Annotated in this window: 40 protein-coding genes and 1 pseudogene (2 of these 41 cut by a window edge); 18 read left to right on the top strand and 23 right to left on the bottom strand. The window is 39.9% G+C overall.

The features are described 5' to 3' along the window. From H6H03_RS19475 to H6H03_RS19460, 4 genes and pseudogenes are all read left to right on the top strand, one after another. Positions 1-1690: pseudogene (locus tag H6H03_RS19475) on the top strand (phycobilisome rod-core linker polypeptide) (its annotated part extends 1613 nt beyond the left edge of the window); the annotation flags it as partial. Between the two features lie 451 nt (positions 1691-2141). Continuing rightward, positions 2142-2627 carry an allophycocyanin subunit alpha gene (gene apcA, locus H6H03_RS19470; protein ID WP_096538189.1) on the top strand — a complete coding sequence of 162 codons (486 nt, stop codon included), beginning with the start codon at positions 2142-2144 and terminating at the stop codon, positions 2625-2627. Positions 2628-2692: 65 nt separating this feature from the next. Next, positions 2693-3181, top strand: coding sequence for an allophycocyanin subunit beta (gene apcB, locus H6H03_RS19465; RefSeq protein ID WP_096538187.1), 489 nt, complete (start codon positions 2693-2695; stop codon positions 3179-3181). Between the two features lie 226 nt (positions 3182-3407). Beyond that, positions 3408-3614, top strand: coding sequence for a phycobilisome linker polypeptide (locus tag H6H03_RS19460; RefSeq protein ID WP_073640732.1), 207 nt, complete (start codon positions 3408-3410; stop codon positions 3612-3614). A 222-nt stretch (positions 3615-3836) separates the two neighbouring features. On the opposite strand, the gene H6H03_RS19455 is transcribed toward H6H03_RS19460, so the two are convergent. Then, complete coding sequence (locus H6H03_RS19455) at positions 3837-4952, bottom strand: hypothetical protein (protein ID WP_242057919.1); 1116 nt, start codon at positions 4950-4952, stop codon at positions 3837-3839. 409 nt (positions 4953-5361) lie between these two features. On the opposite strand from H6H03_RS19455, the gene H6H03_RS19450 reads away from it, so the two are divergent. The 4 genes from H6H03_RS19450 to H6H03_RS19435 all read left to right on the top strand — a co-directional run bounded on the left by H6H03_RS19450 (position 5362) and on the right by H6H03_RS19435 (position 9106). After that, positions 5362-6132, top strand: a complete 771-nt coding sequence (locus H6H03_RS19450; protein ID WP_190956735.1) for a class I SAM-dependent methyltransferase — start codon at positions 5362-5364, stop codon at positions 6130-6132. Beyond that, positions 6129-6857, top strand: coding sequence for a TenA family transcriptional regulator (locus tag H6H03_RS19445; protein WP_190956734.1), 729 nt, complete (start codon positions 6129-6131; stop codon positions 6855-6857). Before H6H03_RS19450 ends, H6H03_RS19445 begins: the two co-directional genes overlap by 4 nt. Positions 6858-7054: 197 nt before the next feature. Then, on the top strand, positions 7055-7606 hold the full coding sequence (locus H6H03_RS19440; protein ID WP_190956733.1) for a heme NO-binding domain-containing protein: 552 nt from the start codon (positions 7055-7057) through the stop codon (positions 7604-7606). An 18-nt stretch (positions 7607-7624) separates the two neighbouring features. After that, positions 7625-9106 carry a sensor histidine kinase gene (locus H6H03_RS19435; RefSeq protein ID WP_190956732.1) on the top strand — a complete coding sequence of 494 codons (1482 nt, stop codon included), beginning with the start codon at positions 7625-7627 and terminating at the stop codon, positions 9104-9106. On the opposite strand, the gene H6H03_RS19430 is transcribed toward H6H03_RS19435, so the two are convergent. Beyond that, entirely contained in the window at positions 9065-9259 is a 195-nt protein-coding gene (locus H6H03_RS19430; RefSeq protein WP_190956731.1) for a hypothetical protein, read from the bottom strand. The two genes, H6H03_RS19435 and H6H03_RS19430, sit on opposite strands and share 42 nt — an antisense overlap. A gap of 144 nt (positions 9260-9403) precedes the next feature. On the opposite strand from H6H03_RS19430, the gene H6H03_RS19425 reads away from it, so the two are divergent. Together H6H03_RS19425 and H6H03_RS19420 are read left to right on the top strand one after the other, a co-directional pair. Further along, on the top strand, positions 9404-10606 hold the full coding sequence (locus H6H03_RS19425) for an FtsW/RodA/SpoVE family cell cycle protein (protein WP_190956730.1): 1203 nt from the start codon (positions 9404-9406) through the stop codon (positions 10604-10606). 36 nt (positions 10607-10642) lie between these two features. Further along, a complete protein-coding gene (locus tag H6H03_RS19420; protein WP_190956729.1) occupies positions 10643-11467 on the top strand; it encodes a class I SAM-dependent methyltransferase in 825 nt (274 codons plus the stop codon). A 33-nt stretch (positions 11468-11500) separates the two neighbouring features. Here H6H03_RS19420 and H6H03_RS19415 read toward each other — a convergent pair whose 3' ends face one another. The 4 genes from H6H03_RS19415 to H6H03_RS19400 all read right to left on the bottom strand — a co-directional run bounded on the left by H6H03_RS19415 (position 11501) and on the right by H6H03_RS19400 (position 18602). After that, positions 11501-13795, bottom strand: coding sequence for a COG1470 family protein (locus H6H03_RS19415; RefSeq protein WP_190956728.1), 2295 nt, complete (start codon positions 13793-13795; stop codon positions 11501-11503). Between the two features lie 12 nt (positions 13796-13807). Then, positions 13808-16036: a hypothetical protein gene (locus tag H6H03_RS19410; RefSeq protein ID WP_190956727.1), complete on the bottom strand. Its 2229-nt coding sequence runs from the start codon at positions 16034-16036 to the stop codon at positions 13808-13810. Between the two features lie 784 nt (positions 16037-16820). Continuing rightward, a complete protein-coding gene (locus H6H03_RS19405) occupies positions 16821-17567 on the bottom strand; it encodes an isoprenyl transferase (RefSeq protein ID WP_190956726.1) in 747 nt (248 codons plus the stop codon). Between the two features lie 99 nt (positions 17568-17666). After that, a complete protein-coding gene (locus H6H03_RS19400) occupies positions 17667-18602 on the bottom strand; it encodes a ferritin-like domain-containing protein (RefSeq protein WP_190956725.1) in 936 nt (311 codons plus the stop codon). A 162-nt stretch (positions 18603-18764) separates the two neighbouring features. Here H6H03_RS19400 and H6H03_RS19395 point away from each other — a divergent pair, with 162 nt between their 5' ends. Next, the gene (locus H6H03_RS19395; RefSeq protein WP_190956724.1) at positions 18765-19670 is read left to right on the top strand and encodes an STM4504/CBY_0614 family protein; all 906 of its coding nucleotides are present in this window, start codon (positions 18765-18767) and stop codon (positions 19668-19670) included. A 14-nt stretch (positions 19671-19684) separates the two neighbouring features. On the opposite strand, the gene H6H03_RS19390 is transcribed toward H6H03_RS19395, so the two are convergent. Next, positions 19685-20386, bottom strand: coding sequence for a Uma2 family endonuclease (locus H6H03_RS19390; RefSeq protein ID WP_190956723.1), 702 nt, complete (start codon positions 20384-20386; stop codon positions 19685-19687). A 178-nt stretch (positions 20387-20564) separates the two neighbouring features. On the opposite strand from H6H03_RS19390, the gene H6H03_RS19385 reads away from it, so the two are divergent. Next, entirely contained in the window at positions 20565-22949 is a 2385-nt protein-coding gene (locus H6H03_RS19385) for a tetratricopeptide repeat protein (RefSeq protein WP_190956722.1), read from the top strand. On the opposite strand, the gene H6H03_RS19380 is transcribed toward H6H03_RS19385, so the two are convergent. Continuing rightward, positions 22935-23540, bottom strand: coding sequence for a TetR/AcrR family transcriptional regulator (locus H6H03_RS19380; RefSeq protein ID WP_190956721.1), 606 nt, complete (start codon positions 23538-23540; stop codon positions 22935-22937). The two genes, H6H03_RS19385 and H6H03_RS19380, sit on opposite strands and share 15 nt — an antisense overlap. Positions 23541-23697: 157 nt before the next feature. Between H6H03_RS19380 and H6H03_RS19375 the strand changes: the two genes are divergently transcribed. From H6H03_RS19375 to H6H03_RS19365, 3 genes are all read left to right on the top strand, one after another. Beyond that, on the top strand, positions 23698-24888 hold the full coding sequence (locus H6H03_RS19375; RefSeq protein ID WP_190956720.1) for an ABC exporter membrane fusion protein: 1191 nt from the start codon (positions 23698-23700) through the stop codon (positions 24886-24888). Positions 24889-24987: 99 nt separating this feature from the next. Further along, positions 24988-26163 (top strand): ABC transporter permease DevC, encoded by a 1176-nt coding sequence (devC, locus tag H6H03_RS19370; protein WP_190956719.1) that lies wholly within the window; start codon positions 24988-24990, stop codon positions 26161-26163. A gap of 101 nt (positions 26164-26264) precedes the next feature. Beyond that, positions 26265-26969 (top strand): DevA family ABC transporter ATP-binding protein, encoded by a 705-nt coding sequence (locus H6H03_RS19365; protein WP_190956718.1) that lies wholly within the window; start codon positions 26265-26267, stop codon positions 26967-26969. 2 nt (positions 26970-26971) lie between these two features. Here the strand turns inward: H6H03_RS19365 and H6H03_RS19360 are convergent, their stop codons facing one another. Beyond that, positions 26972-28618: a hydantoinase B/oxoprolinase family protein gene (locus H6H03_RS19360; protein ID WP_190956717.1), complete on the bottom strand. Its 1647-nt coding sequence runs from the start codon at positions 28616-28618 to the stop codon at positions 26972-26974. On the opposite strand from H6H03_RS19360, the gene H6H03_RS19355 reads away from it, so the two are divergent. Then, a complete protein-coding gene (locus H6H03_RS19355; protein ID WP_242057918.1) occupies positions 28617-29156 on the top strand; it encodes a GNAT family N-acetyltransferase in 540 nt (179 codons plus the stop codon). The genes H6H03_RS19360 and H6H03_RS19355 overlap by 2 nt on opposite strands. Before the next feature lie 5 nt (positions 29157-29161). On the opposite strand, the gene H6H03_RS19350 is transcribed toward H6H03_RS19355, so the two are convergent. The 4 genes from H6H03_RS19350 to H6H03_RS19335 form a co-directional block, all read right to left on the bottom strand. After that, positions 29162-31252, bottom strand: coding sequence for a hydantoinase/oxoprolinase family protein (locus H6H03_RS19350; RefSeq protein WP_190956716.1), 2091 nt, complete (start codon positions 31250-31252; stop codon positions 29162-29164). Between the two features lie 344 nt (positions 31253-31596). Then, positions 31597-32196: a class I SAM-dependent methyltransferase gene (locus H6H03_RS19345; protein ID WP_190956715.1), complete on the bottom strand. Its 600-nt coding sequence runs from the start codon at positions 32194-32196 to the stop codon at positions 31597-31599. 18 nt (positions 32197-32214) lie between these two features. Continuing rightward, complete coding sequence (locus H6H03_RS19340; RefSeq protein WP_190956714.1) at positions 32215-34422, bottom strand: CHASE2 domain-containing protein; 2208 nt, start codon at positions 34420-34422, stop codon at positions 32215-32217. 40 nt (positions 34423-34462) lie between these two features. Continuing rightward, a complete protein-coding gene (locus H6H03_RS19335) occupies positions 34463-34606 on the bottom strand; it encodes a hypothetical protein (protein ID WP_190956713.1) in 144 nt (47 codons plus the stop codon). Here H6H03_RS19335 and H6H03_RS19330 point away from each other — a divergent pair. After that, positions 34601-34945, top strand: coding sequence for a hypothetical protein (locus H6H03_RS19330; RefSeq protein WP_190956712.1), 345 nt, complete (start codon positions 34601-34603; stop codon positions 34943-34945). The genes H6H03_RS19335 and H6H03_RS19330 overlap by 6 nt on opposite strands. Here the strand turns inward: H6H03_RS19330 and H6H03_RS19325 are convergent. After that, a complete protein-coding gene (locus tag H6H03_RS19325; RefSeq protein WP_190956711.1) occupies positions 34921-35205 on the bottom strand; it encodes a hypothetical protein in 285 nt (94 codons plus the stop codon). The two genes, H6H03_RS19330 and H6H03_RS19325, sit on opposite strands and share 25 nt — an antisense overlap. Before the next feature lie 469 nt (positions 35206-35674). On the opposite strand from H6H03_RS19325, the gene H6H03_RS19320 reads away from it, so the two are divergent. Further along, the gene (locus H6H03_RS19320) at positions 35675-40657 is read left to right on the top strand and encodes a PAS domain S-box protein (protein ID WP_190956710.1); all 4983 of its coding nucleotides are present in this window, start codon (positions 35675-35677) and stop codon (positions 40655-40657) included. A gap of 483 nt (positions 40658-41140) precedes the next feature. Here H6H03_RS19320 and H6H03_RS19315 read toward each other — a convergent pair whose 3' ends face one another. From H6H03_RS19315 to H6H03_RS19275, 9 genes are all read right to left on the bottom strand, one after another. After that, positions 41141-42622: a hybrid sensor histidine kinase/response regulator gene (locus tag H6H03_RS19315; protein WP_190956709.1), complete on the bottom strand. Its 1482-nt coding sequence runs from the start codon at positions 42620-42622 to the stop codon at positions 41141-41143. 105 nt (positions 42623-42727) lie between these two features. Then, positions 42728-48043, bottom strand: coding sequence for a trifunctional serine/threonine-protein kinase/ATP-binding protein/sensor histidine kinase (locus H6H03_RS19310; protein WP_190956708.1), 5316 nt, complete (start codon positions 48041-48043; stop codon positions 42728-42730). A 593-nt stretch (positions 48044-48636) separates the two neighbouring features. Continuing rightward, a complete protein-coding gene (locus H6H03_RS19305; protein WP_190956707.1) occupies positions 48637-49725 on the bottom strand; it encodes a sulfonate ABC transporter substrate-binding protein in 1089 nt (362 codons plus the stop codon). A 99-nt stretch (positions 49726-49824) separates the two neighbouring features. Beyond that, positions 49825-51015, bottom strand: a complete 1191-nt coding sequence (locus tag H6H03_RS19300; protein ID WP_313931883.1) for an aliphatic sulfonate ABC transporter substrate-binding protein — start codon at positions 51013-51015, stop codon at positions 49825-49827. 395 nt (positions 51016-51410) lie between these two features. Further along, positions 51411-52274, bottom strand: coding sequence for a TauD/TfdA dioxygenase family protein (locus H6H03_RS19295; protein WP_190956706.1), 864 nt, complete (start codon positions 52272-52274; stop codon positions 51411-51413). Positions 52275-52393: 119 nt separating this feature from the next. After that, positions 52394-53488, bottom strand: a complete 1095-nt coding sequence (locus H6H03_RS19290) for an aliphatic sulfonate ABC transporter substrate-binding protein (protein ID WP_190956705.1) — start codon at positions 53486-53488, stop codon at positions 52394-52396. 448 nt (positions 53489-53936) lie between these two features. Further along, positions 53937-54758, bottom strand: coding sequence for a class I SAM-dependent methyltransferase (locus H6H03_RS19285; RefSeq protein ID WP_190956704.1), 822 nt, complete (start codon positions 54756-54758; stop codon positions 53937-53939). 86 nt (positions 54759-54844) lie between these two features. Continuing rightward, positions 54845-56026 carry an acyl-CoA dehydrogenase family protein gene (locus tag H6H03_RS19280; RefSeq protein WP_190956703.1) on the bottom strand — a complete coding sequence of 394 codons (1182 nt, stop codon included), beginning with the start codon at positions 56024-56026 and terminating at the stop codon, positions 54845-54847. A 276-nt stretch (positions 56027-56302) separates the two neighbouring features. Next, positions 56303-57671 carry the 3' portion of an amidohydrolase family protein gene (locus tag H6H03_RS19275; protein WP_190956702.1) on the bottom strand. It continues 110 nt past the right edge of the window, so only the last 1369 of its 1479 coding nucleotides appear in the window; its start codon lies off the right edge, out of view; the stop codon is at positions 56303-56305.

Raw genomic sequence — 57671 nt, 5'->3', positions numbered from 1 at the left:
ATTTTCCGAAAGCTCTACCCAAGCAGTGATTAGAGCTGCTTACCTACAAGTTTTCGGTCGTGATGTTTACGAAGGTCAGCGGCAAAAGGTATTGGAAATCAAGCTGGAAAACGGTGACATTTCCGTCCGGGAGTTTGTCCGTGCTTTGGCCAAATCAGATGTATTCCGCAATTTGTACTGGTCATCGCTGTATGTTTGTAAAGCGATCGAGTACATTCACCGTCGTTTGTTGGGTCGTCCAACCTACGGTCGTCAAGAAATCAACAAGTACTTTGATATCGCCGCTAAGCAGGGCTTTTACGCGGTGGTTGACGCCATCATTAACAGCGTAGAATACAGCGAAGCATTTGGTGAAGATACAGTTCCTTACGAACGATATCTGACTCCTGCTGGTGTATCAGGGCGGCAACTGCGCGTTGGTACTATTCGTGAAGATATTACCCCGAAAGTCCAGAAGGAAGAAACACCGAGCTTTGTGACACTGGGTACTGTTAGTGAAAAACGGACAGAACCAGATATTCAGTTCCGCATTAACCAAGGTGTTAGCAAACAGCGCGAACAAACCAAAATCTTCAAGTTGGTGGCGAATACCGGTGACAAAGTTGCAGTGAAAACTTTGATTAGCGCTGCCTATCGTCAGATTTTTGAACGCGATATTGCACCCTACATTGCCAAAAATGAATTTTCTGCATGGGAAAGCAAGCTGGGTAACGGCGAAATCAGTGTGAAAGAATTTATTGAAGGTTTGGGTTACTCAAATCTCTACCTGAAAGAATTCTACACACCGTACCCCAACACCAAAGTAATTGAGTTGGGAACCAAACACTTCCTCGGACGTGCGCCACTAGACCAAGCAGAAATCCGCAAATATAACCAAATTTTAGCTACTCAAGGTATTCGTGCCTTTATCGCTGCTTTGGTCAATAGTGTGGAATATAACGAGGTCTTCGGTGAAGATACTGTACCTTACCGTCGCTTCCCGACCCTACCAGCGGCAAACTTCCCGAATACCGAGAAGCTTTACAACCAGCTAACCAAGCAAAATGACGACGTAGTTGTACCGAGCTTTAAGCCCGTGCAACCCCGTCCCGGATCTAGCGATACGCCGCTTTTAGCCCAGGCGATCGCAGATATCACAAGCCAAAAGGCGAGCCAGCCCTCCTATGCAGAACTGGGTCGTTCTTACAGCAATGGTAGCGGGCAAACCGTAGAACTGGGCGTGCGTAAACATGCACGTATTTACCGTTTGACAGAAAGTACGAGCTTAGCAGAAAGACAACAGGCAGTTAACGCCATTTACTCTCAAGTATTGGATATCCATAGCGGTAAAGTGCCCGATAATTTCCGCTTGAGTGACCTAGATAGCAAACTCCAGAATGGTGAAATTTCTGTCCGCGAGTTTGTGCGCCAACTGGCTAGTTCCGAAATCTATCGCCAGCGCTTCTTTTTACCTTATCCCCGCGCCAAGGTGATTGAGTTCCTCTTCCGTCATCTATTGGGACGCGCACCCGCGACTCAAGAAGAAATTCGCCAGTACAACAAACTGCTAGATGATAGCGGTTTGTCAGCGGCTGTAGAAGCAATAGTCGAAAGCCTAGAATATAGCCGCTACTTTGGTGAAGATGTTGTGCCTTACAACCGCTTTCCATCGGTGCCAGCAGGTAACTACCTTGGCAGCGTGCAGGCGGCTGAATAGGGAGTAAGGAATGGGGGCTGGTGACTGGGGACTAGGAAGACAAGGAGACAGAGGGACAACTTAACAAAAGCCTTCCCTTTGTCCCCCCATACTCTTCCCAATGCCCACTACCCAGTACCCAATCCCCAGTCCCTAATACCGTTCGCAACCTTTCGTAATACTGCTCTCAGATTGCAGCTAGAAGAGTAAATCTGAAAAGTAATATTACAAAGTGTTAAGAGCAGTCATAAATGCTCAACAGAATGCCGGAAAATGTTTTGCGGAAGGTAGCTGAGTTTAGAAGCTTGTGTACTTATGTTGACTCAGGCAAACTCGTAATTTATTAGCCGTAGCAGTTATAAAACTGTTGTGTCTAAAACAATGAGAAAATAAACTCAGTTAACCAAATCAAAGTCGCACCAGTTTAATCAAATCCTGGTTTCATTCGTATTGGAGGAATCCATTAATGAGTATCGTCACGAAAGCGATCGTGAATGCTGACGCAGAAGCCCGCTATCTCAGCCCCGGTGAGTTAGATCGGATCAAATCCTTTGTAGCAGCTGGTGAGCGCCGTCTGCGGATTGCTCAAGTTTTGACAGAAAATCGCGAACGGCTAGTTAAGCAAGCTGGCGACCAACTGTTCCAAAAGCGTCCTGATGTTGTGTCTCCTGGTGGTAACGCTTACGGTCAAGAATTGACAGCTACTTGTCTGCGTGACCTAGATTACTACCTCCGCCTCGTTACCTACGGTATCGTTGCTGGTGATGTTACCCCCATCGAAGAAATTGGTGTTATCGGTGCCCGCGAACTCTACAAATCCTTAGGAACTCCTATTGATGGTGTTGCTGAAGGTATCCGTGGTTTGAAGAATGGCGCTGCTACACTGCTATCTAGTGAAGATGCTGCTGAAGCTGGTGGCTACTTCGACTATCTAGTTGGCGCCCTACTGTAGGCTGAAGCTATTTAGCTGCTGAAACAGAAGTATTGCAATACGGTTGGAAATAAGGAATTAACAACATGGCTCAAGACGCAATTACCGCTGTCATTAACTCCGCAGACGTTCAAGGTAAATACCTCGACTCTGCTGCTTTAGAGAAGCTAAAAGGCTATTTCTCTACTGGCGAACTGCGGGTACGTGCTGCTAGCACCATCAGTGCCAACGCTGCTACCATTGTCAAAGAAGCTGTAGCAAAATCTTTGCTGTACTCTGACATCACCCGTCCCGGTGGCAACATGTACACCACCCGTCGCTATGCAGCTTGTATTCGTGACTTAGACTACTACCTCCGCTATGCCACCTACGCTATGTTGGCTGGCGATCCTTCCATCCTAGATGAGCGCGTACTCAATGGCTTGAAGGAAACCTATAACTCCTTGGGTGTACCTGTTGGTGCTACCGTGCAAGCTATCCAAGCAATCAAGGAAGTAACCGCTAGTTTGGTAGGTTCTGACGCCGGTAAAGAAATGGGCGTTTACTTAGACTATATCTCCTCTGGCTTAAGCTAAGAGCTGGTTTGCGCTTAAGAATTTAGGTGCGGCTTTATTAAGGTCTGGAAATCAACCGTGAGTGCTAGGACGTTATATTGCTTATCTTGGTCAATTATCAGTGATGAGTGTTGGTGGTCTAGTATTGATGTTTGATTTCCAGCCTTGGAATAAATAATTTAAAGATTTGCACTCAAGATTTAGAGATAAAAAAGTTTCCACAAACAATACAGGAGATTTTCAGAACATGGCCCGTTTGTTTAAGATTACTGCTCTAGTTCCCAGCCAAACCCGAATTCGTACCCAACGCGAACTGCAAAACACCTACTTCACTAAGCTAGTTCCCTATGAGAACTGGTTCCGCGAACAGCAACGCATTCAAAAAGCAGGCGGCACAATCATCAAAGTAGAACTAGCAACTGGTAAACAAGGTGCTAATACTGGTTTGTCGTAATTGCTGTAGACAGAACATTTTTTTGGGGAATTGGTAGGAGGTCATTTTCGACCTCTTTTTTGTTAAGGATTTATACTACAACAAATCTGCTATTGCTAAGAAAATACGTGTTGTCATGATTGCACTGAACCTAGATTATTACAAGGATTATCAACTTCTATCAAAATTGAGAAAGAGGTCTAATACAGACCTCTTTATTTTTTGTTGTTCGTATTCTTCAAATTAAAAGTTAAACATATTTACCAGGCGATACCCGCGAGTGTAAAGCGGAACTGGAGCGCCAATATTCTGCCTATTTTTAGCCTGTTCAACAGTCTCATCAAATACAATCAGCGTTTCATTGCCAACTTTCAGCCAGTCTTCATAGGGCACGCTCATATCTTCTTCAATACCAGCAATACTAGGTGGTATCATTGCTCGGTAAGCTTCGTTGAATTTCCTGCGGAAGCGAAAATCTACTGAAATTCTCAGACCTTCGTTCTTTCGTCTTACCGTTTGGTGTAATCCACGAGCATCATTAAAGTACATCGTACCGTGTTGTAATTGTGCTTCTGTGTAGGAAACAACCATTGGAATATCTCGACCTTCATCGAAGTCTGACATTACCTGCATAGCCTCTAGTTCCATTTCGCGGGGCATTTCACCTGCTTCGATGGTTATATTATCGATGTCGCCAAACAGTGGTAGAACTACTACAGTAGCATCAGCTGGAACGCCTGCCCAAACATCGCTATGGCACTTCGAGCTAGCAAAGGGCAAACCCAACTTCGTTGCGTCTGTTTTGCCGTAGACCATACGGAGATTTACTGGTAAATCTACTGCATCGATTAAATCATTTGCTCCTAGTTGATAAAAAGCCTCAGCTACGCTCTTTTGAAAGAGGTTAAATGCTAGAGTGTGTTCTCGCTTAGGCATTAAAAGACCAGTGCCGGTGTAGTTCGGCAAAGTATTTCTTGCTTCCAGTAGCCGTTCAAGCATTTCAGCTTCTGAAAGAATGATGGGACTATTCAGACAAGCTGAGATGTAACTGGCAGCAGCAACTCGGATTTGCTGGAATAGCTCAGGCTTTAATGTGTGTTCAAACAGCAGTCGATACTGGCGTTTCGTAGCCATTTTATCAGCCAGTTCATCAAAGAGGCGATCGCCAAGCTCAGAAAATGCGTAGGCGTAGTCCGTCGTAGACATCGCACGCTCATGTTCTAAGCTAGACGCTGGTGATTCTACTGCCAGTTTTGTTAACATCATTTCTCCGCAAAGTTCTTCTAAATTAGCTAAATAAATTGATGTATCCAAAGCTAGTTCGTTGTCAAAACGAGCCTGGTTATTATAAATTAACAAGATTATCTGACTGATACTTCGTCAAATATACTGTTTTAGTTCTGCTATTTATCTTGATTAAAAAAGCACATTTTTACTGTTTTAATAAAGCAGAGATAAACTAAAATTTGAAATAATAAAATTACTGAAATATAAAGTATATTTAAAATTAAAATATCAAAAATTCATGAAGTCCAATAATTTAAAACTTGTTTTTTTGAAGAAATTACGAAGTAAGTTATATTTAATTTCCCTAAAGCTTGAAATTATCCAATTTAAAATCCAGCAAAAGCCACAGATAAAAATAGGTAAAACCAACGTTACTGTTTATATATTTAAATGCTAAAAGATATATATCGTCGGTATTGAATACTGTTACTTTGGGATTTCTCAAGCGAAACATAAATCAAATATAAATAAATAGTTTAAAATGTCAACATTGAATCATAAAAACTCAACTAGGAACTTATATAATCGCACAGCATCAGAGTGGATTAGAGGAGAACCTATTTCTTTATCAGACTTTACAGCACGCCCTTTTGTATTAGGGCTTTGTGAGCCTGTTAGTGGGTTGCGAGTACTGGATATAGGTTGTGGAGAAGGTTATTGCAGCCGAGAATTACGCCGGCGTGGATCTGCACAAGTACATGGAATAGACCTTTCTCAAAGCATGATTGAAGCAGCAATTTTGCAAGAAGTAGAGGATGCTTTGGGCATTAGCTATCAAGTAGGATGTGCTACCAACCTCAAGCAATTTAATGATGATGAAATTGACTTAGTTGTTGCAGTTTTTCTATTTAATTATTTAACAATTGCTCAAACCGAAGAATGCATGACAGAAGTTGCACGCGTTCTTCGTCCCGGCGGTCGATTTGTATTCAGCGTTCCCCATCCATCCTTTCCATATATGCGGGAGCCAGGATATCCATTTTATTTTCAAGTTGAGGGTAAAGGCTACTTCAGCAAGCGAGATCAACAGTTTCCTGGCCGTATTTGGAAACGAGACGGTTCCTGGCTAAATGTGCAATTGATTCACAAAACTCTTGAGGATTATTTTAATGCCCTTAAAATTGCTGGCTTCAATACGATGCCAATCCTACAGGAATTACGTGTGACTCCAGAACATATCGCACTAGATGAATCATTTTTTAGCCCCTTACTTGACCAACCCCTCCACCTAGCCCTACAAGTATCACGATGACACAAACACTTTCTTTAGCTAAAAATTCTTTTCAGAAAATAACTGATAATCATCCTTTATGGAACCATGAGTTTCTAATGCAGTGTCGTACTGGAAATTTATTTCTACCAGATGTACAGATACTAGCTGTTCAGATGTACAAATTCTCGAAAGAATTTAATCGTATCCTGGCTAGCATTTTATCTTGCTGCCAAGATGAAAGTACTCAGTTAGTCATCTTGGAAAACTTGTTTGACGAAATGGGGCAAGGAGATGTAAGTAAGTCCCACCCAGAACTGTTTCGTCAATTTACCCGCGCACTTGGTATCCACGACGAAACTTTAGCAGCATTACCTACTGCACCTGAAACTCGCGCGTTGATTGATACTTACTTACAAATACCTCACAAGTATGGCTATTTAGCTGCGCTAGGCGCTGTCTGTTATGCTTCCGAAGGGATTGTTAGCTCGTTGTACACACAACTATATAAAGGAATTGTCGGTGCTGCTCCTTTACCTAAAGAATCACTGATCTTTTTTGAAGTTCATATTAATATCGATGACAGTCACGCGGCGAAGCTAGCAGCGGTGATTGAAGCTCAAATTGGAATGATTGAAGACGATATCAAGATTAAGCAAGCAATTGTAGAAGCTATGGATGCGAGAGTTCTATTTTTTAATGGAATTCAGCGTCAAATATCTAAATATAGCTTGTCTCCTAATTCATTGCTGCTTGCAAGTGCATAAATGTAGGTAAAAGGAAAGCGTGTAAATACGGTTGTAACTCCGCTATATTGTAGTATTAAAATACGAACAGTTTTACTGGTTTTTTGGGTTTTTAAAACTGTAATCAGACATTTTAAGGTTTAACTACAGGAAATATCGTCATTTTAGTCTCGGTCAAATTCACGAAGCAAAATTAGGTGTAGCAAGAGGAGACTTCCATGTATGGATTAGTGAACAAGGCGATTCAAGACATGGTGTGCAGTCGCTTTAGCGAAGAAACGTGGAAAGTAATTAAGCACAAAGCAGAGGTGGACGTAGATGTTTTCATCAGTATGGAAGCTTATCCTGATGACATTACCCACAGGTTAGTAGAAGCTGCTAGTTGCGTTCTGGGTTTATCTCCTAGAGAAATTATGCAAGCCTTTGGGGAATTCTGGGTTCAGTACACAGCCGAAGAAGGCTATGGCGAAATGATGGATATGAGTGGAGATACACTACCTGAGTTTTTAGAAAATCTCGACAATCTTCATGCTCGTGTAGGAGTTAGCTTTCCCAAACTCCAGCCTCCATCATTTGAGTGTACTGATATGGAGGAAAATTCTCTCAACTTACACTATCGCTCTGATAGAGAAGGGCTGACGCCGATGATTATTGGTTTAGTCAAGGGATTGGGAACTAGGTTTGATACACAGGTTCATATTACCCAAACCCAGAGTCGAGATGAAGGTAGTGAACACGATGAATTTTTAGTGATTTACAAACCAAATTGACCGCAGGACAGCACGAATATGGCTCCTCCTTACCTTACGCTTTCACCAGAATTACTGGCGAAAGCTTTTCCTTTCCATTTGGTATTTAATCGCGATCGCAAAATTGTACAAGCTGGCGATGTTTTAGAACGTATTAGTCCAGAACCACTAGTTGGTAAATTGATTGAGCAGCATTTCCAAATCAATCGTCCAAAAATTTTGGTCGATTTTGATGCTATTAGTAAACAGTCTCGTGCCCTGTTTATCTTAGAATTTCTCCACAATCGGATGCAGCTCAAAGGTCAGATGATGTATCACCCAGAGCAGGAGGTGATATTTTTTTTAGGTTCTCCCTGGATTACAGATACAACTAGTCTTGCTCCTTTGGGTATCAAGCTTAAAGACTTTGCAATTCACGACCCAATTGTTGATTTCTTGTTTTTGTTACAAGCGCAGAATACTGCTTTAGCTGATGCTAAAAAGTTAACAGGTGAACTGAAACAACAAAGAACGCAACTACGGAGTGCCCTACAAATCAAAGAAAATCTCGCGGAAATTGCTGAGGCTCAAGCTAAAAAATTGGAAAACTCTCTCAAGGAACTCCAGCAAACTCAAGCTCAATTAGTTCAAGCTGAGAAAATGTCTAGTTTAGGGCAATTAGTTGCGGGAGTTGCTCACGAAATTAATAATCCTGTTAACTTTATTTACGGCAATTTAAAATTTGTAAAAGATTATACAGAATCTTTGGTGAAGCTGGTGCATCTTTATCAGCAATTTTATGCCAATCCCACCCCAGAAATTCAAAAATATATTGAGAAAATTGAATTAGATTTTTTACTAGAAGATTTGCCCAAAATCCTCGATTCAATGGAATTAGGAGCCGAAAGAATATCAGAAATTGTGTTGTCTCTGAGGAATTTCTCGCGCCTTGATGAAGCGGAGAAGAAAAGTGTTGATATTCACCAAGGATTGGACAGTACTTTACTGATTCTACAAAATCGCTTCAAGAGCAGCGTCGATCATCCTGGTATCAAAATAGTTAAAAATTACGGCAAATTGCCTTTAGTAGATTGCTACCCCGGTCAACTAAATCAAGTATTCATGAATATTATTAGTAATGCCGTCGATGCTCTCGATCAGCATAATAGTAAACGAGGAATTGCAGAAATTCATACTCATCCTAGTATAATTACAATTACTACAGAAGTAATTGAAACGAACTGTGTGATCCGAATCGCTGATAATGGCTCAGGGATAGGAGAAGCAGTTAAAGAACGACTATTCGACCCATTTTTCACAACTAAGCCTGTTGGAAAAGGTACAGGATTGGGTTTATCAATTAGCTATCAAATTGTGGTTGAAAAACATGGAGGAACACTCAAATGTATATCAGAACCAGGGCAAGGAACTGAGTTTTGGATTGAAATTCCTCTATCGGTGAAAAAGCAAGCACTTCACTCAGAATTCAGAATTCAAAATTCAGAATTCAGAAGTAATACAGGCTTGATGCCTAGCTACTAAACCTATTTTTAACATCCAATTATTTTTCACATATATTTGAATTTTATCCAAAATCGATAAATTATGCTTCTGGATGCCAATTGCTACAGGTGGTGCGTTGATAGCGTTGGCTTGAGCAGGAGTTAGCGATCGCCAGATAAAAACAGCTGGCAATTACTGATTGCTAAGTCTTGAGTATATGTAGCAACTTACACTCATAGTATTGTGAAAACGGTGCATCAGATTACTGAGTTATGAGTTATGATTTATGAGTTTTATTCCTAACTTTTAATTCCTAACTTTTCACCTATAGCGATCGTGAATCTACGCCACCTGATTCCAATTTTCGATCATTCCGTCTCCAACTGGGCATTAGAAGCGCGGTTGTTGCGCTGGCTAACATTCATTTGGCTGTTCGTCGGCTTGATTATGCTATTTTCAGCATCCTATCCCGTCGCGGATGCGCGTCATGATGATGGATTGTACTACTTTAAACGACAGCTACTTTGGGTCTTAGTTGCCTTATTCGGATTCAATACTATTGTTAACTCACCATTGCAGAAAATTTTGGGACAATCCCATTGGTTTTTAATGGTGTTTTTGACGTTAATTTTTGTAACGCTGATCCCAGGGTTGGGAAAAAAGGCTTTTGATGCAGCGCGTTGGATAGCGATCGGGCCAATTCCCATTCAACCATCAGAATTGATTAAACCCTTTCTAGTGCTGCAAAGTGCGCGGCTTTTTGGTAATTGGGAACGAATTAGTTGGCGGGTTCGCTGCGGTTGGCTGGTTATTTTTGCTCTAGTACTTTTAGGAATTCTTGCTCAGCCTAATTTAAGTACAACAGCACTTTGTGGTATGACTATTTGGCTAATTGCCTTAGCAGCTGGGTTACCTTACAAGTATTTGGGAGGCACAGCGATCGGTGGAGTGATGCTGGCAGTACTGAGTATTAGTATCAAAGAATATCAGCGTAAGCGGGTGATGTCCTTCCTCAATCCTTGGGCGGATGCCACAGGAGATGGTTACCAGTTAGTGCAGAGTCTACTAGCTGTTGGTTCTGGTAGAACTTGGGGAGCCGGATTTGGGCTTTCCCAGCAAAAGCTATTTTATTTACCAATTCAGGACACCGATTTTATTTTTGCTGTGTTCGCTGAAGAGTTTGGTTTTGTTGGTAGTATAGTGCTTTTGGTACTTTTAGCTATATTTGCGACTCTGGGATTAGTCGTAGCGTTGAAGGCGAAAAATTCAGTGCATCGATTGGTGGCGATCGGTGCGACGATTTTGATGGTAGGACAATCATTGCTGCACATTGGTGTTGCTACGGGTTCTCTCCCAACTACTGGGTTACCCTTACCGTTGTTTAGTTACGGCGGTAATTCCATGATTGCCAGCTTGATAGCTGTTGGGTTGCTGATTCGGGTAGCACGCGAAAGTAGCGAAGCCGAAGTAGTACCGTTGCGAAAACCACTGTTGTCAAATGGGCAAAGACGCCGAACATTTCATAAAACCAGGAATTGAGCTAGCAAAAGGCAACAGCTTAAGGTTTTTAAGAAAATGAAAGACTTAAAACAAACAATAATCAGCTACTCTAGCAGAGACCTCGAACAACGCAAAAATTGGTATTCTCCGGCTGCACAAGCTTATAATCAGGCAAGACCTCGCTATCCTCAGGCTTTGATGGAGCAAGTTGTGGAAGTTGCTCAACTTTCTACTGAATCAAAAATTCTAGAATTGGGTTGCGGCCCCGGAACTGCAACGGTAGCATTTGCTAAATTGGGTTGCTCAACGATTTGCTTGGAACCCAACCCAGATTTTTTTCAGCTGGCTCAATACAATTGTCAACCCTATTCCAATGTCAAGATTGAAAACACATCCTTTGAAGAGTGGGAACTTAAACCACTTGAATTTGATGCCGTTTTAGCAGCGAGTTCTTTTCATTGGATATCGCCGGAGGTGGGATATTCCAAAGCCGCAAATGCTCTAAAAGAAAGTGGCTATTTGATTTTATTGTGGAACAAAGAACTTCAACCTAGCTACGAAGTATACCAAAATTTATCCGAAATCTATCAATTACATACTCCATCTCTCGATCGCTATGAAGACCAAGCAACTCAAGAATATATCTTGAGAGAATTAGGAAACATGGCCATTAATTCGGGGCAATTTAAAGATATAAAATCCGGACAAATTATATCACAAGTAAACTACACTATTGATGAATATTTAACACTTTTAAACACTTACTCGGCATACATAAAATTAGATCCACATAGCAAGGAGTCTTTATTTTCAGCATTGAGGCATCGCATCGAAGATAATTTTGGAGGGAGTTTGCAACTTTCATATATCTCTGCTTTTCACGTAGCTCAAAAAGTATAAACTATCAAATTTTTTGTACGATTACCGCTGAAGTCAAGGACTCTTAAAGGGGTTGCTAGGCGGGAGATTAGGTGGAATCGGGTTAATGGGAGGTATGGGAGTAGGCTGTGGTTTTGGAATGAATTGGATTGCAAATCCTCTCTCCTGGGGTTTCTGGTTACCAGATATATCATTAACTTGCAGGATGATTTGAGTTGGAAAGGCTCGATTAACTATAAGCTGTTTTGAGCCGCTTAGTTCAACGTCGCCATAGGGCTGAAGTTTAACCTGAATATTTTCTTTTTCTCCTTCTACTCTCCAACGCAGAGTAGCAGTTGTTCCTTCGTTGAGTTCTAGATTTGGTTGTTCGCTACCGTTGATTGTGAAAGAGATTATCTTAAATGGTTTTGGTAATATCTCGATTTTAGAGTCAGTCTTTTTAGAATCAGTTTTTTGACTTCCATTATTAGGAAAAGCTTTGATTTCAAAGGCAAATTTTCCGGCTTTATATGCTAATAGAGGAATATTTGCACATTGCAGTTGTTGATTTTGTTGCGTGCAAAGTTTTTGCAGTTTCGGATCGGCAATATTTCCTTGATTAAATTTATAAGTAATTGGTTCGCTATATGATGTACCATCATCTGCACTGCCGATGATTTGAATTTGTCCCAGCAGTAAAGGACGGTCAATCCTCCAGCTTAAAAGAATATTTTGACCTTTTACATATTGTGTTTTATCTGCTTGAAAGTTAATCACTTGAGCAATGGGTTTTTCAGCTATTTCTACTTGAGTTGTTTTGCTTGCTACTTGCTCTTTTTGAGAGAATAATTGTATATTATTACGATAAAAAGCTTGTAATTCAAAAGTATAACTACCTTTGTCCTTCACTCCAGTTTTCACATTGCTACAAATGAGTTCTTGTTTTTCTTGCACCTGACAAGGAGGTATTCGATCGGCGGCTCCTTTTCCTAGTGGTTCAGGAATACCATTGCTAAAATCATAAGTAATAGGTTCAATGGGTTGTGAACCTTTGGTTACGATCGTCAACTTTTGCAACTGTTTATATTGTTGAATTTTCCAATTCAAGGCTACCTCATCGCCTTCAGTAATTCGAGAGTTAGCTGGATCGAAAGATTCCAACCTCAAAGGTTCGGGATTTAACATTCGCCAAATAATAAAGCCGATTCCTCCCAATAAGCCCAGAATTCCTAAAAGCAACAGGAGAAATTGCCACCAAGGACGAGATTTCCAAACCAATGTTCCTTGAGGGAATGTATTAGGTAAAGGTAAACTTTGTTGGTCTTTAATATTAACTTGAAAGTTGACAGCTAGCCCTGCACCAAACCACGGTCGCCGCCACCAAGGTCGAGGTTTGACCGTTAAATTGGCGATCGCACTTCTACTAGGTAATAATCTCACCTCAGTAGGCTCAAAACTGTAAGTATACAGTTCTTCTTCGTCTCGATTATTTAAGCTCAATATCAGTTCGCGGACAATATTACCCCGGTTAGCTAGTGATAATTCATACTTTCCAAGGCTACGGCTGACTTGTCCCAAAATAGTATTAAGTTCTATATCTAGGCGATAATTTGTGGGAATTTGGATGTATACCAAATCCAGTAGTACTAAGTCTGGAGAGTTTTCCGAATACAAGCGAATTGTTGGAGAATAATTTCCGGCTAGGGTATCCACAGGTGGATGAAATTTCAACAAGATTTGACCTTGAGTACCAGGGTTGAGTTCGAGTGCGGTTACGTCAGATACTAACCCTTGTCCCTCGAATCCAGTTGCGGGATAATTAATTGTGAACCAGTCATCGTCTAAATCTGGGCAAGTCAAGCGAAAACGGTCTACACGAGCAGAACGATTGTCAACTATTACCTCAACTTGCAAAGGTTCACTAAAATTGAAAATTAATTGCTTGTTGGGGTTGGTGTTAGGTCTAATGAAAAATGTCGGGTCGTTGAGCCGAATTGCAGTCTGTTCTTTTTGTAGAACCTTAATTTTATTTGGGAAGCTTAGAGGAGTATCTTGGGGATAATGAAGAGGAGAGTCTACAACTAGAGTATAGTCGTATGTTCCTACGAAAGCATCAGGGTTAATTTGAAATTCAAATACTACTTCGTCGCTATTTTGTTGGGGATCTAATGCTAAGCTTTCTCTAGGAGAACTAGACCACCCTGTTAAATTTTGAAATCCCTCATCAAAAACAAAATATAAGTCAATAACCGCACTTCTATCTCCCTGATTGCTCACAATTACATAGAGAACAACGGTATCTCCTGGCATCCCAAATTGAATATCGGGTGGGTTAATATAAACTTGTATTGGGTTGAATCTAGCTTGCATGTTTCGACTCCCTTATTTGATGCGGTGTAGTTTGACCTGAAAATCTTCACTGCCACTCACAATCATGGTTCCTTGATTAGTTTTCAAGTCGATACTATTGATTTTTTTAGAGGTTTGATAAATTGTTTGACCTTCTGCTGCTTTTGTTTTATCGAGTAGATGTTCTGGGGTGAGATACCAAACAATTACTCGTCCATCATCGCCACCACTTACTAGCAGATTACCATCTTCACTAAATGCCAGACTACGCACAGATGTTTTCGAGGCTGACCAGCGGTCTAGTGGTTGGCAATTGAGTTCATTTACTTGCACTTGGGGATTTTTCAAAATTTGGCAGCGATTTAAATTCCAAATCGTAATGTATCCCGCAGAATCAGAGGTTGCGAGAATTTTTTCTGCTGAATTAGGCACAAAAGCTAGTGCCCAAATATAGTCTTCGCGCCCGACTCTTTCATCGAATTTTTCCAGATTTTGCACTGATAAATCTGGAAATTGTTTATTAGTTCGATTTTGATTCCACTGCCATAATATGAAGCGCTTAAAGTTTCCAGCAATTACAACAGTTGTGGCATCTGGACTGAGAGTTAAGGCGCGGACTTGGAAACCTGATAGTTTTAATGTACTTTGTACGTCGATCGCTTGCGGTTCTGGCAGAAAATCAGTATTGGACGCTGGTCTTGACCATAATCTCACTTTACCACTGCCATAACCACTAAATAAATTAAGAGAATTGGGAGTGAAAGCTAAATCAAAAACGCGATCGCCTTTTGCTTTTGGATCTTTAAAATCTTGAAGTTGGCTAATCTTAGCACCTGAGGGTACATCCCTGAGTTCAATTACACCATTATCTAAACCAACGGCAACACGGTTATTTTCTAATGGCATAAAGCGTAAGACTTCTACGGCGTCATCGGTAATAGCCATTAGACCTTTGGGCTGTTGCGCTTTATCGCAAGCTACAGGTTGCCCAGTATATGTTACTCTGTCATCGGGGTCTAAGCGTTCGGCGCCGATGCTCCAAAGTCTCAATGTGCAATCATCTGAACCACTGACAACAGACAAACCAATACCACTGAAACGCACTGAATTTACAGAACGCGTATGCATGACACCCCTTGGCTGTACGATCCATGCTATCAGTGCTGCTAGTAATGCGATCGCTGCTAATTGTAACCACAGAGGTATAATCGGCAAAACCCGCACTTCTAATGTTTGGGTGGCGGGGTCTGTACTACCTAAACGTTGGTCGGATAACTCCGATTTGGCCTCCAACAACAAAGTTTTGCCTATTCCTACCCAAGGACGTTTTGTTTTGACATCCAGAATAACTTTAGTTGTTTCTCCTAAATTTAAATTGGCGATTTCAGGCAGCTTCTTAAAACTACATTTTCGTTCGTCTCTACCCTGAACTTGCACATCGAGTTGCTGATTTAAATTACTAGCATTTTTAAATAGCAATTCAAAAGCGGCTGTATTAGATTTCCAGTCAGGTAACCATGCTGATTTATTGGGAATTTTTAGCTGTTTTTGTGTGACGCTAAATTCTACAAAACCCACAGGTAAAACTTCAATATTGCCTTGAATACTAGTTGGGTAACCATTATTGCTAACAGCTTCAATGACAAAAGGATAGTTTTGACTGGCCGCTTGAACGACAGAAGGAGGTTGGCATTGGAATGTGACTTCTGCTAAACCACCGGGTTCTACAGCTAATCGTCGTTCTGCACTGTTAGTCACCCAAGACGGATCGACACCTGTAAAACGTAGCACCACATTTGTTGGTTGTTGACTTAAATTCCGCACCCGTAATGGTATATCTACAGAATTGCGAGGATAAACTTGGAACTCTCGCACGGGTAATTCTAAACTTAAATGTGTTGGTCTATTGTCTCGCTCAATTTTTAGGCGCAACACAAGTCTGCATTGTTGTGCTAATTGTGGTGAAAAAATCTTCACCATCAGGTTAACAGTGCCGACAAATCCGACTATCGGCGTATTGAAAATCAAGACTTGGAATACTGTACTACTGCCCGGTGGTTTAGCTGCTGCCACTTCTGGTTGCAGCCCATACCAGCGATATCCTGGGTTGCGAGTTTCTCCGGCTGCGGTAATTTCTATCTGAAAATTTACAAAGCTATCGCTGTCATTATTGACAGTTACCTCAAACGACGCAGGAGTATCACCTGGACGAAAGGTTAGGTTTTCAGTTGAAAGGCTAGCACTGATACCATTTTTTTCCATATTTTGATTATTTATAATATTTATTTATATTCTCTACGATCGCCAGTATTATAAAATTAATATTTGCGAAAACATCACCATAAGTCTTTTTGACTGAATTATTGCAGTTTATATATTAAAATATATTTTGGGATAAATCTATCAATTGATAGATATCATTTTGGCAAACAAATATTAAGCACTATATTTATTAATAACAGGACTTACGCACAGGTCACGGAAAATCGAACCACAGAGAACGCAGAGGGCACGGAGGAATAAGAGTTTCAGAAAGTTTTTGCGTAAGTCCTAAATAATTAATATTTAAACCTCTTCCAAGTTGATAACTGGAGGTTTTTAAAAGGTAATAGGCAACAGCGAACAGGGAAGAGTGCAGGATTTGGGAATAAAATCCGATTGGGAAAAACTAGGAATTTCAAAGTAGATGCGGTTTAGGATTATTTTCCACAAACTAAAAAAACCAGACGTTTGGCAAAAAACGAGGTTTACAAGATAAAACCTCAAAAAGTCTGGTTTTTGATATCAATGATAAATATGATTCAGTTACTCTAGTAAAATTACATAGGTTTACTGATTTTTAAAGCACCAACTTACTAAATAGACCTCTTGCAAAAGTCCTTATTTTCGACTTCTTCTTTGCGTCTTTGCGCCTTTGCGTGAGACAAAAAATTATTTATGCAAGAAGTCTAATGATATGAACGGTAGAAAAATTACTCATGAATAATAAGTTATTGTCAAAAGTTTTAGTCCCCTTGCGGGGAAGCGTGAGGAGAACTTGTGTGTACTAAGCTGAGATTGAAGTTTTAACTTGACCAAAACGGCGATCGCGTTTTTGGTAACTCAACAAGGCCTGATGAAATGCTTCTGTGTCAAAGTCTGGCCAAAGAATATCAGTAAAATACATTTCTGTATAGGCCATTTGCCACAACAAAAAGTTACTCAAGCGCATTTCACCGCTAGTACGAATCAGCAAATCTGGTTCGGGGGTATCTGCGGTATAGAGGTGTTTCTCGATAAGGCTTTCATTCACTTGTTCTGCGCTGAGTTCGCCTTGTTCTACTAGTTCGGCTACTTGACGACAGACTTTTGTAATTTCGTTGCGGCTACCGTAGTTGACTGCAACGGTAAAGTGTATTGCTTGATTGTTTAACGTTTCTGTCATTGAACGTTGCATTTGCGTTTGTAGAGATTTAGGTAGAACCGATAAATCTCCAATAAATGAAATTCGCACTCCTTCTTGATGCATCTGTGCTAATTCGCGGTGCAGTAATCGCTCAAACAAAAGCATCAAAAAATTTACTTCTTCAACGGGACGCTGCCAATTTTCTGTTGAGAAAGCGTAGGCTGTTAATGCTCTGATTCCCCAATGTTTGCAGCAACGTAATAGTTCTTTGAGGGTTTTTGCTCCTTGGCGATGTCCGGCGATGCGGGGTAATCCTCGCTTGGTTGCCCATCGGCCGTTACCATCCATGATGACGGCGATGTGTTGGGGTAGGTGTTGGGGGTTTAAGTCGGTGGGTAATGAAGTCATGGGTTTTTGGTGTTGAGGAAAATAATGAAAAGTTCAGGCAAAGGCGCAAAGGTGCAAAGTTCATGTAGAGACGCGATTCATCGCGTCTGAATGATTGGTTTATTGAGGAGTTTCAAATAAGGTTTGTAGGTATTTTGGTGTGAGGGTGTTGTTCCAAGTCCACAAGCGATACATTGTGTAGGTGAAGGTGAAGAGGAGGGTGGTTTTGTTGGTTAATGACCAGGCGTTCCAGTTGAGGGTGGCCATCATACGGCAGAGGGTACGTATGAGGTTGTTACGTTGGTAGTTTTGAGAACGGGTTTTGATGAGGGTGCGCCCAATTCGGATTAGTCCTGTATCTGGGAAAGCCCAAACTCCAAAGCCCCAGAATTTGGTCATGTGGTTGATTTCGTCTTGTGCTAGTTCTTCGAGTACGTCGTAGAGTGCGCCTGTCGTGTGAGCCATTAGCCAAAGGTAAAGGCAGGTTGCACCGTATTCTGTAGCAATGCGGTGTAAGCCGTGGCGATATAAATCTTCGTAAGGGTCTTCTGTGGGGAGGTAGCCTCGAACTGTGCGATGTTTGGCGGTAATTTTCTCGCCTGTGAGTTGGGTGTAAACCTTAATTAATGCTGGTGTATGCTGACGTTCTTCTTTTTCCCATAAACCAAGCTCTAAAAGGTTGTCGTCTTCGCTGATTCCACCAACAAACCGCGCCATCTGAGGATGCAATTTTTCCAAATATTGGCGGCTGGTTTGGGTATAGCCGCGAATTGGTGCTTCTGTATCCATTGCACCTATCAAGATTGATAAAAATACTTCTGGTTCTATGCCAATAATTTGATTGCGGTTAATTGTTTGCCAGTCGATGAGTTTCCAAGGACGCGCTTGGGGATTTTGAAACTGTATCGGTAAATCTTGCAGACGTTCGTGTAGTTTTTCAGCTGCAACATATCTATCTACCAGGGAACGAATGCGCTGCTGTGTTTGGAAATAGTGAGGACTATGAAAGCTTTGAGGTGCTGAGTCTTCTACAATGGGGCTGAGGGTGTGAAGCATAATTTTTATACTTTGCTTTTTATCTCTTTGCCCAATAGCCTAAGCGATCGCACTTTGTTTTGTCAGTCGGCGAAAGTAGGCAGTTTTATCCTATGCAGTTGCAAGAGTCGGGGAAAAAGTCTTTAATGTAGTATATATGTATTGTCTAGAGGTTTATTAAGTATGAAGGTCTACGATATATACTCAAAGCGTCAAAAAAGACTTATGGGAGAATTCCCTGATGTTTATCAGTATGTTGACATTCCTCAACCACTTCGCGTACAGATTGTTTACATTATTAATGATGTTTTTATAGCTGAACCTTTAGATTTAAACCTTCTTAGGGCTTTCAACGATATTTATAACAGACTATATCGTGAATACGGTAAGTTACAACAATCAATTGTAGGCAAAGATATAATTAATCTTTTCATGTTTAATACCGAGCAAACAGAACATGTTCTTGATTTCATAGAGTTAACCTTTAAATTCATTGACTATACATATAGAAATAGAACTGAATTTCTTAAAAATTCAAAAATTACAGCTGATGAAGCAATTGGAGAATTAAACCTAAGGTTTCGAGAACACGGGGTTGGCTATCAGTATGAGTCAGGTAAAATTATCAGAGTTGATTCTCAGATAATCCACGCTGAGGCAGTTAAGCCAGTTTTGCTTTTGCTAAGTGATACACGATTTCAAGGAGCAAATGAGGAATTTTTGAAAGCACACGAACATTATCGGCATGGACGATACAAGGAATGCCTTGTCGAATGCCTCAAAGCTTTCGAGAGTACTATGAAAACTATTTGTGATATTCAAGGCTGGAGCTATCAACCCACAGATACGGCAAAAAAACTTATTGATATTTGTTTTCAAAATAATCTGATTCCAGCTTACTTACAGACTCAATTTACCTCACTTAGATCAAATCTGGAAAGTGGAATTCCTACTCTAAGAAATAAAAATGCAGGTCATGGTCAAGGTTCTCAGCCGCTTACTGTTCCACAACACTTTGCTGCTTACCAGCTTCATATAACGGCAAGTACAATTCTATTTTTGCTAGAAGCAAAGAAGGCACTACCTTAAGATCAATCTTGACTTTATTCTGGTAAATCCCCAAAGCGCTTACGGTATTGCTCAAGTTGTTTTTGCACTAATTCAAGCTGTTGGCGAGTTTGCTGTTCGATTTCTTCTGGAGTTTGATAGCGATCGCCTTGTCGGTCATACCAATACAAAACCTGACGCGGGATATTACCAGATACGTATTGTCCTCTACCAATTCCTAGACCAATTTCTGGCATCCAAAAAGGTTCGCCAATTTGCAATTGATAGCTACCATCTACTAAGCGATAAACTTCAAAAGGTTGGTGACGATCGCGTTGCCAATACTCTGGATTATAAATAACGTAGTACAGTACACCTAACTTGGCATAAATATCTAATTTCTTGTCATATTCTCCACCTGGAGTTAAAGAAACAATTTCTAAAGCAAGAATGGGTGGAATTTCGTTTTCTTCCCAAAGAACATAACTTTTACGAGATTTACCTGCCTTGCGCCGTTCTACACCCAAGCTTAAAAATCCGTCTGGGACAATGGGCACAAGTGGACTAACACCTGTGGTATGGTAAACACCCATATCCACGCTGAAAAACCAATCATTACGGTCTGCCCAAATATATTGCAGCAAGAAGAGAAGTAAATTGGGAATAAAATTTTGGTCTTCGTTATCCACAGGCGTATCGTCTGAACAAGGAAGTTCAGCACTGCTAGGCAAAGATTGACGGGGATCGGATTTCACCATAAGTAATGATGGTGGTGGAGTGACCTAATAAGTTTTATTTTATTTCGCTGTTGAATCAAGGCCGGAAAAGTCGGGAAAAAAGTCGGATTTACAAAATCTTATCCGAAAATTTGAAAAGCATAACTGTAGACTGATTTATAGTTGTCTATAAAAGTCTGAACTATCCTAGTTGTTACAAATGGACGCCCAAGCAGCATTAGCATGGTTAGACACCATAGTTCCTGCTCAAACCGGGGAACGGTTGAGCGATTTGCAAAAAGTTATTCTTGGGCAAGTTTGGTTGGGTAGGAAATACTTGGATATCGCTCGTGCTTACGGTTGTACGGAAGGACACGCTAAGGATGCTGGTTCTCACTTATGGAAGTTACTTTCTAAGGTACTGCGCCAGAAGATTACTAAAAGTAATTGTCGCGCTACTTTGGAACGGGTTCTGAGAAAAAGCAATACGATATCCAGCCTGATTGATTACTCCAGAACGTCACACGCCGCCCCAAAATTAGAGGATAGCAATTTTATTGGACGAACAGAAGCGATCGCTCACCTGAATTCTTTAGTCAATCAAGGCTCGAAAGTGATTGTGATTCAAGGCGAAGGCGGTTTGGGCAAAACTACTCTAGCGCAGCAATATCTCCAAACTCAGGATTTTGAGTTGGTTTTGGAACTGCTGATGGCGAAGGAAACCCAAAACATCACTCCCGCCGAACGAGTTGTAGAGGAATGGCTCAAACAAGATTTTAATGAAGAACCTGGGGTAGAATTTGGCGTAACTTTGGCACGACTCAAGCGCCAACTCCACAATCGGCGCATTGGTGTGTTAATTGATAATCTCGAACCTGCATTAGATAAACAAGGTGGGTTGATTGCTTCGCACCGCAACTATGTAGAGCTATTACGGGTTTTGGCTGATGCTAGAGTGCAATCTGTGACTCTAATTACTAGCCGCGATCGCCTTTGCGAACCTGGGCTAAATGTAAATCATTATAGGCTTCCTGGTTTGGATAAAAGCGCATGGCAACAGTTTTTTAGCAACCGGGGATTAGCCATCGACTTGCCAACTTTAGAAATCATGCATCGCACATATAACGGTAATGCTAAAGCGATGGGAATTCTCTGTGGTTCGATTCAAGAGGATTTCGATGGTGATATGGCTGTTTATTGGCAAGAAAATCAAGCCGATCCTCTAGCCGCAACGGATTTAAAAAATTTAGCGGTTAGTCAAATTAATCGTTTACAAAATCTCGACGCCCAAGCCTATCGCTTGCTTTGCCGTTTGGGATGTTATCGTTATCAAGATATACCAACTATCTCATCTCAAGGGTTGTTTTGTTTGCTTTGGGATGTTCCACCTGACGAACATCGTCAAATTATTACTTCCTTAAGAAATCGGTCTTTGATAGAGTGCGATAAAGGTAAATATTGGTTGCATCCAGTAATTCGCCAAGAAGCGATCGCCCGTTTACGCTCCAGCGATGAATGGGAAATTACTAACCACAAAGCCGCAGAATTTTGGACGACTAGTGTTACAAAAATTGAGAGTTTTAAAGATGCTTTGCAAGCTTTAGAAGCATATTATCACTACATCGAAATTCAGGAATTTCAATTAGCAGGTAAAGTGATTCTCAAAAGCCGAAATAATCAATGGCAGCAGTTTTTACCTCTTGGTAGTACGCTGTATCGCATGGGATTAATTCAGCCTATACTTACAGCAATTAATCAAATTGTTAGCAATCTGGATAACCACCAAAATCTCAGCGAACTTTACAATATATTGGGCGATTTGTACTGGATAACAGGTAAAATTAGTCAAGCGATCGCCTGCCAAGAAAAGACTATTAATCTCGCAACGCAAGCACTCAAATCCCTTGTACCTCAGCCAGAAAATAAACATACAGTTTACTATCTGAGGATGCTTGAGGTAGATTCTTTATTAAGCATTGGTCTTTATCAAATAGATTTGTGGGAACTAGAAATAGCTGCAAAGTTATTTCAACAAGTAATTTACCTCGCTCAAAATACCAAGCATCATCGCTGGGCAGAAAAAGCTTCAGTATGTTTAGCTTTAGTATATTCTTATTTAGGTTTGTGCGATGCTTCCTATCAATTAGCAGATGTAGCTTATCAAAATATTACGAATCCCAAACAGCTAGAACAAACTGGCAGATTTGCTTATTTCATCCAAATTTTAGGTCAAACATACGTAAATTTAGGAAAATTTGACCAAGCAAATCAAATGTTTAACCAAGCTTTGACTTTTGCAGAAGAAAGTCACTATATGCAAGTAAAAGCTAAGACACTCAACAGTTTAGCAGAAATCTATCGACACCAAGCTGATTTTGATTTAGCTCTTGCTAATCATACAGAAGCAATCGAACTTTTGGAAAAAATCGGTGCAAAATGTGACTTAGCTGAAGCTTATTTTCAATTGGGTTTAACTTATCAAAAAATTTCAAAGCCTGATGAAAGTCAAATAAATTTTCATCAAGCAATTGAGTTATTTACTGAAATAAAAGCTCCAAAGCAAGTCGAAAGAATACAGAATTGTGAATTCTCATTTAATAATTAATTTGACTAAATTCTCAATGAGGCGATCGCGTTCCATCGGCACTAAATCGCCACTTTGCATGATATCTCGCAGGATGACGAAATGAACGAGTGTCCCAACAAAGGCTCGTGCTGCAACTTCCGCATCGGGAAGTTCTAGTTTCGAGTGAGAAGCTAAGTATTGCGTCAGAGATTCCAGCATCGGTTTTTCAATGTTCTTGACAAATGCTCGCGCTAATCCTGGAAACCTTCCTGACTCACCAATAATAATCCTCAAGAATGTCAGAGCTTGTGGATCGTCTGCAACATTGTCAAGCATCCTATTTGCAAAGGATCTCAAAAAAGAAGCCGGATCGCCCTGAGCAGATTGGAGTTGTTCTGAATTAAAAAATTCTTTTTTGCAAGCTAATTGCTGCATCAATGCTATAAACAAGCTTTCCTTATCGGGATAACGCCTGTATATCGTTGCTTTAGAAACACCCGCCGCCACTGCAATTTTATCCATTCTGGCTGCCGCATAGCCGTTTTCGAGAAACTCCTGCATTGCTCCACCCAGGATCATCTCAGTCTTTTCGGGAGATAAATCGCGCTCAATACTCTTAGATTTGCTCATGTCTCGATTTTACAAACAAAGGAGGGAACTCATTCACCTAATTCACCTTATTTCCAGCATACACCTTGACAAGACGAAACCGTTTCGTTTATCTTAAAAGCTGTACACGAAACGAAACAGTTTTGTATAGCTGTCAGATGTAACTAGGAGCTTGCTCATGCTGCAAAACTTACCAGTTAGCGCTAACTCTGCTAAATCTCGTCAATGGTTTGGGATTGCTGCTAGCGCGTTGATTATTGTGGGTGGAACCTCTGCTTATGTACTCTCGCGATCGCCATCAAATCAACAGGTACAAAATCCCAGCCCAGCGGTTTCTTCACCTGAAATCACTACAGTGACAGCGCTGGGGCGATTGGAACCTCAGGGAGAAACGGTTAACTTGTCAGCTCCCACCGCCAATAACGGCAATCGAGTGGAACAATTGTTAGTGAAGGAAGGCGATCGCGTCAAGGCAGGGCAAGCCATTGCAATTTTGGATAACCGCGATCGTCTTTTAGCAGCATATCAGCAAGCGCAGGAAGATGTGAAAGTTGCCCAAGCGAAACTTGCCATCACCAAAGCCGGAGCTAAAACCGGAGAAATTAATGCTCAACGTGCCGAAATTGCTCGTTTGCAAGCGCAACGACAAGGAGACATTGATGCTCAACTGGCAACGGTGGCTCGGTTAACATCAGAATTGACGAACGCACAGACACAATACAACCGCTATCAGTCGTTGTATCAAGAGGGTGCAATCTCCGCCGCCGATAGAGACAGCAGACAGTTAACGTTAGAAACTGCCCAGAAGAGTTTACAAGAAGCAAAAGCAGTGTTGGCAAGGATTCAATCTACCAGTCCAGCGCAACTCAATCAAGCCAGAGCCAATTTGGATCGGATTGCAGAGGTGCGGCCAGTGGATGTCAAACAGAACCAAGTAGAAGTCGATCGCGCCATTGCAGCTATGAAACAAGCTCAGGCAGAACTGAATCAAGCCTCTGTGCGATCGCCGATTGATGGTGAAATTCTAGAGATTCATACTCGCGCCGGAGAAGTCGTAGGCAATGATGGCATTGTGGAGATTGGGCAGACTCAACGCATGTATGCAGTTGCTGAGGTTTACCAAAGCGACATCAGTGATGTGAAAGTTGGACAAACGGTGCGAGTCACTAGCGATTCGATTCCTGGGGAACTGCTGGGAAAAGTTGAACGTATTGGTTCTCAAGTGAAACGGCAAACTATTGTTAATACCGATCCTAGTACTAATATTGATGCCAGAGTGGTTGAGGTGCATGTGGCTTTAGATGCTGCATCGAGTAAAAAAGCTGCTAAGTTTACTAATTTGCAAATTACGGCAGAAATTGAAAAATGATAGGTTTTTATCACACGCAGAGACGAAGAGTTGATTTTTTAATTTCATAAATTCAGCAATGCCTAATTACGAATTACGAATTACGAATTACAAATTATTATGATTGGATTTATTCAGCAAGTTCAACGGCGAACACCACTCGGATGGCTGCAACTGAGTAAAGAAAAAGGTCGTCTTTTAGTAGCATTATCAGGGATTGCTTTTGCTGATGTGTTGATGTTCATGCAGCTTGGCTTTCAAAGTGCTTTGTATGACAGCAACACAAAATTGAGCCGCACTCTGAATGCAGATATTGTGTTAGTCAGTCCCCAAGCGCGGAACACACAGAATTTAGGTACGTTCTCACGGCGACGTTTGTATCAAGCCAAGGATATTCCGGGAGTCAAATCAGCACAAGCGTTTTATTCCAATACTATTACTTGGAAACATCCTGAAACTCGCAAAGAAACATCTATGCAAGTGATTGGATTTGAGCCGGAACAACCAGCTTTAAATTTGCCAGAAGTGAATCAGCAATTGAATAAAATCAAGTTACCAGATTGGATATTATTCGATCGCAATTCTAGAGGAAGTTATAAAGATGCGATCGCTCAAGTTGAGCAAGGAAAAATTGTTACTACTGAAATTGAGCGCCGTACTGTTACGATCGCTGGTTTATTTACATTAGGAGCATCCTTTGGTGCAGATGGAATTTTAATTGGTAGCGATCAAACTTTCTTACATTTCTTTCCTCGACGAGAAGCTGCTAGCATCAACCTGGGATTAATTAAACTCCAATCAGGTTACGATCCAAAGCAAGTTGCTACTGTATTAGACTCTCGTCTGCCCAATGATGTGAGAGTTTTAACTAAAGAAGAATACATCGAATTTGAGCAGAGTTACTGGCAAAAAGAAAGCCCGATTGGATTCATTTTTGGATTAGGAACAGCGATGGCATTTGTAGTGGGTGTTGTCATTGTTTATCAGGTACTTTCAACTGATGTCAACAGCCATCTTAAAGAATATGCGACATTTAAAGCAATGGGATACCGTAACCAATACTTACTTACAGTAGTCTTTGAAGAAGCAATAATTTTGGCCTTTTTTGGTTTTATTCCTGGTTTCATTTTACCAATTGGACTTTATAATTTGGCAGCAAAAGCAACTGCACTACCTATTTTAATGACATCAGCACGAGCAATGTTGGTTCTAATTTTAACCATTATTATGTGCGGAATTTCTGGAGCGATCGCTACTCGTAGGCTTCAATCTGCTGACCCGGCTGATATGTTTTGAAATTGGCGCATAGGGCACTTGTACTGAGCTAAGCCGTTGGCGCAGCCTCTCGTAGAGAAGTATTGGGCATTGGTCAATTAAAAAGTATAAAGGATATTTTTATGAAAAATAAACCAGTCATTTCCATCAATAATCTTAATCATTACTTTGGGCAAGGGCAATTAAAGAAACAAGTTTTATTTGACATTAATCTAGAAATCAATTCTGGTGAAATTGTCATCATGACTGGCCCTTCTGGTTCTGGTAAAACAACCTTATTGACTTTGATTGGTGGATTGCGTTCTGCTCAATCTGGTAGTTTGAAAGTCCTAGAAAGAGAACTGTGTGGTGCAAGTGCAGGAGAATTGACCTTAGCACGACGAAACAATGGCTATATCTTTCAAGCACACAATTTACATAACAGTTTAACTGCTTTACAAAATGTCAAGATGGGCTTAGAACTGCATAACCATTTATCATTAAAACAGATGCAACAGCGTTCTGCTCAAATGTTAGAACACGTTGGTTTAGGGAATCGTCTCAACTATTATCCTGATGACTTGTCTGGAGGACAAAAGCAAAGAGTTGCGATCGCTCGTGCCTTAGTCAACCATCCTAAAATCGTCTTAGCTGACGAACCAACCGCAGCCTTAGATAGCAAATCCGGTCGAGATGTAGTCACTCTAATGCAGACATTAGCCAAAGAACAAGGCTGCACCATTCTACTTGTCACCCACGACAATCGTATTTTAGATGTTGCCGATCGCATCGTGGAAATGGAAGATGGCAAATTAACCAACAACGCAGTTTTAAGCGCAACCGCTTAATATTATTCTTTGCGCCTTTGCGCCTTTGCGTGACCAAATCCCCCTCCCCCAGGAGTTTCTATCACAAAAACATCTCCAACATTCATCTCCACCGTTGCAGTACTATCTAAACTTTCTTCACTTCCATTTTGACGCCGTATCCAATTACGCCCAACTTTTCCCGCTTCCCCACCATTTAACCCAAAGGTCGGAATTTGTCGATGTCCAGAAAGAATATTCGCCGTCATCGGTTCCAAAAACCGGATGCGACGAACAACTCCATTACCCCCAGAATATTTTCCTTTTCCACCACTATCAGCACGCAGACTAAAGCTTTCTAAAAGTACAGGATAACGCGTTTCTAAAACTTCTGGATCGGTCAAACGCGAGTTAGTCATGTGGGAATGAACACCATCAGTTCCATTAAAATTAATTCCCGCTCCAGAACCGCCGCAAATAGTTTCATAATATTGATATTGCTCATTACCAAAAGTAAAATTGTTCATCGTTCCTTGAGAAGCAGCCATCACACCCAAAGCACCATATAAAGCATCAACAATAGTTTGAGAAGTTTCTACATTACCTGCTACTACTGCTGCTGGATAAGTTGGATTCAGCATACAACCCACCGGGATAATAATTTTTAGAGGATTAAGACACCCGGCATTGAGAGGAATATTATCATCAACTAAAGTGCGAAATACATATAAAACTGCTGCTTGAGTTACAGCTTTGGGAGCATTGAAATTACTATTTAATTGCCGAGAAGTTCCAGTAAAATCAATGGTAGCGCTGCGATTTTCTGGGTGAATTGTTACTTTTACTTGAATTTGTGCACCATTATCCATTTTATAAACAAATGAACCATCCTTGAGAACAGCGATCGCCCTTCTTACAGACTCCTCAGCATTAGCTTGGACGAATTTCATATAGGCTCGAACAGTATCAAGTCCGTATTGCGAAACCATTTTACGGAGTTCTTGAACTCCCCTTTCATTAGCGGCAATTTGAGCTTTGAAATCAGCTAGATTTTGATCAGGGTTCCTAGCAGGATAAGTATGATTTGCAAGGTGTTCTCTGACTGCGGTTTCTCGAAAATTCCCCTCTTCAACTAAGAGAAAATTATCAAAAAGAATTCCTTCTTCTTCTACTGTGGTACTGTGGGGAGGCATAGAACCGGGGGTAATTCCGCCGATATCGGCTTGGTGTCCGCGAGAAGCAACAAAAAAGATGGGCATTGGGCATGGGGCATTGGGCATTAGTTTATTCCCCGCGTCCCCGCGTCCCCGTGTCCCCGCGTCTTCCTCATCTCCCCACTGCCCACTTTCCAAAAATACAGGGGTAATTGCAGTTACATCAGGCAGATGTGTACCGCCGTTATATGGGTTATTAGATAAATAGACATTTCCTGGTTTTATGGTGTCACCTTTATCATTAATTAAACTGCGGACGCTTTCACTCATTGAGCCTAAATGTACGGGAATATGGGGAGCATTTGCTACTAATAATCCAGAAGATTCAAAGATAGCGCAGGAAAAATCTAGCCTTTCTTTGATATTCACAGATGTTGCCGTGTTTTGAAGAACAATTCCCATTTGTTCGGCGATAAATTGATAGAGGTTTTTGAAGATTTCTAAGCGAACGGGATCTGGTTGCGTTGTTGTGTACATGTTTGATTCCTATTCTTTGCTAAAATTATCTACTAAAGCGATTAAAAGTAGTTTAATGAAGATTCGGCCTGCTACACCTGATGACATATTACTAATTTTTTCCTTTATCCAAAAAAAGTCTGAATTTGATAGAAACATTGGTGCTTATTCTGGTGTACTTCAAGTTACTGAGGAGAAAATACGTAAAACAATTTTTGGAACAGTACCTTTTTCTTACGTTTTATTTGCAGAAACCTCAGAGTGTGTGGTTGGGTTTGCTTTATATGGATTTAGATATTCATCTTTTGTAGGGCAACCGAGTATCTGGCTTGATGATTTGTATGTGGACGAAGATATGAGAAGTCAGGGAGCAGGAGCCGCGCTAATGAGTTATTTAGCTCAAGTAGCAAAGGACAATGACTGTACCCATCTTGCTTGGAATGCTGATGTTCGCAACAGTCGCGGACTTAGTTTTTATAATAGGCTAGGTGCAAAAGTTACGGAGCAGAAAGGTAATCGCTGTTTTTTAACCTGGACACCACAAATACTTACTGTATAAGCAGTTTATAGACGCTGTAAAATTAGATGATTATATTCGGTTAATATTGCTTGCCAATTAGGTTCAACTACAATTGTGCTAATTTTTTCGACAATAATTGCAGTTCCAATAATCCTATCTTCTGGTTGTAAATCTTCGCGTCGATAAACAGGTGTGTCGTGCCATTTATTAGCAGTAAACATCTGAACTATCTCAACAGATTTTGGCGCTTCATTTATAGAACGTGTACGAGTAACTAATGGTTCTTCTGGCGTATCCATTTTTTGAATGACTTCTACTGAGACAGATTCGACAATTAAGCTTTTTTCTGATTGAATGAAACCATAACGAGATTTATGTTCAGTTTCAAATTCTTGTTGCATCATTGCCACTTCCTCAGTAAAATCCACTGTTAAGATAGAGTTAGTGCCTTGATATTTTAAGTTAGCTTTTTGGATTACTTCTACTTTGCTGCGTGCTTCCTTAATTTCGCTTCTAGCTTGAGTCTCTAAATATTCTATTAAATGTTGTAATTGAGGGATTAATGCTGGAGTTAAAGGTTGTTCAACTCCTGATTCTCTAATTGCCCGCACATCAGCTAATCCCATTCCATAAGCAGAGAGAACTCCAGCATATGGATGTAAAAATATCTTTTTCATTCCCAAAGTATCAGCAATTAAACAAGCAACTTGTCCGCCTGCACCGCCAAAACAACACAGCACATATTGTGTGACATCGTAACCCCGTTGCAGACTGATTTTTTTAATTGCGTTTGCCATATTTTCCACTGCGATCGCCATAAATCCAGCCGCTACTTGTTCTGGTATACAATGATTTCCTGTAGCAGTTGCAATCTCTTGGGCTAATTGTGCAAATTTTTGAATTACAACATCTTTATCTAAAGGTAAATTACCATCAATTCCAAAGACTGAAGGAAAATATTGTGGGTGAATTTTGCCTAACATTACATTCGCATCAGTAACCGTTAATGGCCCACCGCGACGATAACAAGCAGGCCCAGGAATTGAACCAGCAGATTTAGGGCCGACACGATAACTAGAACCATCAAAAAATAAAATTGAACCACCGCCAGCGGCAATCGTATTAATTGCTAATACCGGAACTCGCATTCGTGCGCCAGCAATTTCTGATTCTAATTGTCGTTCGTACTCTCCTTTAAAATGGGCAACATCTGTACTTGTTCCTCCCATATCAAAGGTAATTACTAACTCGAAACCTGCCCTTTTACTAGTTTGGACTGCGCCAACAATACCCCCGGCTGGGCCGCTTAAAATACTATCTTTTCCTTGAAATTGTTCGGCTGCAACTAAACCGCCGTCAGATTTCATAAACATTAATTTTACTTGGGGTAACTGGCTGGCTACTTGGTTGACGTAGCGACGTAAAATAGGAGTTAAATAAGCATCGACTACTGTTGTATCTCCTCGGCTAACTAGTTTCATTAACGGACTAACTTGATGAGATACAGATATTTGAGTAAAGCCGATTTCTTGGGCAATTGTCGCTACTTGTTTTTCGTGTTCGGGATAGCGATCGCTGTGCATAAAAACAATAGCACAACTACGAATTCCTGTATGATAAACTGCTTGTAAATCTTGTTTGACTTGTTCGATATTTACAGCAATTAATTCATTTCCTTTGGCATCATACCGTTCATCTACTTCTATTACCTGTTCATACAGCATCGTTGGTAGAACAATATGACGAGCAAAAATGTTGGGACGGTTTTGGTAGCCAATTCGTAGCGCATCTTTAAAACCCTTGGTAATTACAAGCACAACTCTGTCGCCTTTTCTTTCTAACAGTGCATTTGTCGCTACTGTTGTGCCCATTTTTATGACTTCGATTGCTTCACTAGGAATAGGTTCTTTACTTGAAAGCCCCAAAATATCGCGAATACCTTGAATAGCTGCATCTTGATATTGTTCGGGATTTTCTGAAAGTAATTTATAAACTATAATCCATTGGCAATTAGGCAGAGGAACAATTAAAAAACGTTCAGGATGTTGTGATAGTTCCTCTATAATTGCTTGGTTATTAGTAACAGCAATAATATCTGTAAATGTACCACCTCTGTCTGCAAAAAATTTCAACATCGCTCTGTTTCCTTAATAGCTTATAAGTAGATTAACAATAAGATGCGAGGTGTTTCTACTTCGGATGTAGAAAACTTTCCAGACAACTGTCGAACATTAGAGGCTATTTATAAAATAAAAATAAAATTATTGTAGGGGAGCCAGTGCGTCCTTGCGGGTTAAGAGACTTGTTCGCGAAGCTTCTCGTAGAGAAGAGAAGCAACTGGCGTTGCGTTAGACGCGTATTTTGAGATTACTTACGACGAAAAATATGAGATGAGCGCCTAACGCAGCATTTGATCTGGTGGTGCGTTAGCCTACGGCGTAACGCACCCTACAACTTATAGATGCACTGCAATGATTAGTTAAGTCTTTTGAGCAATTATATAGACATGATTTTCAGGATATTGGTCATATTCAAGATGGCGGCATGTGCAGTGATGCTCAGTCAGAATTTGTAGAAAAGCATCTACTCCTAAAGTGCTGTAGTCAAAGTTTTGACCTTGAAATGACCCTGAAATCTCGCCCTTTGTATGTCCGCCGCCACAGGTGAACAGAAGTACTCCATCGGGTTCAAGAGCATCGCATAGCTTTTTCATAACAGGCTCTTGCATATTGAGCGGTAAATGAAAAGTGCTATCCCAAGCAGTAATTAAGCTGTAAAGTTTTGGAGGAATCCAACAGCAGATATCTTCGGTGTAAAACTTGATATTTGGATGTAGTTGCTTGGCTAAATTTATCATTTCTGTGGAAATATCAAGTCCTTCAGCCTGAAATCCATGCTGGGATAAGATGTTAATAAAACGTCCGCTACTTCCACACCCTATGTCAATAGCTGAGTGGCGCTTAGAAGTAAATTTGATAGCCCGCTCTAATTGGGCGATACCATATAACGAATCTTGATGCTTAATCTGCCACCATTGGGCAATTTGATCGTATCGGGCGGCTGTAGCATTGGGGTTCATAACGAGCTGATACCTAACTCAATTAATTGAAATCCGTTTTAAATCTTGTAAAACTGCGGCGGCTGATTGATAGCGATCGCTAAAATGATAGCAAACCATTTTATCTAAAATCACTGCTAATTCTTCAGTAACTCGTGCTGTTTGCCGCCACATCACATTACCCGTTTCTGGATCTGGATGCAGTTCCTGTGGTGGTATTCCGGTTATGGCTTGAATAGCAATCATTCCTAAAGCGTAAATATCACTGCACAAGCGGGGATGACCAGCAAATTGTTCTGGAGGTGCATAACCCCGCGTTCCTATAGCTACTGTTGCTAATTCTGTTTGTTCGCTACTCGGCGGCTGCATTAATTTTACAGCCCCAAAGTCAATCAATATTAATTGATTATCTTTAATACGTCTAATAATATTAGTCGGTTTAATGTCACGATGAATCACTCGATGTTGATGAACAAAGCTCAGAATCTCTAAAACTTCTTTGAGCATCCCAACTACAAATGATTCGTTTTGTACGTTTTGCACAGGCGGTAATTCTTCGCTTAAAGTATGTCCTTCAATATATTCTTGAATTAAATAAAACTCTTGGTTATCTTCAAAATAAGCAAGTAGTTCGGGTATTCGTTCGTGTTTGCCTAAAGTTTCTAAAATTTCTGCTTCACTATTAAATAATCTGCGAGCAACTTGCAAAAATCTGCTATCTTGGCGGGCTGGCATTAATTTTTTCACAACACAAGTCGGATTACCCGGCCGTTGAGTATCTTGTGCTAAATAAGTCCGCCCAAATCCACCTGCACCCAAGACTTTTGAAATTTGGTAACGTCCGCCCAAAAGCAAATCGCCAGATTTGGTTTGTGGTGAATCGATGGCGGGAGGAAAATCAAGCTGCGAATCGGGAATTGCTGTTTTATCTTCTAAGAGTAGATTTAATTGCGCGATCGCTTCTTGTTGTTTTTCAACTTGCAGAATAATTATCTGAGTCTGCCGCTGATTTTCATAATTAGTATAAGCTATAACGCTGATAATACTAAACGTTAAAGCCAAAGCAGAAGGAATTAATGGCACCCATCCGGCTTGAAGAAACAAAATAATGCAAGTTCCCACCAATACAACTAGGGTTACCCCTCCTAAGGTTAACAAAAGTAACGGATTTCGCAACCACCACGCTAAAGTACTACCTAAAACTGCCCAGCCCCACATCCAAATTAATTCTACCCAGTCAGGCCAAAACCAAATTAAAGGCCGCCCATCCAACACTGTACCAATTAGTTGACTCGCTATTTGTGCGTGAATAAATAGAGCAGGCATTCTCGCTGGTTGCTCTGGTAAACTGCTGTAAGGTGTATAAAAGCTACCTGGAACCAAGTTAGCTGAGGTAGTGCCAATAATTACCAGACGGTCTTTAAATAAGCTGGGATTAACGCGATCGCTAAGAACTTCTGTAAGTGTCACTTGTTTAGCGAGATAATTGGGGTGACGATAATTTAATAGTATTTGATAACCATTGGCATCCAAATGTTGGTAACTGCCAGAATTAGGTTTTAGACGGCTAAAGATGGTTTTACCTAACAGGAAATCTCCTTTATCTGTGAATTCATATTCAACGCCTTGTTTTGCCAGATACTTAATGGCAATTAGCGCCCCAAATGCAAATGATGTCGTACATTTTTCGTCTGTAGAATGGGCGAATAACAAGCCGCGGCGAAGGATTTGGTCGTTTTCATTATCGGGAACTACATCGCTAAACCCAACATTATCTATGGGAAAATTTGGCGGTGGTGGAATTTCAGATCTACCGACGCTGCTAAACAAGCAAGTACTAATAATATTTTCTTGATTTTGTTTGTTTGCTGCTAAATTTTTATCTTGTGGTCGAAACAGATATAAACCAACAATACCCGGTTGATAAGAATTGATTTTTTGTAACAGTTGATTAATTTTACTATCTGACAGATTCCATTTTTCTTGCTGGAGATCTGCATCAGTGATTGTTACCAGCAAAATCCGTTGGTCGGGTGCTTCCGGAGGACGCGATCGCAACATCTGATCGTATACTCTTAATTCCCAAGGCTGCAACCATTTGAGTTCGCGAACTCCCCAAATCGAGGCCGTAACTGCTACACTGCTAACCAAAATAACTTGCAGCCAGCTATTGCCCAAGGAAATTTTACGCGAATTTCGATCTTTGATAAACGGGACACGGAGTTTTTCTAAAAGTCCACTAATCACGACGTTGCGGCGTTAGCCTCAATAGGTAGATTCCTCTAATTTAATCTAGCAATTTACCTGCTAAGTAGAAGGCATTGGGCATTGGGCATTGGGCATTGGGCATGGGGCATGGGGCATTGGGCATGGGGCATTGGGTATTAGGCAGGATGTGGGTAGCGGTGCTTAAATACGAATTCGATTGCATCGCTTCACAACTCAATTGCATCGCTTCACAACTCAATTGCATCGCTTCACAACTCAATTGCATCGCCTCGCAACTCAATTGCATCGCCTCGCAACTCAATTGCATCGCCTCGCAACTCAATTGCATCGCCTCGCAACTCAATTGCATCGCCTCGCAATCAAATTTTTACTCAAGCAAAAGCCGCTACCCACATCCTGCTCAATGCCCAATACTTCGGCTTCTCTACGAGACGCTACGCGTAGCTTGCTTCCCCGTAGGGGTACGCTCAGTACAAGTGCCCCATGCCCAATGCCCCATGCCCCATACCTATTAGATTATTCATCTACCTTTGCTGGTTGAGCATTTTCCACAGAACTAGCAATTGCTAAAGAAATAGGCTCAGTAGATGAAGTGCTTGAATCTAACTGCGGGTGTTCTAGTGATGCTTCCATACTGGCATCGGTAAAATAAGAACCAACAATCTTGTCGTAGTTAGAAGCAACGGCTAAAAAAGCGCCGCCTAAAATGTATATAGGCAATGGCAAGTTAAATTTTTGCAACCAGTCAAAAAACTCTGCCAACGCAAACAGTACAAAAAAGCAAGCAAGCCAAACTCTCATGTTTTCATCTTTTGCATTCAAATAACTCTATTATTAGCCCAAAGAGCTTGGACTATACTGGATGTATTAGACTAGAACTATTCCATAATCTCTACAACCCCAGATAGAGGCAGTCAAAATTATACAGGAATCAAATTTGATTTGGAAAAAATAATTTTGAGGGAAGGGCAACAGGGCAAAGGGCAAAGGGCAAAAACAAAGGGCAAAAGACTATTAATACTTTCCTTATTTTCTATTCCATATTGTTTATTGCCTATTCCCTATTGCCTACTCCCTATTGCCCATTGCCTATTGCCCATTGCCTATCCCCTATCTCTGGTATAAGTATAAAAATACATTTAGCGTTATACTTTCACTGGTAAAACTGATAACCATCCTATTAGTTTCGTTTCACAGTATAAACCGATGAGGAGAAACTGATGAGGTACTTTTAGCCAAATACATTGAAGAAAAATGAGGAGCAGAAACTGTGACTGCTGAAATTCGGGCAACTATCCCTCAAAATGTTGAAGAAATCTTAGCTAGGATGGGTGATGCTTTTGTCATATTGGATTGTGAATGGCGCTATACCTATGTAAACGACAAGCTAGCTCAACTAGCTCAAATGAATCAAGAAGATTTCTTGGGTAAAAGTATTTGGGATTTATTTCCTCACACAGTTAATACCATACTTTACACCGAGATGCATCGCGCTGTTGCCCAAAAAATTACAGTAAACTTTGAGTATTTAGACCCTATATGGCATCGTTGGTTAGAATACAGCGTTTATCCTGGGGAAAATAGCGTATCAATATTAATTACAGATATTACTGAACAAAAACGTAACAAACAGCTTTTGTCTGCACACTACACAGTCACCCAGATTTTAGCTGATGCTACCGTTCTTGCTAATGCTGTTCCTCTGCTTTTGCGATCGCTATGCGAAACTTTAGGATGGCAACTTGGGATTTTTTGGAGTGTAGATGAAGAAATTAATGCGCTGCATCGCATTGCTAGTTGGCATTCATCTGATTTGAGCATAGAAAGTTACCAAGGATTTAACCAGCCTTCAACTCTGGCTTTGGGAGAAGGGTTAACTGATGGAGTCGGGATAAATGCTCAACCTGTTTGGATTTGCGAACTGGCTTCAAATCAGAATTTGTTTGCAGCAGCTATGGAATTGCCCATTGTAGTGGGTAATAAAGTTTTAGGTGCAATGAAATTCTTCACCAACCAAATTTTACAGCCTGACTCAGATTTACCCCAAACGATGAATGCGATCGCCATTCAAATTGGTCAGTTCATCGAACAGCAGCGAACCAAGTCATTACTGCAAACAGCAGAGGAAAAATACCGCCAAATTGTGGAAACTGCTGATGTTGCAATTTGCCAGAAAGATTTTACACAGGTTCAAAATTTAACTAATAACTTCACAGTTGAAGATACTGGAAGTTTACAGCAATGTTTGATCGAACAGCAAACTGCACTGCGCGATCGGCTGCAAGTAGAAGAAAACCTGCGTCGCAGTGAAGCACGCTACCGTTCCCTAGCTCAAGCAAGCGCATCGATTATTTGGAGTGCGGCAGCTTGGGGTAATGTAATTGACGAAATTCCTAATTGGCAGGCATTTACTGGGCAAAATCCTGAAGAATACAAAGGTTGGGGTTGGGTAAATGCACTGCACCCAGAAGACCGGAATTCTTTAGCTGCAATCTGGAGAGAAGCTTTCTATGGCCGCAGCGTTGCAGTTGCAGAATATCGTGTCCGACGCCATGACGGTGAATACCGTCACATGGCGATACGCGGCGTGCCCATACTCAATGAAACAGGAAAAATCATCGAATGGGTAGGAATGTGTGTAGACATTACCGAACGCAAGCAAGCAGAAGCAGAACGCGAAGAACTGTTGGCGCTACTAGAAACAGAACAGACTCGCTTAGTAGAAGCTAATGTGCTGCTTGATACTGTTTTTAATAACGCGCCTATCGGCATTGGCGTTTGGGATGAAAAAGTGAGATACGTCCGCTTGAATAACGCTTTAGCTGAAATCAACGGTCTGCCCCAAGAGATACATATCGGTAAGACAGTTGTCGAATTGCTGCCAGGTATAGCAGCGGAAGTTACGGAAGCTTTCCGTCATGTGGTGGAGACTGGAGAATCGATTTCCCAAGAAACTTGCGGAGAAACACCCGCCGCCCCTGGAAAGCAGCGCTACTGGTCAGTAAATTACTATCCGATTCAACTACCTGGCAAAATTACTTGGGTGGGTGCAATTTGCGAAGAAATCACCGAACGCAAGCAAGCAGAAGCGGAACGCGAACAACTGCTGGAGAGAGAACGCCTGGCTCGTGTTGAAGCTGAGAACGCCAAAGAGCAAGTGACGACAATTTTGGAAAGTATAACTGATGGCTTTCTTGCCTTTGACAATGAGTGGCGCTTCACCTACCTCAATCATGAAGGAAGCAGAACTTTAGGGCGTTCCTCTGAGGAACTGCTGGGAAAGAATTTATGGCAAGAGTTTCCAGAATTAACTGATACTAGTTTTGGTCAGCTTTATCAAAGAGCAGTTGCTTTGGGAGTACCCCTGGAATTAGAAGATTATTATCCACCCTTTGAGGCGTGGTTTTCTGTGCGTGCCTATCCTTCATCCACAGGACTATCGCTATATTTCCGTAATATTAATGTCCGCAAACAAGCACAAGCAGCATTAACAGAAAGTGAAGCGCGTTTTCGGCTGCTGGCGGAGAATTCCACTGATATTATTTCACGTACTACAGTAGATGGAACTTTTCTATATCTTTCACCAGCTTGTTACACAGTATTAGGGTATCAACCAGAAGAACTAGTCGGTCGTAACGGCGGCGAGTTACTTCACCCAGAGGATTTAGCTGAGCTTGTGAAGAATTACCCAATAAATTCTGATTTACCAGATGTTTATACCGTTACTTATCGCACTCGTCATAAATACGGGCATTATATCTGGCTAGAAACAAATGTGCGAGGGATTCGCGATCGCCAAACTCAAGAAATTTTAGAAATGCAAGCGTCTTCGCGGGATATTACCGAGCGCAGACAAGGGGAAGATAAACAGCGCTTTTTAGCTGAAGCTAGCGAGATTTTGGCTGAATCGTTGGATTATGAGACAACCTTAGCAACCTTAGCGCGTTTAGTAGTACCGGAAATAGCTGATTGGTGCGTAATTGATATGATTTGTGAAAATCAATCAATTCGCCGGGTTGCGGCCATCCATGCCGATGCAGCAAAACAAGAATTAGTAGAACAGTTGCAAAATTATCCGCCCAATTTGGCACAAACACAAGGTGTTGCTGAGGTGATACGTTCGGGGAAATCACAAATTATTCATTTTATTTCCTCACAAGACATACAAGCGGTAACCTCAAATACCAATCACTTCCAAATCTTGCAACAGCTAAATCCTCAGTCTGGAATGTGCGTGCTGCTTGTAGTTCGGGGGCGAGTATTAGGAGCGATGAGTTTAGTATCTTGTACTAACCGTCGCTACGATAGTCAGAGCTTAATGTTAGCTGAAGAATTGGCTCGGCGTGCAGCGATCGCTGTTGATAACGCCCGACTTTACACAGAAACACAGCAATCTCAACAAGCTGCCGAACGAGCCGCATCTCGCACTGCTCGTTTGCAAGCCATTACCGCCGCCCTTTCTGAATCTTTAACTTCTGCACAAGTAGCTGAAGTAATTGTGGAGCAAGGTATGGCAGCCTTAGGAGCTAGTTGTGCTTTAGTCGCACAACTGATTAACAACGGCACAGAACTAGAAATTATCCGTGCAGTTGGTTATGACGAGGAATTAGTAAAGTTATGGCATCGATTCTCGATTAATACAGTCGCGCCACTGGCAGAAGCAGTACGAACCAAACAACCTGTTTGGCAAGAGTCAACAGCAGCAAGGGCAGCTCGTTACTCACATCTGGCTCAAGAATATGCTCGATATAATTACGGTGCTTGGATTTCAATTCCATTAACCATAGAGGGACGCGCCATCGGTGGAATGACCGTAGCCTTTGCCGAAAATCACGAGTTGAGCCAAGATGACCGCGCCTTTGTACTGGCACTAGCACAGCAATGCGCTCAAGCAATGGAACGTGCGCGTTTATACGAAGCAGAACAGACTGCACGAGAAGCAGCAGAAAACGCCAACCGCATTAAAGACGAATTTTTAGCAGTTCTTTCCCATGAATTGCGATCGCCACTCAACCCAATTCTTGGATGGGCGAAGTTACTCCAAACCAGAAAACTTGATGAAAAAACAATTCCTCAAGCCCTCAAAACTATCGAACGCAATGCTCAATTACAAGCTCAATTAATCGAAGACTTACTAGATATTTCCCGAATTTTACAAGGTAAACTCAGCTTAAACATCCTCCAAGTTGATTTAGCATCTGTAATTTCCGCAGCAATGGAGACAGTACGCCTCTCAGCAGAAGCCAAATCAATTAAGATACACATCAGCTTAGAACCAAATCTAGGACAAGTTTTAGGCGACTCCGGTAGATTACAGCAGGTAGTTTGGAATCTACTTTCAAACGCCGTCAAATTTACACCAGAGGGTGGACGAGTTGAGATTCGACTTGAAGCAGTAGGGCAAGAGGACGCGGGGACGCGGGGACGCGGGGACACGGAGAAAGAGGACGCGGGGACGCGGGGACATGGGGACACGGAGAAATTACTCAACGCCTCAGCGCCTAACCTAGTTTCAACTTCATCTTCTTTCCCCGCGTCACCGCGTCTCCCCCTCCCCGCGTCCTCTTCCTCTCCCCTTTACGCCCAAATCACTGTCACCGACACAGGCAAAGGCATCGATCCGAATTTTCTGCCCTATGTGTTTGAATATTTTCGCCAAGAAAACAGCACCACCACTAGAAAATTTGGGGGATTGGGATTAGGATTAGCGATCGTTCGTCACTTAGTAGAACTGCATGGCGGCACAGTGCAGGTGCAAAGTGAAGGTGAAAATCGCGGTGCAACTTTTACTGTGAGATTGCCGCTGATTCAACAGCCATCAGAGAGGAAAGAAGAAATTAGTGACTTTGAGTCATCCTCAAATTTAAATGATGTCAAAATTTTAGTAGTGGATGATGATGCCGATACGCGAGAATTCATCCTCTTTTTACTAGAGGAATACGGCGCAAGCGTGACAGCTGTGGCATCAGCAAATGAAGCGCTAGCCGCCTTAAGACAATCTCTACCAGATGTGCTATTAAGCGACATTGGAATGCCAGACGTAGATGGATGTATGTTTATGCGAGAGTTGAGAACACTGCCGCCAGAACGGGGAGGACAAATTCCAGCGATCGCACTTACCGCCTATGCTGGAGAAGTGAACGCCAAACAAGTGCTTGCAGCAGGATTTCACAAACATATCGCCAAACCAGTAGAGCCAGCGGAATTAATAGAAGCGATCGCCAGCTTATATGATGTCCACAAGAACAAATAGCCAATGCCTGCTATCTTGATTAATCTAAGTTTTTTACATTAGTGCAACAAAATGAAAAACCAACCAGAAAAACAAAGAATGTAAAGCCATAATCTATAAAGTTTAAAGAATTTTTTGTAGTAATTACGCATACTAAACTAGTACACATCATTAAAACTCCACAAATAACTATAAAACCACTGATTATAGTTATTCTTAAATTGTTAACAGCTTCAATTAAATCTTCGCGATCGTTAGGCATAAAGAACACCATCGATTGTTTATAGCAATTATCGCTTTGATGATTTACAAAGTAGGAGCGCCAAGCTTGACACCCCTAGAAATTTTTGCATTTCATGTGATTGGAACCGCTACAATAAGCATTTTAAAGCAAAGAGAACAGCTTAAAACAGAAATAATCGCTGGCATCAATCAAGCTATCAAAACGTTCTTTCCACTTCTGAATTCTGAATCCTGAATTCTGAATTCTCCTGCTACAGCTTCTTAACCAATTGGAATTTCAATAATAAACTTTGTCCCCTGGCAGTGCGAAGAAAGACACTCTAACTGACCACCATGCTTTTCTGCCACAATTTGCTGGCTAATTGATAAACCCATACCTGTGCCTTTGCCCATAGGTTTAGTAGTGAAGAAAGAGTTAAAAATTCTAGAACGGACATTCTCTGTCATTCCAACACCATTATCGGCTATTGATATCCTGACGCGATCGCCTCCAACTGTTTCGGTATGAATAAGAATTTGTGGCTGAGAAGTTAGGCAATCTTGAGTGCAATCAACATCTTCTAAAGCATCAATGGCATTAGCTAAAAGATTCATAAAAACTTGATTTAGCTGACCAGCATAACAGGTTACTGATGGCAACGCACCATATTTTTTTATGACTTCAATAGCTGGACGTTCGGAGTTAGCTTTTAAGCGATGTTGCAATATCATCAGGGTACTATCAATACCTTCATGAATATTAACTGGCTTCTTTTGAGTGTCATCTAAACGAGAGAAATTACGCAGAGATAGGACAATCTGCCGAATGCGATCGGCACCTAATTTCATCGAAGACAGTAGTTTTGGTAGATCGGAAATTATAAACGGCAAGTCTATTTCTTCAACGCGATCGATAATTTCCGGTGCAGGATTTGGGTAATGTAATTCGTAAATTTCTAGTAACTCAATTAATTGTTGAATATATTCCTGTGTCGGCAAGAGATTCCCATAAAGAAAATTTACCGGATTATTAATTTCATGAGCTATACCTGCAACAAGTTGACCCAAACTAGACATCTTTTCGCTTTGGACTAACTGTAATTGAGTGTGTTGCAGAGTCTTTAAAGAATTTTCTAAGGCAATTGCCTTTTCTCTTTCTCTGCGTTCGCTGTCACGCAGTGCCATTTCTATTTGTTGACATCGTTCTATTTCTAACTGTAACCTTTGACTTAAAGAATAACTTCTTAAAGCCGTTAGCATCGTAGTGTATAACTTTTGGCTCGTTAATTCAGTTTTAGTTTTATAATCGTTAATATCGTAATTAAAAATAATTTCCTTTTCTGGTACGTGTCCTGGTTGTCCAGTACGTAAAATAATTCGTACTAATTGGTTACCTAAAACTTCCCGAACATATTGAACAAACTCTAGCCCAGCATTATCTGTTTCCATAATTACATCTAAGAGAATTATGGCAATATCCGAATTTTGTTCAATTAGCTGTTTAGCATGACTAGCTGAGTAAGCATTGATAAAAGATAAAGATTTATCTTCAAAAATAAAGTTAGTCAGCGCAATATTAGTAGCAGTATGAACTTCTGATTCATCATCTACAATTAAAATTTTCCAGCTTTCAGCAGGTAACTCATCATCTATTTCAGCAGCAAACACTAACTCATCATCTAAATTGTTTGAATTATCGTTATTTGATGAAGCTACATTTGTAAATAAATTTTCTTCAAGAATATTAAAGCTTTTTTGTAACATAAAAAATTATCCTATAAAAAATGAATGGCACTTATTGAATTTATTCGAGCGGTTTTATAGCAGTTATGAATAAGATATAAATAACTCTACTCACACTGCATATTCCTATAATCGCACAGGAAAATTAATAATAAACTTTGTTCCTTTTCCCAACTCACTTTGGCATTCAATATCACCCTTAAGTTTTTGAGTAACTAAGTTATAAACAAGATTTAATCCTAACCCGCTGCCTCCTTGACTGCGTTTGGTAGTAAAGAAAGGCTCAAAAATTTTACTTAAATTTTCAGCAGCGATACCTTTACCATCATCAGCATATTCTATATGCAGTTTATCGCCAATTTGCTGGAAACTAAAAATCAGCTTTCCAGAATCTTCAGGTTCGTAAGCATGAACTAAAGAATTCATCAGCAAATTAGTAACAATTTGCGATAAAGCACCAGGATAAGAGTCTAAAATAATATTTTCCCCTCCATAAATTTCAATTCTATGTTTACTCATTTTTAATTTAGGTCTCAATTGGATTAAAATCTCATTGAGGTAATTTTTAAAGTTAAAGACACGTTGTACCTCACTAGATTGATCTACTGCTACTTGTTTAAAACTTTGAATTAATTCTGCTGCTCTATTTAAGTTTATTAAAAGTGTATTGCCGCTCTGTGTAGTTAAATCAAAAAACTTTTCTAAGTCAGAACGTTTCATCGCGCCAGTTTGATATTTAGAGCAAAACTCTGAAGTATGTTCTACCAAAGCTGAAGCAACTGTAACACCAATTCCTACTGGAGTATTAATTTCATGAGCAACTCCAGCAACTAACCCTCCTAATGATGCCATTTTTTCAGCTTCTACAAGCTTACTTTGGGTAGCTTTTAAATTAACTAATGTCTCCGATAATTCTTGAGTGCGTTTAGTGACTAATTCTTCTAAGTTCTGATTGAATTCTTGCAAATTTTTGTAGAGTTGGGCATTCTCAATTGCAATGGCAATTTGAGCAGATAATAGCCTTAAAAGCTCTAGTCTATCTATAGTAAAAGCACCTTCAGTGAGATTGTTTTCTAAATAAAGAATCCCAGTAATTTTACCTTGATATAGTAAAGGAGTACAAAGAATAGATTTTGGTTGATTAGCTACAATATAAGGATCTGAAATAAACTGTCCTTCTTGAATAGCATTGTTTAAAACAACATTTTCTTGAGTGTGAATCACATAGTTAATAATGGCATCTGAGAGTTTTAGTTTTTCTTCAGAAGCCGTTTTTGAACTTACAGGAATTGATTGTAGTACAGTTACATCATCATTATTGACTGCACCTTCAGCTTCAATTAGCCAATTTCCTTGTTTCTCTAAAATTAAACAACCTCTTTGGGCACCAGCATTTTCAATTACTATTCTCATTAATCTAGCAAGTAAATTACTCAAAACTATTTCACCAGAAATAGCTTGTGCTGCTTTCATCACTGTGGCTAAATCTAGGGTAACTCCTATACTAGTAGTAGTAGAAGCAGTTGTGATTTCAATATCTTTAATTTTGGTGGTTGTTTTAGCTACTTCTTTAACTAGCAACTTCGGATATTTTGTTTCTAAATCTTTTACTTTACCGAAAGCTCCCCAAAGTCGGTAACTATAGTGAGCTTTCATCATATAAGTTTTAGCAAAATCTTCTTTACCTTTTGCTAACCAAAATTTAGCTGCAAGTTCATTAGCTAAAGCTTCATCTTGGATAAACTCATGGTCTCTAGCTGAGGCGATCGCTTTATCATACAACTCCATTGCTTCTAAAACTTTACCAGAAATCCGCGCCATTTCTGCTTCTACTAACAAATACTTGTGCCAGAAATTATCTGGACATTGTTCTGCCCATTTTTTTAACTTTTTCTGGTTATCATTTAATAGTTTTAAATATTTTTCTTGTTCTATTTTAGAAGCAGATGAATAAATTGCTGTCATAATTAATGAGGAATACAAATAATAGTGGCAACTAGAAATATGTCCCATTAAATAATCGAGTATTTCCGCGGCTGAGATTGACCAATTTTGCGCTTCATCGTAGCGATCGTAATTATACAAAACCTCAGCTTTCAGCACATGGTATTCACAAATCGCCGCCATACTCTTATGCTGATGGAACATTTCTAGATACTGAGCATCTCTTAATTCATCTGTTTCTCCCATCAAATTTAATATAGCTAGTTTATTAGCCAAGATAATATCAGCAGCCCATTGATTTTGAGTTTTTTCACAAAATAAAATAAAACTAGCTATTTCCTCTAAAAGAAGTTCCAAATTTAGCCCTTGGAAGAAAAGGGTTATGGTTTGAAACATCCGATTATAGCCCGCCCATTGCAAATTTCCAGACTGTAGCCCGATTTTATAACCTTCGTTGTTAATATCAACAGTAGTTTTAATGTGATTCATCCAACAATTTAAATAGTTGGCAAATATCACACTATCTTGACAGTTTTGGGCTAAGTTATTTGTCAGTTCACTCAGTTTTAAAGATAGCAATCCAAACTCGTATCCAGACTGAGAATCTTCTAACATGCAACTCAGCATAATGCCATAGCAAGAGTAACAATAAGAACCGCCAGCCACAAAACCATATTTAAAAGACAAGTTAATTGCTTTAATAACAGTAATTTTCCATAAAGCTTGATGAGAAAAAAATGTTAATGGCCCCATGTGACCCAATACTTTTAACGCCACTTTATGTTTAGGAGATTTCATTTTTTCTTCATTAATTAATGAAGCAATTTTTTGATCTCCTAAATAAGCTTTGGCTTCAGCTATTTCCCCAGGAAGCACCGCTTCTAAATCTTCTACCTTTTCTGGTAAATTAATTCCTAGCAATGCTAGTGCTTCCCGCCCAGCTTGAATTGCTTCTTCGTATTTAGTTAGTAACGTATACTGCACAATCAGGATATTATAAACTTCTGCTTTTTCAATAGCTGATTTTGCTTGAGTTAATATTAATCTGATTAATGCCTCAGATTGCTCAAAATTTCCGTTTAAGTACTCAATCTCTGCTCGTTCTTTATAGATTTTTAAAGTTAAATTATAGTCTTGTGTCCATGTATTTACATTTAAACAATCCATAGCCGCGATTAAATACTCTCTAGCAGCCGCATAAGCCATTGAGTCTTTAGCTTTTTTACCTGCGATTAAATTCAACTCAGCTAATTGAGTCTTTTGCTCTAAATCATCAATTAACTCAACACCACTATTCAGATGGTTGACAATATCAAATATTTTTTCCTCAAGTTCCGTAGCACTAGTATTTTGAAATAGTAGTTGACCAATTTTGAGATGAACTTGTTTTTTATGTTCTTTGATAATGAGTGCGTAAGCTGCTTGTTGCACTCGGTCATGTAGAAATCGAAAACTGAAAATTACTAAACGAGCATTAATTACTTCTTCTGACGTAATTTCTAAATCGGAAAGAGGTAAAATCAAACCTTCTTGAATTGCTGGTAAAAGGTCTTGAAAAGCTGCTGATGCTGATTTTTCACTAATAATAGAAAGTGTGTGTAAATCAAATGTATTGCCTGCACAAGCAGCTAACTGTAAAACTTGCTGTGTTGCATCAGGAAGTTTCTTTAATTTCCTGATCATTAACTCTACAACATTATCAGTAATATCTATTGCCTCAATATTGGATATGTCCCATTGCCATAAAGCTTTAGTATTTGCTGATGGAGGTTGAAAAGTTAACAGATTTTCTTGATATAGAGTTTTGAGAAATTGATTAACGAAGAAAGGATTTCCAGAAGTTTTACGTATGATTAATTCAGCTAACGGTTGAATAGTGAAAGTGTCACTATGCAGTGTCTCAGTAATTAACTCGTTAACGTGTGCAAGTGCTAAAGGAACTAAAGTTATATCGTTGATAATAGCAGCTTGAGAACGTAGGGAATCAAGAGTCATTACCAATGGATGTCTAGGATCGACTTCATTATCTCGATATGCTCCAATTAAAAACAGATAATGGATTTCTTCGTCAGTCATCATGACTTCTAGCAACCTCAGAGTAGCTAAATCAGCCCACTGTAAATCATCTAAAAAAATTACTAGAGGATGCTCTAATGAACAAAACACACGGATAAAATTTTGGAAAACTAAATTAAAGCGGTTTTGAGCTTCTGAAGCCCCTAGTTCTTGTACTGGAGATTGTTTACCAATTATCAGTTCGACTTCAGGAATAACATCAATAATTACCTGAGCATTAGCACCAAGAGCCTTGGAAAGTTTTTCTTGCCATTGATTTAGTTGTTCTTGACTTTCAGTTAATAATTGTCTAACTAATGACTGAAAGGCTTTAACTATAGCTGAATAAGGAATATTACGTTGAAATTGATCGAATTTACCAGAAATAAAATAACCTCTAGCTTTAGTAATTGGTTTATATATTTCTTGTACTAATGCTGATTTACCAATGCCGGAATATCCCGATACTAAAATCATTTCTTTCGTTCCAGCACTCACGCGATCAAAAGCTGCTAGTAAGGTAGTAACTTCTTGTTCTCTACCATAAAGTTTTTGTGGAATCTGAAATTTACTAGAAATATCTTGTTGTGCAAGTACAAAATTAGAAATATAACCTTGACTTTGTAATTGTGTGAGGCACGTTTCTAAATCAGAAATAATTCCCCAAGTAGTTTGATATCTTTCTTCCACTGTTTTGGCTAACAGCTTCATCACAATATCTGAAATAGGTTCGGGTATTTCTCGATTAATTTCATGAGGTGAAATTGGTTGTTTAGCAATGTGGCAATGAACTAATTCCATTGCATCAATATAATTACAGGGTAATTGTTGTGTTAGTAGTTCATAAAAAGTGACACCAAGCGAGTAAAAATCAGTACGATAATCCATTGCTCGGTTCATTCTGCCTGTCTGTTCTGGTGAGATGTAGGCAATAGTTCCTTCTAAAACATTAGGATTTTTAATAGTGGGATTTTCATGAGTTAATACAGTTGAAATGCCAAAATCTATGATTTTGACTTGGGATGTACTAGGATTAATAACAATATTTCCAGGGTTAATATCTTTATGAATAATATTTTTCTGGTGGATTTTACCTAAAGCTTTAGTAATTGCGATCGCCACTAATAAAAATTCTGTTAAAGTAAATGTTTGGCGATTAATTACAGATTTTAATGACTCACCGCCAAAATCTTCTAATATCATTACCAAGCTATTTTGATATTTTTCTAAGCTGTAAACCTTAATTACTCCATCCAAATCTAAGTTTTTTGTAATTTCGTATTCTTGTTTATATCTTACTAATGCTGATGGAGTAGGATAATCTTGTTTTAAAAATTTGAGAATTATAGGTTGGCAATCCTTGTCTCTATGACCTCTAAAAACTGAAGAATTATTGCTTTCATATATTTGATTAAAAATCGTATAGCCAGGTAAATTTAACATAGTTAGGTTATCTCTATTCTTTATATATGTGCGAGATGAAAAATATTAGTTATTAGCTATAGTTAAATCTATTAACTGTAGATCCAACACCAATAGGAACAATCTGAAATTTGTAGCCGAATTCAACCTTACCCATTCGCTAGAGTAAGTCAGTCAAGTAATTAAATAAATCTTTTTGTTCTTTTACTAAAATGCCCATAAATTTAAGAAAAAATTAGTTACTCAATAAAACTCAACATTTATTGAATGAATGACATTTTGGATGAGCTTGTTACTTGTTTCCTTATCTTTACAAAAACAAAGCTAGTCTAATTTTTGCCACAATAAAAAAAACTAAGATACTTTTACTGTTAGCCAAAAGTGAAAGTTTCTACAGACATAGAAAAGACAGTAGAAATTATGAATTCTACTGTCTTTTTGTACTAATTGTCTATGTAAATGCACTTAATCTCGCTTAAACGGAATGCAAACTACGCAAACAAAAAAATAAGTTGATAATTATTCAGTGCAAGTTTACAGACAATTGGTATTAATTTAGGTTTTATTGCTCGAAACTTGAGCTTTTGAGCCAGCATAGTTTAGCAACTAGTCCTCTATTTTTCACTAATTAGCGTTGGTGGAGTAATAGCTGCATATTCTTTAGGTGTAAGCAATGCTTCCTGAACATCAATCTTTTTAGGCAGAATTTTTTCGTTATAAAATAAATCTGCAACGTTTTGTTGAGCTTTCATCAATTCTGGGGTAATTCCTTTAAGGCGATAATTAGCGCGTTCGGAAATTACTTCTTGAATAGGCAGATCGATTTTGAGTACAGGCGCAATTAGCTTAGCAACTTCTTTACGATTTGCTTCTGCCCACTGGCCGTTTTTATCAATCTCTTCTAAGATGACGCGAACTAATTCGGGATTGTCTCTAGCAAACTCGCGTGTTCCTACATAATATCCGCCTGGAGTACCAATATTTGTAGCATCTCGCAACACACGTGCACCGTGGAGTTTTTCCACTAAAGCTAAATGAGGATCGCCTGTCACCCAAACTGGAATAGTCCCCTGAATAAATGCACCACGGGCTTCTACATTGGGCATACTTAAGACTTGAATATCACTATATTTCAAGCCTACTTCTTTTAAAGCTTGAATAATGAAATAGTGAGAAGCTGAACCTTTTTGGAAAACTACTTTTTGACCTTTAATCTCAGCTAAAGTTTTAATTGGAGAGTTTTTAGGAACAGCGATCGCACTTCCTTTACCTGAAGTTGGAGTAATGCGTCTACCAGCCAAATAGACTATTCTTGCACCCGCAGCTTGAGCAAATATAGGAGGAGTTTCTCCAACTGAACCAACATCTATTTTACCAACATTCATTGCTTCCATTAGTTGTGGCCCTTGGGCAAATTGCGCCCACTCTACTTTCACACCCAAAGGTTCCAAACGTTTTTCTAAGACTCCTCTGACTCGAACTAAATCACCAGAGCTTTGATACCCCATTCGCAACACTTTTGTTTTAAAACTAACAGTTTTTGTTGCTGCTGTATCTGCTTTTGGTTCGTTAGCAGTATTTGTATTATTACTGCTTGAAGTGCAACTTATTAAGGTACTAGATAAAGCTAAAAAACCAGGCATTACAAACAATGCTAGTTTTCTGATTATTGTTGTTTTTGTTCTTACAGGATTGCTAAACATTTTTACACTTTTGGATAAAATGACCTCTAATTACTTGAGAATTAGATTTTCAATAATTGAATTTTCCTTGATAATTCTTTCAAAGTAATTTTTACTTTGTTATTTAGCCTTGATTGATTGTGGTGTAAAAGCAGCATATTCTTCTGGAGTTAGTACACCGTCTCTAACATTAACTTTTTTAGGTAAAAGCCCTTGGGCATACCACAAATCAGCAATTTTTTGTTGTTTATCAACAATTTCTTCAGTAATTGGTATCAGCCCATATGCTGATTTGGCTTGAATTTGTTTTAAGGTAGGGATATCAATACCAACGTCAGGAGAAACAAGTTCTGCCAATTTATCGGGGTTTTTCTGAGACCATTCATCTGCTTTTAAAAGTTCTTCCAAGAAAATTTTTAAAACTTCAGGATGTTCTTTAGCGAATTTACGCGACGTAGAATAAAAACCTCCGAGATCCTGGAGTCCTTGCCCATCTCTTAAGACACGACCAATATTTTTTTGTACAGCTCTTGTGATGTATGGTTCCCAAGTTACCCAAACATCAATTCCTCCCTGGCTAAAAGCGACATTTGCATCTGGAGGCGGTAGAAAAACAGATTTCACATCAGTGAGTTTTAGTCCCTCTTTTTGTAATGCTTTTAGTAAAACATAATGGGCAATAGAGGCTTTTTGAAAAGAAACTCTTTTACCCTTAAAATCAGCAACAGTTTTAATGGGAGAATTTGCTGGTACAAGAAAAGAGACTCCTTTACCATTAAAGGCTGTACTGGTTACGTAAACAAGAGGTGTACCTGCCGCTTGGGCAAATATAGGAGGCGATTCAGCAGTGGCCGCAATGTCAAGAGAACCAGCATTTAACGCTTCTAAAGCTTGCGGCCCAGCAGCGAACTCCAGCCACTTAACGGTGAAATTCTTTGCAGCCAAACTTTTTTCTAAAGTACCCAGTTTCCTCATAACTGCAAGAGAACCGAGCTTAGAATAAACAACTCGTACTTCTTGCTTTTCTGTAGTATTAGAAACTGGTTGGTTTTTGACTTCTGTCTTAGTAGAAGATACTTGTTTTTGAGTAACTTGGTTTTCGTTACTGCAACCTACTATGCTGATTGGTATTGCTAAATAACAAGCAGTTATTAGTAGGGATACATAATAATTTCGGTTAAGTTTAGATTTGGATCTCAAATCTAGGATATTTAGACTTTGTTGAAATATTAGCTTGACATTTGCAGTTTTAGATTGTGGCGAATTAGTAAACGGCTGAAAGTGTAGTAAAACAGAAAAAAGTTTAATCACAATTTGTCCTTTGTTTGTTAGGAGGAGAAACTGTTATTTCAAGTCTAAATATTATCTATTTTTCTGTTTTAATAAAGTATTGATCAACACGAATTATTACGAGAAAATATAAGATATTTTCATACATACTATCAATTAGTATTGATAATAATTGAGGAAAATTTAAAAATTAAAGTTGATATTTGCTGCAATTTAAACAATACATATTTTTCAAATTTTAACTTTTATAACATTATTTATTACCACAATATATCAAATAGTAATAGGTAAAAATTTTAGATAGATGTTTAAAGATTTAGCATCACTAAAGCTCTACAGTGACTATTGATGATTCTTAGCTATATTTAAATTTTCGAGAGACGCGAACAACTGCGTCTCTACTTCAATTACGTAAACTAAAAAGGACGACTACCTGCAAGGCTAACTCGTTTTAATACCCTTCGTTCATTGGGATCGAATGCTTGACGGTAGTGCAAAGTAGCTTGATTATCCCAATAGACGATATCACCTACAGACCATTTGTGTTGATAGTAGAATTGGGGCTGGTTGAGATGTTGACGCAACTGTTCAATCAATTTAGATCCTTCTTCAGGTTCTAAGCCGACAATTTCCACTTCAGTAGCAATATCTAAATAAAGATGCTTTTTACCACTCTCAGGATGTGTCCTTACTAAAGGATGAGGAAAGACAGGACTGATTAATGGAATATTCTTGTCCCAACGATACAAGGGACGGGGTGCATTTCGGTTTTGTAAAAACGGATTATAGGTAATTAGCTGTAAATTAGCAATCCGTTTTTTGGTAGCTTCATCCAAAGCTTCATAAGCCAAATTGGTATTTAACCAATAAGTATCTCCGCCTTGAGAAGGTATTTCTAAAGCATAAAGGAGCGAACCGCTAGATGGGGTAGGAGTCCATTTGTGGTCAGAATGAAAACTGAGTTCTCCAGTGCCGGTATAGCCGCCATCGACATTAGAAATCAGAATCACCACGGGAGTTTCTCCAGGTTTAGAAGCTAGTACTGGAGTCTCATCAGATGGTACAAAAAGTGCGCCAAAGTATAGAGAAAAATTCAACAATTGTTCGTCAGAAAGCTGCTGATTTTTAAAGATGAGGATGTGGCGATCGCGCAAAGCTCCTTTAAGTTGTAATATAACTTCAGGTGCAATAGTTTGACTCGCATCTAAACCAGTAACTACCGCTCCTAACGGAGCATCAATAGGGGTGATTTTTACTTCTGTTAAAGTTGCAGTAGGCATAATGTTCTCCTCTGTTTCAATATTTTCTGGTGAAGAATAGCAATTTGAAAAATTTATTCACGCTATTCTTCGCAAACAAAAGATTCTAAATCCAAAATTCAAAACTAAAAATGGTATGGCTACTTATTAGCTAAAACGTCAGCAGGAGTAATTTTTGCGTACTCTTCAGGCGTCAAAAATCCAACTTTCACATCCACCTTTTTTGGTATAAGTCCGAGGCTGTACCATTTATCTGCAACCTCTTGCTGCTTGGTAATAGTTTTCTCAGTAATTGGTAGCACTCCGTAGCTATATTGACTATGCATAGTTTCTAGAAGAGAGGAATCTAGTTGAGTCACAGGAGCAAGTAGTTGTGCTACTTCTTTGGGATGTTCCTTAGTCCAGATTTCTGACTTTTCTAATTCTTCTAGAAATACTTTAATCACATCAGGATGTGCTTCATAAAACTGACGTGAAGTTGAATAAAAATTGCCAGTATCCCGCAACTCACCTCCATCCACCAAAACACGGCCTGATTTGTTTTGCACATTTCTGGTAACGAATGGCTCCCAAATAAACCAAGCATCTACTTTGCCTTGGCTAAAAGCCACATTAGCATCTGGTGGTGGCAGAAAAACTGATTGGACATCGCTTAGTTTTAGTCCTGCTTTTTCTAATGCTTTGACTAATAAGTAGTGACCTATAGAAGCTTTTTGGAAAGCTACTTTTTTGCCTTTTAAGTCAGCAACACTTTTAATTGGAGAGTTTACCGGAACTAAAAGTGAAACTGCTTTACCACTAGGGTATGTAGTAGCTAAATAAACAAGAGGCGCTCCTGCTGCTTGTGAAAATACAGGAGGCGACTCGGCTGTAGATGCAATATCAAGTCCGTTTGCATTTAGAGCTTCTAGCTGTTGCGGCCCGGCTGCAAACTCAGTCCACTGTACTTTAAAACCCAAAGGTTCCAATCGCTTTTCTAAAGATCCCTGCTTTTCTAATACTGCTAGACCAGTAAGTTGTTTTGAACGCACAATTCGTACTGTTTGCTTTTCTGTAGTCTTAGATGAAGCTGGTGAATCAGAAGTGGCAGGAGACTGCTGAGCGTTATTTTTGGCTTCACTACAACTAGATAAGGTTGTAGATAATACTAAGCAGTAGCCCAGAGCAAATAATAAAGAACGACGTGTTATTTTCTGGCTGTTTCTAAATTCCAACTTTGGTTTTATAGCGGGCATGGGTTGTTTTATTTATTGTTCTATTAGGTAGTTACAAAATTATGATTGATTACGAACTTAAAAAGTGAAAAAAAATTATTTATTAATTTTTGGCAAACGGAATTAATTCAAATATAGGAATTAGAGTGGGTTTGTACCCACCCTATAAAGATTCGAGGAACTTGAGTTTAACAGTTGTGAGGTGGAAAATTAGAAAATGGAGTGAGAAGAACCCACTCCAGGGTTGTGCTAGTCGAAAGTTGAAGTTGATAGCAGAATACAGGAGAAAAACAAGCCTTGCTGCTTAGATTTTGAAACTGAGGTTAAGTAGAACAAGGTTCAAATCTGCTATATAAATGAACTCTGTCAATTTTGCTAGTACATAACCGAAAGAATCAAGCTACAATTCTGAATTTTGAGATTTGCTGTAATCAAAAATTTTGGAATTTTAGCTTTCAAAGTAGCAGTTTTATTTCTTCCAAACAACTAAGATTGTAGCTTTGAGTTCTTCTGTAAAGTGCCCAGAAGGTTCAACTTGTAGCAATGCTTCTTTGAGGTCTGCTTCAAATGCTGGGGCATTATCGCCATAGAAAATTTTCAAAGAAAAAGCTGTGGTATATAAGTAGCCAAGATAGCTATCGACAGTCCAAGATTTTTCAAATGGCACTTCATAGATTTCTTGACGAGCAAAAGCTGAATTGGCAATAACAACTTCATGGGGAGGATCGACTGGCTTACGAATACCTTCTCCTCGTAGTCCAGTGCGTCGGCGATCGCCTAACCATTTCTTCACAACTCCCAGAGCAGCTTTTTTCCAAGGTAAAGAACTTTCCCAAGGATTATCACCAGTATTCAGCAGTGCTATTCCACCATCATCCGCAAGCAATCCATAAAGGCGCTCAAGCACTAATTCGCGTTCCATCCAGTGGAAAGCTCGACCAATAGTGGCTAATTTAAATGTTCCTAAACTAGAGTCGATGAACTCTGCTCCTTGTTGCAGCCAAGTAATATTATTTGCTCCGACTGCTGCTGCTTGCCGTTGAGCTTCTGCAATCATATCGGGATCGGGATCGATCGCCACAACTTCTTCAAATCTAGTTCTTAAAGGAATAGCAATTAATCCCGGCCCGGTACCCAAATCTAACAGTCGTCCTTCACCATTGAGATTAAATATTTCAGCTAGCTTATCAAATACAACAGGCGGGTATTTAGTTCTGTATTGAGCGTAGCCTTCAGCAGCTCCCTCAAATAAAGTTGGGTCATAGGTGGGAAGTGTTTTGAGTTGAGTCATATCGATTTTGGATTTTAGATTTTGGATTTTGTAGAGACGCGATTCATCGCGTCTGTGAGAAAACCAGGGAACCAATGACAAATGCCCTATGAATATTGTGTAATCACGGGTAGCTGGTCATTAAGTACCCAATCGCCTATAGCTCGTAATTTGTAATCCACAGGATCGTGGAGGGTAAAGGTTCGCAAATCTCGCCAGTAACGGTCAAATCCATATTTGGTTGCTGTGGCACGAGTTCCCGTAACTTCAAAGATGCGATTGGTAATATCTATACCTACACGAGTAGCTAATGCTTTAGCTGCGGAAACTGCGATCGCTACTTCTCCCCTTTCTTGATGAGTAAGTTCTATATCCTTTTCCCAAGCTGCTTGCACCTTTTCGGCTGCTGAGTCAGCCAGAGCGATCGCACCTTGAATTTCTATCCAAAAATCGCCGTAATTATGCAGAATATATGGGTCTTGAGTAGCACTATCTACTCCTGATGTAATCCAAGGACGAGTATTAGTTTTGGTATACTCACGAGCAGCTGCAAAGGCTCCTTTAGTAATTCCCAAATAAACGTTGGTTTTTGTTAGCTGGGCAATAATACCAAGAAAAGTTGAGAAGGCATTATCAGGTGGTTCTGGTGGCCCTAAAATTTCATCTTTTTCTACTAAGACATTATTAAATGTATAACTACTACTATCAGTGCGACGTTGCCCAATATTGTCCCAATCTTGATTAGAAATTAAGCCTTCTCTGTCTTTAGGAATTATGAATATAAAGGGCAATTCTACACCATCTTGCAAAGCCGAGAATACCCGATAATCTGCAACAGCAATACCTGTACCAAAACTTTTAACACCATTAACCCGAAAATTTTCGCCCTCTGGGCTAATTTTCAGCCTAGTATCTCGCGTATTAATAGCATTTGCCCAAAATAAATTATTCTTAGCAGTTTCACGATAATATTTTTCCTTTTGGGCTGGTGTGCCAGAAACATGGCCCAAAGCTGTCAAATTCAAATGATTACCATATAATTGACCAATTGAACCATCAGCTTTTGATAGCTTTCTCACAATTTTTAAAGCATCAATCCATGTTGCGCCAATTCCACCATATTGCTTAGGCACAATCAATGGTAACAAGCCAGTTTCGCGTAGCCTATTAATTTCCTCTTCTGGAACTCCCGCTTTAGCATCCCTTTCAACTGCGGATTCGGCGAGTTCTTTGGATAATGAAGCTGCTATATCAATGTAATCTTTTGGTTTTGTAATATCTAGCACCATAAAAAATTATCCTTTTATAACTTCGTAATTAAAGCGAATACAAATGCAGTTTCTAATTGCTTGGTGTGCGAACATTCTTGTTCCTCTGAATTTGGTATCAAACCCAAAATTTAGGAGAAATGTAGAGTGAGTAAGTAAGTAAGCAAGACTCACCCTACGACTAAACAGAGGAAATGGAACATGGAACACTTTAAAGATGGGCGGGGGCAGGGGGCATAGGGCATTGGTAATTAATTACCCATCTCCTCGTCTGTTTGACTTCCCACTCCCTACTCGCTACTTCTTAGCCAAAAATTCATCTGCGGCTTTCTCTACACCTGTACCTTTGAAGAAGTCACGATTGAGACTGGTGTACAACTCCAATGGATGGATTGACAGGAAGTGGCGGAGGTCTTCTTCGGTGATGATTTCCTGTTCTACCATTGAGTAGGCATTCGCAGTCACAGTGGTGATATCAGGTACATCCCAATGACCGGAATCAGAACCCAAGAAGGCTTTAACTCTGTCGCCAAAGGGATTAGCAGCACGATTAAAGGCTTGGGCTACACGGGTATCATCTGATTCCGTACCGAAGTAGAAATGATTCAAGAAGCGATCGCGCACATCCTCTGGCTTCTCAATTCCCGCCAGTTCAAATTCATCTAGTTCGCCTGGATCTTCTGGAGCCAACATTTTATGATGGAATCCCAAACCGTCACCAATTTGATCTAAGCGTCCATCCACAAGTTTGCCACCGTAGCGAGTGTATAACTCTACTAGCGCTTCCTTATCTATAATTGCAGGATCGTTATTTGACAACAAATGTTGTTTGTTGCGGGTTTCCCAATGCCAAATAATATCCGTATATAGACTAGCACCCCAAGCAGAACCACCTTCCAAAAAGGCAAATCTTAAGGTGGGGAAGCGACGAGTTACACCACCAAAGAATAAAGATTTACACAATGCTTCTGCGGCGAAGGCAAAGTGATTAATGTGATTGTACTGGGCATTGGTTACCGAACGCTGAGTCGTCCAACCTTGACTCGAAGCATGGGTTGTGGGTACAACTTTCAGTTCTACGCACTTTTCCCAGAATGGATCGTAATCATATTGGCTGTCTAAACCAAAGTTATCAATCCAAACCACTTCGTTAGCTACTTCTGGGCCATACTTCTCAAAAGCAGGAATTGGACGACGTACATAACCAGGGATTTGAATTGCTTTGAGTCCCAGCACATTCACTGCATATTCCAACTCTTCAATTCCCTCTTCGGGAGTGTGCATTGGAATTGCAGCGATCGGTGTTAGCTTATCAGAATAAGGGCGGAAAATGTCAGCATGGTAAGTGTTAACTGCTCGACAAACAGCACGCCGCATTTCTTCGTTACCGATATTTGGCGCCATAGTTGCCAAATTGGGATACACCACAGCAAAGTCTGTACCTGCTTCTTGCAGACGTTCGTGCAGCAACTTGGGCAAACTAATGGTAGCCAAATTCAAAGTATCTTTGGTTGGACGACCCCACCAATTAGGACGATTAGTCCGATAAGCAAAACGTTCTTCCCAAGTCTGCTTGTACCACTTAAAGCGGGAAGACCCTGGTAAATTTTCTTTGAAGCGTTCAACAAGCTTAGTTCCGCCAACTTGCTCTAAATAATCTAAGACT

This window comes from Nostoc paludosum FACHB-159 (assembly GCF_014698835.1).
GTDB lineage: Bacteria > Cyanobacteriota > Cyanobacteriia > Cyanobacteriales > Nostocaceae > Nostoc > Nostoc paludosum.
This window is presented reverse-complemented; position numbering and strand designations above follow the sequence as displayed.

Excerpts from the sequence above, each read along its gene's own strand:
- H6H03_RS19360 (WP_190956717.1), bottom strand. The coding sequence starts at position 28,618 with ATGTACACAACAACGCAACCAGATCCCGTTCGCTTAGAAATCTTCAAA.
- H6H03_RS19415 (WP_190956728.1), bottom strand. The coding sequence starts at position 13,795 with ATGCAAGCTAGATTCAACCCAATACAAGTTTATATTAACCCACCCGAT.
- H6H03_RS19390 (WP_190956723.1), bottom strand. The coding sequence starts at position 20,386 with ATGGTGAAATCCGATCCCCGTCAATCTTTGCCTAGCAGTGCTGAACTT.
- H6H03_RS19335 (WP_190956713.1), bottom strand. The coding sequence starts at position 34,606 with ATGCAATCGAATTCGTATTTAAGCACCGCTACCCACATCCTGCCTAAT.
- H6H03_RS19405 (WP_190956726.1), bottom strand. The coding sequence starts at position 17,567 with ATGACTTCATTACCCACCGACTTAAACCCCCAACACCTACCCCAACAC.
- H6H03_RS19280 (WP_190956703.1), bottom strand. The coding sequence starts at position 56,026 with ATGGTGCTAGATATTACAAAACCAAAAGATTACATTGATATAGCAGCT.
- H6H03_RS19345 (WP_190956715.1), bottom strand. The coding sequence starts at position 32,196 with ATGAACCCCAATGCTACAGCCGCCCGATACGATCAAATTGCCCAATGG.
- H6H03_RS19285 (WP_190956704.1), bottom strand. The coding sequence starts at position 54,758 with ATGACTCAACTCAAAACACTTCCCACCTATGACCCAACTTTATTTGAG.
- H6H03_RS19365 (WP_190956718.1), top strand. The coding sequence starts at position 26,265 with ATGAAAAATAAACCAGTCATTTCCATCAATAATCTTAATCATTACTTT.
- H6H03_RS19355 (WP_242057918.1), top strand. The coding sequence starts at position 28,617 with ATGTTTGATTCCTATTCTTTGCTAAAATTATCTACTAAAGCGATTAAA.
- H6H03_RS19435 (WP_190956732.1), top strand. The coding sequence starts at position 7,625 with ATGGCTCCTCCTTACCTTACGCTTTCACCAGAATTACTGGCGAAAGCT.
- H6H03_RS19460 (WP_073640732.1), top strand. The coding sequence starts at position 3,408 with ATGGCCCGTTTGTTTAAGATTACTGCTCTAGTTCCCAGCCAAACCCGA.
- H6H03_RS19325 (WP_190956711.1), bottom strand. The coding sequence starts at position 35,205 with ATGAGAGTTTGGCTTGCTTGCTTTTTTGTACTGTTTGCGTTGGCAGAG.
- H6H03_RS19420 (WP_190956729.1), top strand. The coding sequence starts at position 10,643 with ATGAAAGACTTAAAACAAACAATAATCAGCTACTCTAGCAGAGACCTC.
- H6H03_RS19440 (WP_190956733.1), top strand. The coding sequence starts at position 7,055 with ATGTATGGATTAGTGAACAAGGCGATTCAAGACATGGTGTGCAGTCGC.
- H6H03_RS19450 (WP_190956735.1), top strand. The coding sequence starts at position 5,362 with ATGTCAACATTGAATCATAAAAACTCAACTAGGAACTTATATAATCGC.
- H6H03_RS19395 (WP_190956724.1), top strand. The coding sequence starts at position 18,765 with ATGAAGGTCTACGATATATACTCAAAGCGTCAAAAAAGACTTATGGGA.
- H6H03_RS19375 (WP_190956720.1), top strand. The coding sequence starts at position 23,698 with ATGCTGCAAAACTTACCAGTTAGCGCTAACTCTGCTAAATCTCGTCAA.
- H6H03_RS19385 (WP_190956722.1), top strand. The coding sequence starts at position 20,565 with ATGGACGCCCAAGCAGCATTAGCATGGTTAGACACCATAGTTCCTGCT.
- H6H03_RS19305 (WP_190956707.1), bottom strand. The coding sequence starts at position 49,725 with ATGTTTAGCAATCCTGTAAGAACAAAAACAACAATAATCAGAAAACTA.
- H6H03_RS19310 (WP_190956708.1), bottom strand. The coding sequence starts at position 48,043 with ATGTTAAATTTACCTGGCTATACGATTTTTAATCAAATATATGAAAGC.
- apcA (WP_096538189.1), top strand. The coding sequence starts at position 2,142 with ATGAGTATCGTCACGAAAGCGATCGTGAATGCTGACGCAGAAGCCCGC.
- H6H03_RS19400 (WP_190956725.1), bottom strand. The coding sequence starts at position 18,602 with ATGCTTCACACCCTCAGCCCCATTGTAGAAGACTCAGCACCTCAAAGC.
- apcB (WP_096538187.1), top strand. The coding sequence starts at position 2,693 with ATGGCTCAAGACGCAATTACCGCTGTCATTAACTCCGCAGACGTTCAA.
- H6H03_RS19290 (WP_190956705.1), bottom strand. The coding sequence starts at position 53,488 with ATGCCCGCTATAAAACCAAAGTTGGAATTTAGAAACAGCCAGAAAATA.
- H6H03_RS19445 (WP_190956734.1), top strand. The coding sequence starts at position 6,129 with ATGACACAAACACTTTCTTTAGCTAAAAATTCTTTTCAGAAAATAACT.
- devC (WP_190956719.1), top strand. The coding sequence starts at position 24,988 with ATGATTGGATTTATTCAGCAAGTTCAACGGCGAACACCACTCGGATGG.
- H6H03_RS19350 (WP_190956716.1), bottom strand. The coding sequence starts at position 31,252 with ATGTTGAAATTTTTTGCAGACAGAGGTGGTACATTTACAGATATTATT.
- H6H03_RS19380 (WP_190956721.1), bottom strand. The coding sequence starts at position 23,540 with ATGAGCAAATCTAAGAGTATTGAGCGCGATTTATCTCCCGAAAAGACT.
- H6H03_RS19295 (WP_190956706.1), bottom strand. The coding sequence starts at position 52,274 with ATGCCTACTGCAACTTTAACAGAAGTAAAAATCACCCCTATTGATGCT.
- H6H03_RS19315 (WP_190956709.1), bottom strand. The coding sequence starts at position 42,622 with ATGTTACAAAAAAGCTTTAATATTCTTGAAGAAAATTTATTTACAAAT.
- H6H03_RS19410 (WP_190956727.1), bottom strand. The coding sequence starts at position 16,036 with ATGGAAAAAAATGGTATCAGTGCTAGCCTTTCAACTGAAAACCTAACC.